Annotated in this window: 48 protein-coding genes and 1 pseudogene (1 of these 49 cut by a window edge); 26 read left to right on the forward strand and 23 right to left on the reverse strand. The window is 60.1% G+C overall.

Features of this window, described 5'->3' with window-relative positions; all coding sequences use genetic code 11:
- The 5 genes in view from KDL09_RS06470 to KDL09_RS06490 are tightly spaced (at most 50 nt apart) and all read left to right on the forward strand, a layout consistent with a single transcriptional unit that may run on beyond the window.
- Nucleotides 1-816, forward strand: the 3' portion of a protein-coding gene (locus KDL09_RS06470) for an AMP-binding protein (RefSeq protein WP_294382895.1). 480 nt of this gene lie to the left of the window's left edge; only the last 816 of its 1,296 coding nucleotides appear in the window; its start codon lies off the left edge, out of view; it ends in the stop codon at nt 814-816.
- A gap of 8 nt (nt 817-824) precedes the next feature.
- Nucleotides 825-1,499 carry an ABC transporter ATP-binding protein gene (locus KDL09_RS06475; protein ID WP_294382896.1) on the forward strand — a complete coding sequence of 225 codons (675 nt, stop codon included), beginning with the start codon at nt 825-827 and terminating at the stop codon, nt 1,497-1,499.
- Nucleotides 1,496-4,684, forward strand: coding sequence for an ABC transporter permease (locus KDL09_RS06480; RefSeq protein WP_294382898.1), 3,189 nt, complete (start codon nt 1,496-1,498; stop codon nt 4,682-4,684). The genes KDL09_RS06475 and KDL09_RS06480 overlap by 4 nt, the downstream gene beginning before the upstream one ends.
- A gap of 50 nt (nt 4,685-4,734) precedes the next feature.
- Nucleotides 4,735-5,748 carry a Holliday junction branch migration DNA helicase RuvB gene (gene ruvB, locus KDL09_RS06485; RefSeq protein ID WP_345781076.1) on the forward strand — a complete coding sequence of 338 codons (1,014 nt, stop codon included), beginning with the start codon at nt 4,735-4,737 and terminating at the stop codon, nt 5,746-5,748.
- 10 nt (nt 5,749-5,758) lie between these two features.
- The gene (locus tag KDL09_RS06490) at nt 5,759-6,247 is read left to right on the forward strand and encodes a hypothetical protein (protein ID WP_294382902.1); all 489 of its coding nucleotides are present in this window, start codon (nt 5,759-5,761) and stop codon (nt 6,245-6,247) included.
- A 19-nt stretch (nt 6,248-6,266) separates the two neighbouring features.
- On the opposite strand, the gene KDL09_RS06495 is transcribed toward KDL09_RS06490, so the two are convergent.
- From KDL09_RS06495 to KDL09_RS06515, 5 genes are read right to left on the reverse strand one after another with little or no spacing between them, the layout of a single operon-like run.
- Entirely contained in the window at nt 6,267-7,169 is a 903-nt protein-coding gene (locus KDL09_RS06495; protein ID WP_294382904.1) for a hypothetical protein, read from the reverse strand.
- A gap of 14 nt (nt 7,170-7,183) precedes the next feature.
- A complete protein-coding gene (locus tag KDL09_RS06500) occupies nt 7,184-10,093 on the reverse strand; it encodes a tetratricopeptide repeat protein (RefSeq protein WP_294382906.1) in 2,910 nt (969 codons plus the stop codon).
- Nucleotides 10,094-10,095: 2 nt separating this feature from the next.
- The gene (locus KDL09_RS06505) at nt 10,096-10,533 is read right to left on the reverse strand and encodes a biopolymer transporter ExbD (RefSeq protein WP_294382908.1); all 438 of its coding nucleotides are present in this window, start codon (nt 10,531-10,533) and stop codon (nt 10,096-10,098) included.
- A 21-nt stretch (nt 10,534-10,554) separates the two neighbouring features.
- Nucleotides 10,555-11,001, reverse strand: a complete 447-nt coding sequence (locus tag KDL09_RS06510) for a biopolymer transporter ExbD (protein WP_294382910.1) — start codon at nt 10,999-11,001, stop codon at nt 10,555-10,557.
- A 30-nt stretch (nt 11,002-11,031) separates the two neighbouring features.
- Nucleotides 11,032-11,853 carry a MotA/TolQ/ExbB proton channel family protein gene (locus KDL09_RS06515; protein WP_294382912.1) on the reverse strand — a complete coding sequence of 274 codons (822 nt, stop codon included), beginning with the start codon at nt 11,851-11,853 and terminating at the stop codon, nt 11,032-11,034.
- A 161-nt stretch (nt 11,854-12,014) separates the two neighbouring features.
- Here KDL09_RS06515 and panB point away from each other — a divergent pair, with 161 nt between their 5' ends.
- On the forward strand, nt 12,015-12,782 hold the full coding sequence (gene panB, locus KDL09_RS06520) for a 3-methyl-2-oxobutanoate hydroxymethyltransferase (RefSeq protein ID WP_294382913.1): 768 nt from the start codon (nt 12,015-12,017) through the stop codon (nt 12,780-12,782).
- On the opposite strand, the gene KDL09_RS06525 is transcribed toward panB, so the two are convergent.
- Nucleotides 12,764-12,925: a hypothetical protein gene (locus KDL09_RS06525; RefSeq protein WP_294382915.1), complete on the reverse strand. Its 162-nt coding sequence runs from the start codon at nt 12,923-12,925 to the stop codon at nt 12,764-12,766. The genes panB and KDL09_RS06525 overlap by 19 nt on opposite strands.
- A 27-nt stretch (nt 12,926-12,952) precedes the next feature.
- The gene (locus tag KDL09_RS06530; RefSeq protein WP_294382917.1) at nt 12,953-14,695 is read right to left on the reverse strand and encodes a hypothetical protein; all 1,743 of its coding nucleotides are present in this window, start codon (nt 14,693-14,695) and stop codon (nt 12,953-12,955) included.
- Nucleotides 14,696-14,814: 119 nt separating this feature from the next.
- Here KDL09_RS06530 and KDL09_RS06535 point away from each other — a divergent pair, with 119 nt between their 5' ends.
- Complete coding sequence (locus KDL09_RS06535; protein ID WP_294382919.1) at nt 14,815-16,116, forward strand: S8 family serine peptidase; 1,302 nt, start codon at nt 14,815-14,817, stop codon at nt 16,114-16,116.
- 20 nt (nt 16,117-16,136) lie between these two features.
- Here KDL09_RS06535 and lnt read toward each other — a convergent pair whose 3' ends face one another.
- Nucleotides 16,137-17,837: an apolipoprotein N-acyltransferase gene (gene lnt, locus KDL09_RS06540; protein WP_294382921.1), complete on the reverse strand. Its 1,701-nt coding sequence runs from the start codon at nt 17,835-17,837 to the stop codon at nt 16,137-16,139.
- 140 nt (nt 17,838-17,977) lie between these two features.
- On the opposite strand from lnt, the gene KDL09_RS06545 reads away from it, so the two are divergent.
- The 3 genes from KDL09_RS06545 (at nt 17,978) to KDL09_RS06555 (ending at nt 22,844) form a co-directional block, all read left to right on the forward strand.
- Complete coding sequence (locus KDL09_RS06545) at nt 17,978-20,785, forward strand: PVC-type heme-binding CxxCH protein (protein ID WP_294382924.1); 2,808 nt, start codon at nt 17,978-17,980, stop codon at nt 20,783-20,785.
- Between the two features lie 49 nt (nt 20,786-20,834).
- Nucleotides 20,835-22,256 (forward strand): DUF1501 domain-containing protein, encoded by a 1,422-nt coding sequence (locus tag KDL09_RS06550; protein ID WP_294382926.1) that lies wholly within the window; start codon nt 20,835-20,837, stop codon nt 22,254-22,256.
- Between the two features lie 117 nt (nt 22,257-22,373).
- Nucleotides 22,374-22,844: a redoxin domain-containing protein gene (locus tag KDL09_RS06555; RefSeq protein ID WP_294382928.1), complete on the forward strand. Its 471-nt coding sequence runs from the start codon at nt 22,374-22,376 to the stop codon at nt 22,842-22,844.
- Nucleotides 22,845-22,923: 79 nt separating this feature from the next.
- On the opposite strand, the gene KDL09_RS06560 is transcribed toward KDL09_RS06555, so the two are convergent.
- The 3 genes from KDL09_RS06560 to KDL09_RS06570 form a co-directional block, all read right to left on the reverse strand.
- Nucleotides 22,924-25,110 (reverse strand): polysaccharide biosynthesis tyrosine autokinase, encoded by a 2,187-nt coding sequence (locus KDL09_RS06560; RefSeq protein ID WP_294382929.1) that lies wholly within the window; start codon nt 25,108-25,110, stop codon nt 22,924-22,926.
- Nucleotides 25,111-25,325: 215 nt separating this feature from the next.
- Entirely contained in the window at nt 25,326-26,051 is a 726-nt protein-coding gene (locus KDL09_RS06565) for a polysaccharide biosynthesis/export family protein (RefSeq protein ID WP_294382931.1), read from the reverse strand.
- A 101-nt stretch (nt 26,052-26,152) separates the two neighbouring features.
- Nucleotides 26,153-27,850: a hypothetical protein gene (locus tag KDL09_RS06570; RefSeq protein WP_294382934.1), complete on the reverse strand. Its 1,698-nt coding sequence runs from the start codon at nt 27,848-27,850 to the stop codon at nt 26,153-26,155.
- A 535-nt stretch (nt 27,851-28,385) separates the two neighbouring features.
- Between KDL09_RS06570 and KDL09_RS06575 the strand changes: the two genes are divergently transcribed.
- Nucleotides 28,386-28,808: a deoxycytidylate deaminase gene (locus KDL09_RS06575; RefSeq protein WP_294382935.1), complete on the forward strand. Its 423-nt coding sequence runs from the start codon at nt 28,386-28,388 to the stop codon at nt 28,806-28,808.
- A 17-nt stretch (nt 28,809-28,825) separates the two neighbouring features.
- On the opposite strand, the gene KDL09_RS06580 is transcribed toward KDL09_RS06575, so the two are convergent.
- Complete coding sequence (locus KDL09_RS06580) at nt 28,826-29,947, reverse strand: Gfo/Idh/MocA family oxidoreductase (RefSeq protein WP_294382938.1); 1,122 nt, start codon at nt 29,945-29,947, stop codon at nt 28,826-28,828.
- Nucleotides 29,948-29,980: 33 nt separating this feature from the next.
- Nucleotides 29,981-31,003, reverse strand: coding sequence for a GDP-mannose 4,6-dehydratase (gene gmd / locus KDL09_RS06585; protein WP_294382940.1), 1,023 nt, complete (start codon nt 31,001-31,003; stop codon nt 29,981-29,983).
- Nucleotides 31,004-31,135: 132 nt separating this feature from the next.
- On the opposite strand from gmd, the gene KDL09_RS06590 reads away from it, so the two are divergent.
- The 3 genes from KDL09_RS06590 (at nt 31,136) to KDL09_RS06600 (ending at nt 32,321) form a co-directional block, all read left to right on the forward strand.
- On the forward strand, nt 31,136-31,339 hold the full coding sequence (locus KDL09_RS06590) for a DNA-directed RNA polymerase subunit omega (RefSeq protein WP_294382942.1): 204 nt from the start codon (nt 31,136-31,138) through the stop codon (nt 31,337-31,339).
- A 109-nt stretch (nt 31,340-31,448) separates the two neighbouring features.
- Nucleotides 31,449-31,940 (forward strand): SsrA-binding protein SmpB, encoded by a 492-nt coding sequence (gene smpB / locus KDL09_RS06595; RefSeq protein ID WP_294382944.1) that lies wholly within the window; start codon nt 31,449-31,451, stop codon nt 31,938-31,940.
- A gap of 15 nt (nt 31,941-31,955) precedes the next feature.
- The gene (locus KDL09_RS06600) at nt 31,956-32,321 is read left to right on the forward strand and encodes a hypothetical protein (RefSeq protein WP_294382946.1); all 366 of its coding nucleotides are present in this window, start codon (nt 31,956-31,958) and stop codon (nt 32,319-32,321) included.
- Between the two features lie 459 nt (nt 32,322-32,780).
- On the opposite strand, the gene KDL09_RS06605 is transcribed toward KDL09_RS06600, so the two are convergent.
- Complete coding sequence (locus KDL09_RS06605) at nt 32,781-35,393, reverse strand: serine/threonine-protein kinase (protein WP_294382947.1); 2,613 nt, start codon at nt 35,391-35,393, stop codon at nt 32,781-32,783.
- A 100-nt stretch (nt 35,394-35,493) separates the two neighbouring features.
- Between KDL09_RS06605 and KDL09_RS06610 the strand changes: the two genes are divergently transcribed.
- Nucleotides 35,494-36,534 (forward strand): aldo/keto reductase, encoded by a 1,041-nt coding sequence (locus KDL09_RS06610; protein WP_294382949.1) that lies wholly within the window; start codon nt 35,494-35,496, stop codon nt 36,532-36,534.
- Nucleotides 36,535-36,538: 4 nt separating this feature from the next.
- On the opposite strand, the gene KDL09_RS06615 is transcribed toward KDL09_RS06610, so the two are convergent.
- Genes KDL09_RS06615 through KDL09_RS06625 form a run of 3 tightly spaced genes read right to left on the reverse strand, consistent with a single transcriptional unit; the run spans nt 36,539 to nt 39,972 of the window.
- Nucleotides 36,539-37,630: a sialidase gene (locus KDL09_RS06615; RefSeq protein ID WP_294382950.1), complete on the reverse strand. Its 1,092-nt coding sequence runs from the start codon at nt 37,628-37,630 to the stop codon at nt 36,539-36,541.
- 12 nt (nt 37,631-37,642) lie between these two features.
- Complete coding sequence (locus KDL09_RS06620) at nt 37,643-39,301, reverse strand: hypothetical protein (protein ID WP_294382952.1); 1,659 nt, start codon at nt 39,299-39,301, stop codon at nt 37,643-37,645.
- Between the two features lie 8 nt (nt 39,302-39,309).
- Entirely contained in the window at nt 39,310-39,972 is a 663-nt protein-coding gene (locus KDL09_RS06625) for a DUF1080 domain-containing protein (protein WP_294382953.1), read from the reverse strand.
- A gap of 66 nt (nt 39,973-40,038) precedes the next feature.
- On the opposite strand from KDL09_RS06625, the gene KDL09_RS06630 reads away from it, so the two are divergent.
- From KDL09_RS06630 to KDL09_RS06665, 8 genes are read left to right on the forward strand one after another with little or no spacing between them, the layout of a single operon-like run.
- Nucleotides 40,039-40,551, forward strand: a complete 513-nt coding sequence (locus tag KDL09_RS06630) for a gluconokinase (RefSeq protein ID WP_294382955.1) — start codon at nt 40,039-40,041, stop codon at nt 40,549-40,551.
- Nucleotides 40,548-43,376 carry a PD-(D/E)XK nuclease family protein gene (locus KDL09_RS06635; RefSeq protein WP_294382957.1) on the forward strand — a complete coding sequence of 943 codons (2,829 nt, stop codon included), beginning with the start codon at nt 40,548-40,550 and terminating at the stop codon, nt 43,374-43,376. Before KDL09_RS06630 ends, KDL09_RS06635 begins: the two co-directional genes overlap by 4 nt.
- A 34-nt stretch (nt 43,377-43,410) precedes the next feature.
- Nucleotides 43,411-44,148, forward strand: coding sequence for a 4-hydroxy-tetrahydrodipicolinate reductase (dapB, locus tag KDL09_RS06640; RefSeq protein ID WP_294382959.1), 738 nt, complete (start codon nt 43,411-43,413; stop codon nt 44,146-44,148).
- Nucleotides 44,149-44,157: 9 nt separating this feature from the next.
- On the forward strand, nt 44,158-44,637 hold the full coding sequence (folK, locus tag KDL09_RS06645) for a 2-amino-4-hydroxy-6-hydroxymethyldihydropteridine diphosphokinase (protein ID WP_294382962.1): 480 nt from the start codon (nt 44,158-44,160) through the stop codon (nt 44,635-44,637).
- Between the two features lie 57 nt (nt 44,638-44,694).
- Complete coding sequence (locus tag KDL09_RS06650; protein ID WP_294382964.1) at nt 44,695-45,450, forward strand: hypothetical protein; 756 nt, start codon at nt 44,695-44,697, stop codon at nt 45,448-45,450.
- Nucleotides 45,447-46,955, forward strand: a complete 1,509-nt coding sequence (locus tag KDL09_RS06655) for an NAD(P)H-hydrate dehydratase (protein WP_294382966.1) — start codon at nt 45,447-45,449, stop codon at nt 46,953-46,955. The genes KDL09_RS06650 and KDL09_RS06655 overlap by 4 nt, the downstream gene beginning before the upstream one ends.
- Nucleotides 46,956-46,965: 10 nt before the next feature.
- The gene (locus tag KDL09_RS06660; protein WP_294382968.1) at nt 46,966-47,385 is read left to right on the forward strand and encodes a secondary thiamine-phosphate synthase enzyme YjbQ; all 420 of its coding nucleotides are present in this window, start codon (nt 46,966-46,968) and stop codon (nt 47,383-47,385) included.
- Between the two features lie 59 nt (nt 47,386-47,444).
- Nucleotides 47,445-48,116: a DUF1353 domain-containing protein gene (locus KDL09_RS06665; protein WP_294382970.1), complete on the forward strand. Its 672-nt coding sequence runs from the start codon at nt 47,445-47,447 to the stop codon at nt 48,114-48,116.
- A 4-nt stretch (nt 48,117-48,120) separates the two neighbouring features.
- Here the strand turns inward: KDL09_RS06665 and KDL09_RS06670 are convergent, their stop codons facing one another.
- The 5 genes from KDL09_RS06670 to rpmJ all read right to left on the reverse strand — a co-directional run bounded on the left by KDL09_RS06670 (nt 48,121) and on the right by rpmJ (nt 50,262).
- Nucleotides 48,121-48,411, reverse strand: a complete 291-nt coding sequence (locus tag KDL09_RS06670) for a DUF971 domain-containing protein (protein ID WP_294382972.1) — start codon at nt 48,409-48,411, stop codon at nt 48,121-48,123.
- 97 nt (nt 48,412-48,508) lie between these two features.
- Nucleotides 48,509-49,123, reverse strand: a complete 615-nt coding sequence (gene rpsD / locus KDL09_RS06675) for a 30S ribosomal protein S4 (RefSeq protein ID WP_294382974.1) — start codon at nt 49,121-49,123, stop codon at nt 48,509-48,511.
- A 27-nt stretch (nt 49,124-49,150) separates the two neighbouring features.
- Nucleotides 49,151-49,708, reverse strand: coding sequence for a 30S ribosomal protein S11 (gene rpsK, locus KDL09_RS06680; RefSeq protein ID WP_345781077.1), 558 nt, complete (start codon nt 49,706-49,708; stop codon nt 49,151-49,153).
- A gap of 33 nt (nt 49,709-49,741) precedes the next feature.
- The gene (gene rpsM / locus KDL09_RS06685; RefSeq protein ID WP_294382976.1) at nt 49,742-50,116 is read right to left on the reverse strand and encodes a 30S ribosomal protein S13; all 375 of its coding nucleotides are present in this window, start codon (nt 50,114-50,116) and stop codon (nt 49,742-49,744) included.
- Between the two features lie 32 nt (nt 50,117-50,148).
- Nucleotides 50,149-50,262 carry a 50S ribosomal protein L36 gene (rpmJ, locus tag KDL09_RS06690; protein WP_294382978.1) on the reverse strand — a complete coding sequence of 38 codons (114 nt, stop codon included), beginning with the start codon at nt 50,260-50,262 and terminating at the stop codon, nt 50,149-50,151.
- A 191-nt stretch (nt 50,263-50,453) separates the two neighbouring features.
- On the opposite strand from rpmJ, the gene KDL09_RS06695 reads away from it, so the two are divergent.
- From KDL09_RS06695 to KDL09_RS06705, 3 genes are all read left to right on the forward strand, one after another.
- On the forward strand, nt 50,454-51,104 hold the full coding sequence (locus tag KDL09_RS06695) for an SGNH/GDSL hydrolase family protein (RefSeq protein WP_294382980.1): 651 nt from the start codon (nt 50,454-50,456) through the stop codon (nt 51,102-51,104).
- 3 nt (nt 51,105-51,107) lie between these two features.
- Nucleotides 51,108-52,142: a quinone-dependent dihydroorotate dehydrogenase gene (locus KDL09_RS06700; protein ID WP_294382982.1), complete on the forward strand. Its 1,035-nt coding sequence runs from the start codon at nt 51,108-51,110 to the stop codon at nt 52,140-52,142.
- A gap of 64 nt (nt 52,143-52,206) precedes the next feature.
- Nucleotides 52,207-56,526, forward strand: coding sequence for a serine/threonine-protein kinase (locus tag KDL09_RS06705; RefSeq protein ID WP_294382984.1), 4,320 nt, complete (start codon nt 52,207-52,209; stop codon nt 56,524-56,526).
- Between the two features lie 51 nt (nt 56,527-56,577).
- On the opposite strand, the pseudogene KDL09_RS06710 reads toward KDL09_RS06705, so the two are convergent.
- Nucleotides 56,578-57,009 (reverse strand): annotated as a pseudogene (locus KDL09_RS06710) (hypothetical protein); the annotation flags it as partial.

Raw genomic sequence — 57,009 nt, forward strand, 5'->3', positions numbered from 1 at the left:
GATTACCTCATCATTCCTGCCGGCGGGATGTCCAGCCAGGCACGACTCGAAGCCATGGCACGCTACGGTGCCACCGTGCTGTGCTGCACACCCACTTATGCGCTGCGGCTCGGCGAACTGATCGGTGATCCTTCTGGTGTGGAGCGCATGGGACTGCGCATCAACAAGATCATCGTGGCCGGTGAGACTGGCGGCAGCGTTCCCGAAGTGCGGCAGCGCCTCGAAAAACTGTGGGAGGCGCGAGTCTTCGATCATCACGGCATGACCGAAGTCGGGCCGGTCAGTTATGAAACAGAGGACATGCCGCGGCAGCTCGTCGTGATGGAAGAGGCCTATCTCGCCGAGATCGTGGATCCAAAAACGGGCGTGGAGGTGGCTGATGGCGAATGCGGTGAACTGATTCTCTCGACCCTGGACCGCACCGCCTGTCCGCTGCTGCGCTACCGCACCGGAGACTGGGTGAAAAAGAAGATTCATCGCGGCCGGCTCATGCTCGACGGGGGCATCCTGAGCCGCGTGGACGACATGGTCGTCGTGCGCGGAGTAAACATTTACCCGAGCGCCATCGAGGCCGTCGTGCGGCAGTTCCCGGAGGTTCTGGAGTTCATGGTGGAGCAGCGCAAAGTGGATGCGATGGATGAGATTGAACTGATCGTCGAGGTCGACGGGAACGTGGCGAAGCCGCTGCTCAAACGCATCGAGACAAAGCTGAAGGACACATTTTCACTGCGCATTCCCGTGAGACTTGCCGAGCCTCACAGTCTTCCCCGCCACGAGTTCAAAGCCAAACGCTGGCGGCTTGTCCAGACAGCCTGAACCCAACCATGTCACTGATCCAACTCACCAACGTTTCCAAGTCCTACACCGACCCCGGCAGCGGGGCCCGGGTTCCGGTGCTGCATGGCATCAACCTCAGCATCGAGGCCGGTGAATCCGTTGCCATCGTCGGCCCATCGGGCTGCGGCAAAAGCACACTGCTGAACATTCTCGGCACGCTCGACACTCCCGATGAAGGAGAGATCGTCTTTGATGGAGAATCGCCGGCCAAGTCAACGGCGAAACAGCTCGCCGCACTGCGCAGCCAGAAGATCGGCTTCATTTTCCAACTCCATCATCTGATGCCGCAATGCTCCGTGCTAGAGAATGTGCTGCTGCCAACGCTTGCCCTGAAAGCGCCACCTGCCGATGCAGTGTCACGCGCGGAATCGCTGCTCGAACAGGTGGGTCTCAAAGACCGCATGAACTGGAAACCGGCGCAGTTGTCCGGCGGTGAACGCCAGCGCGTGGCGTTTGTGCGTGCCTTGATCAACCAGCCCCGGCTCATCCTGGCTGACGAACCCACCGGCGCGCTGGACGAGACCAACGCCGCCGCTTTGACCGACCTGCTGCTGCAACTTCAGAAAAGCAGCGAGGTCACCCTGATCATGGTCACGCATCATCGTGCGCAGGCAGAACGCATGGGCCGGATGCTGACGATTCATGAAGGCTCCCTGAAATGAAACTCAAGGATTACGTCCTCCAATCCGCACGCCACTACTGGCGCGGCCATCTGGGGCTGCTGTTTGGCACGTTTCTGGCAGCCACGATTCTGACCGGCTCCATGCTCGTTGGTGATTCGGTGCGTGCCAGTCTGGAACGCGTGGCCGCTTTGCGTCTGGGCAAGGTCGAAGGCGGCGTGCTCGGCGGCGACCACTGGTTCACCGAAAGTCTCGCGCGCAAAACAAAGTCAGCGCCCGTCATCATCGCCACAGGTGCGGCAGCCGCAGCAAATGGCAACGTGCGCGTCAACGGAGCACAAGTGCTCGGTGTCGATGAAGCGTTCTGGAAGCTCAGCACCAGTTCAAAGTCCGTCACCTTTGACAAATCTTCTGTCGCCATCAACGAACCGCTCGCCCGCAAACTCGGCGTGAAGGCGGGCGACACCATCCTCGTGCGACTGGAGCGTCCGAGCGCCATTTCGCGCGATGCGCCGCTCTCCGGCAGCACCAACGAGGACATCTCGCTGCGCCGCAAGATCGCCGCCGTGGTCAGCCCGGAAGATTTCGGTGCGTTTCAGCTCACGGCCTCGCAGGTGCCGCCGGATTCCGTGTTTGTGAACCTCGCTGATCTGCAGACGCAGCTCGAAATGGACGGACGCGTCAACGCGCTGCTCCACCCACAGTTCAACGTCCTCCGGGCACACTTTGAAGAACAGCGAACACTTGCTGACTTCGCACTCCAGCTCAAAAAAATCGACGGCGCAAAAAAGGAGTGGGAGATCAGCACCAGCCGCGTCTTCCTGGAGCGCAACCTCGCGGAGAAGATCGATGACTTCAAAAGCACCTACGGCGTGCTGACCTATCTCGTGAACGGCATCACTTCGGCACAAGGGGGCACACCGTATTCAATGGTGACGGCGGTCGGACAAGGCAAGGACGATGAAATCGCCATCACCCAATGGCTGGCGGACGATCAGAAGCTCGCCGTCGGCGACGAACTGGAGATCAAATACTTCGTGGTCGGACTCGGGCGCGAACTGAAGCAACAGTCGGCCAAGTTCAAAGTGGGAGCCATCCTGCCGATGGATGATCCGAAAGTCACGAAGGCGTGGACGCCAGATTTCCCCGGCGTTTCGGACGTGGACAACTGCCGCGACTGGGAGCCCGGCATCCCGATGGACATGAAGGCCATCCGCGACAAGGACGAAGACTACTGGGACGAGTACAAAGGCACCCCGAAGGCATTCATCACACTGGCGGCGGGCCAGAAACTCTGGTCAAACCGCTTCGGCAACCTCACCGCCATCCGCATGCCCAATGCAGGCCAGACGTCCGAGGCCAAGGCCAACGCTCTCGCATTGCGGCTGAACTTGTCCGACATTGGTCTCCTGCCGCGAGACTTCAAACACGAGGCAGGCGCGGCGGCAAAAGGCAGCGTGGATTTTGGCGGACTGTTCATCGGCCTGAGCATGTTCCTGATTGCCGCAGCGCTCGTCTTCGCAGCGCTGCTGTTCTTGTTCACGCTGGAGCGCCGTGCCGCCCAGATCGGCCTGCTGATGGCGATAGGATGGACACGCGGCATGGTGCGACGTGCGTGGCTAATGGAAGCGGGAGTCATCGCCCTCGCGGGCGTGCTGCTGGGAGTCTTTGGCGGGATGATCTACACACAAACGGCGCTGCACGGGCTCTCCGCCATCTGGAGCGGAGCCACGCAGGGACTGCCGCTCGTGTTCAGCGCAAGCTTCGGAACGATTTTCAACGCCGCGCTGTCCACGATGATCGTGGTGCTGCTTACTTTGTGGTGGGCAAGTCGGAAGCTTTTCAAAGTCAAAGCGCGTGATCTGCTCTCAGGCTCCTGGAGCGAAGACCTCTCCCCTGTCCAAAAGAAGCATGGAATGAAAGTGGTTCTGATTCTTGCCGGCGTCGCGCTCCTGCTGCTCGCCTTTGGCTTTATGGTAAAGAATCCTGAAGCCGTCGCCGGCATGTTCTTTGGTTCCGGGATGCTGATGATGATCGCCGGTCTCCTGTTCCTGCGCGGTTGGATGCGACGCGACAGCGGAAGTCTCGCACGAACGCTCTGGCAGATCGGCTCGCGCAACATCTCACGTCGTCCTTCGCGCAGTCTGGCGGTGATCGGCATGATGGCAGGCGGCATCTTCCTCGTCGTGGCGGTGAATGCCTTCCGCATGAGCGCAGGGGACGCCACGCAGAAACATTCGGGCACCGGTGGCTTTGCGCTCATCGGCGAGTCCTCCCTGCCGGTTTATGAAGATCTCAATGTGAAGGCTGGCTGGGATGCATTCGGACTCGATGAGAAGCTCATGCCACATGCCCATGTGGTGCCGTTTCGTGTGCGCGACGGCGATGACGCGAGCTGTTTGAATCTCAACCGTGCGCAGAAGCCCATGCTCGTCGCCGTGGATCCCGCCCAGATGACCGGCACGTTCGCGTTTGCTTCCGGCTCATGGGAGAAGCTTGCGGATACCTCCTTCATTCCTGCCATCGCCGATCAGGCAACGGCCATGTGGGGTTTGGGCAAGGGCGTGGGCGATACGCTGGATTATCAGGACAGCTCGGGAAACACCTTCCAGGTAAAGATCGTCGGCCTGCTCGCGGGCTCCGTGCTGCAGGGCAAGATGATCATCAGCGAACAAGCGTTCCTCTCGAAGTATCCGGATGCGGCCGGATATCGTTTCTTCCTGATCGATGCGAAACCGGATCAGGCTTCAGAGATCTCTGCGCATCTGACGCGGCAGCTTGAACAGCGTGGCCTGGCATTGGAACCCACCAAGCAGCGGCTGGAATTGTTCCTGAGTGTGCAAAACACTTACATCGGCATCTTCACGGTGCTTGGCGGTCTGGGCGTCCTGCTGGGAACGGCAGGCATCGGCGTGCTGATTGCCCGGCATGTGCTGGAACGCCGTGGTGAACTCGGCCTCATGCAGGCCCTGGGATTCCGCGCCGAAGCCCTGCGGGGCATGATCATGGGCGAACACGGCGTGCTGCTGATCCTCGGAGTTGTTCTCGGCGTGATTACCGCCTCGCTGGCGATTATTCCCCAACTGATCGAACGCGGTGGCGGGCTCCCCATGGGCTTCCTCAGCAAACTGATCGCCGCCGTACTCGGGTTCGGCCTGCTGGTCTGTATCGTCGCCATTTCCTCCGCAGTGCGTGGAAGGCTGACCGATTCCATCCGCCGGGAATAGGCGGGAACGGCCATGCGCGACGCCTTGCACTCCGCTCCGGGCACGCTCCTATGTGCGCAGTGAACCCTGCGCTCAACGAACCCGACTCTCCCTTCGATCTCGCTCTCCGCCCGGGAGACTTTTCCGAGTTCCATGGTCAGACGAAGGTCAAAGACCAGCTGCTTGTCATGGTCGAGGCCGCGAAGATGCGCGGTGAGTCGCTGGATCATGTGCTGCTCTGCGGTCCGCCCGGACTGGGCAAGACCACGCTCGCCAATCTCATCGCCAACGCCGTCGGCACCAAGCTGCACACCACCAGCGGCCCGCAGATCGAGCGCGCAGGCGATCTCGCCGGCATTCTCACAAACTTGCAGGAGCGTGACATCCTCTTCATCGACGAAATCCACCGCCTGCATCCAAGCATCGAAGAGTACCTGTATCCCGCGATTGAGGACTATCGCCTCGACATCATCATCGACCAGGGCCCGAAGGCGCGCACCATTCGCATCGACCTGCCGCCCTTCACTCTTGTGGGCGCCACCACCCGCGCCGGCATGCTCACTTCGCCGATGCGCTCACGCTTCGGCATCCCCAACCGTCTCGACTACTACACGCCCGAAGAGATCCAGCACATCCTCATCCGCTCCGCGCGTTTGATGAACGTCGCCATCGAGCCCGAAGGCGCGCACGAAATCGCCCGCCGTTCCCGCGGCACGCCGCGCATCGCCAATCACCTCCTGCGCTGGGTGCGCGACTTTGCGCAGGTGAAGGCGCAAAATGTCGTCACGGAGGACGTCGCCTGCCAGGCGCTCACCATGCGCGACATCGACGAATCCGGCCTCGACGACATGGACACGCGCATCCTCGAAGCCATCATCGGCAAGTTCGACGGCGGCCCCGTTGGCATGGGCAGCGTCGCCGTCGCCGTGGGCGAGGACGCCAGCACGCTTGAAGACGTGCACGAGCCCTACCTCGTGATGCAAGGTTACCTCAAACGCACCCCACGCGGCCGCGTCGCCATGCCCGCCGCCTACCGCAAACTCGGCCTCGTGCCGCCTCTCACCGGGCAGTCGGAGCTGTTTTGAATCTCCCGACATGTGGCGCGAACTCACAACTCTCTGGCAGAGCATTTGCGATCCGGAGTATCTGCATTTGCTGCTGGAGCCGTTGCCGCTCTACGGCCTCGGCATCGGGCTGACATTTCTGATCCTGTCTTTTCTGTTTGGTGAGGTGAAATGCCGCATGCTGGCCCTCGCGGTCGTCTGCACGTCCTGCGCGAGCGTTTGGCCCTACATCGATCTGCGTGACAAGGCCACGCCGCGCATCGTGGCGACGCGGTCGCCGGATCTTGCGCCGCTGATTCAAGAACAGACGCAGCGCCGCAAAGACTGGTCCTGGCCTTACTACGCGATGACGCTGTTCAGCTTCCTCGCATTGGTGACATCTCGTTCCCCCAAGGGCAGGCCGTTGTTGTTTCTCGTCGTCATCTTCGGAGCCCTGCTGTTCTGGTTCAGCATCTGGATGCACAAGAAGGAGTGCGAGGTCTATCACCGCAACATCGTGCGGTTTGTGCCGGTGCGGTAAGAGCACAAGCGGACAGGAGTTACTTCAAATACTTCTCGAACTCCTTAGGAAGCGCGCCCGGACCACCCAGATCACGACAGACGAGGGCGAGAGATTTCGCCTGCTTCGCGAGCCTTTCGTCATTGGGTGCAGCGGCGATCTTGGCCTCGGTGATCAACAGAGCGGCAATGGCCGAACGGCGTACAAGACCAGAGTCAGAGCCGAGATCGAGCGTCAGAGCACGATGGTAGTCCATCAGCGCGAGATCAGGCTGTTTTTGACCGCGCTCGTTCCACACAGCACGCAAGTAGCACAAAGACGCGAGGCGTGACGAACGCAGACGCTTGAACGGAGCCTGCGGCAGCTTGAGCGGATTCACATCTTCGAACTTCTTGATGAAGGTGCCGAGAGCCTGCCAGTCCTCCTTGCCCAGCCAGTTCCAGCCTTCGAGATCGACGAAATCCTCCGTGTAATGCGGGCCAAAGTTCAGCGGATTGGCGAGCTGCTGGTTCATCGCCTTCGACAGATCGGCATACCGCCCCAGCTTTTGGAGACACAAAAACTGATACAGCCGGGCCAGCGACCCGTAGCCGTCCTGCATCGGCACAAGCTTGACGAATTCATCCCCAAGCTGCGCGAACTGCTTTTCAGCCTCGCTGTAGTTGCCAGCGGCATAGTTCTGCTGGGCCTGCGACCAGCCTTTCGGCTCGTCAACAGTCATGTCACGAATGCTGGCCATCGGCAGCTTGATGCTGTTGCCACCGTTGGGTGCGTCACTGATGAGCAGGCCGTCCTTCTCGGCTCCAATCAGGAATCCAGGCATCGGCTCCCCGCTGATTTTGGTGATCTGGACGGAAAGCGGTTCGGCCTGCAAGGCCGCTGCAGCCATCAGCAGCATGACTGTCGGTCGGAAGGTCATCGCGTTCAAAGAGGCACGTTTCATGGCGTCACGACGGTTCATTCACGCACCCCCCACAGGCCTTCATCCGGGTGTTCGGGAATGTTGAGCTTCTTGCGCAGTGTTTTGTAGTACTCCTTGGCCTTTTGCACGAAGGGGCCGGCGACCTCGTGGTTGGACAGCTTGTACATGCGCGAAACCGTGTCTTTGATGAGACGGAAGGCCTTGTCATCGTTGCCCTTCTTCATCTGGATCTCAGCGGCACGCAGACGCGCCTCGGCGGAATACTGCACCACGTTTTCGAGCGGTGGCCCGACAAACGGCGTGTAGGCCTCCAGCGCCTTGTCCGTGTCGTTAAGGTTTTCGTAACACCGCCCAAGACGATAGAACACCTCGGCACGCGTGCGGGTGAAGGCCTTCTCCTTCGTCATCAACAGGAGTGTGTCGGCGGCGAGTTGCCATTGCTTGCGATTGAAGTAGATGCGCGATTTTTCAATCATCGCCTCCTCGACATATTCAGGCTTGTCCTTGAGCTCACGAATGACCTGGTCAAACGCGGCCACGGCCTCCTGAAAGCTGCTGGTCTCGCCTGTTTTCGCGAGCACGCGCGCCTTGCCCATGAGCGCCAGCGGATAGTGCTCCGAAGGACCACGATCCATGACCGCCTTGAACCATTCGAGCGCCTCCTTGTCCTTGCCACGGTCCACCAGATCGCGCCCCACTTTCACGAGGATGTAGGAGGAGAGCTCCGACTTGTCGAATTGCTGCAACTCCTCGTAGGCCACCTGGATCTGGGCGGCGCGCTTGGGGAACTTGTCCTTGTAGCTGTCGTTCTCCAGCAGATCGATCTTCGCCATGTTCAGCCACGCACGCAGCGTGTTGTTGATCTTCGTGCCATCGGAGGGGACGAAATTGGTGAGGCGTTCGAGAAGCTGTTCCGGACCGACAATGTCGAGGTAGTTCTGTGTGTAGGAACCGATGGCCTCCTCAATCCCTGTGCCGCTGTCACCACTGCCGAGCCTCACGATGACTTTTTCCAGCGCCTCCAGCGCCTCCTTGCCGCGTTTGACCTCCTTGAGCGGTTCGATCGAGCCGACGATGACCTCGGCATCATAGAATCCGCCGCTGTACTTCGCCATGTAGTCGTCGTAATAGGCGACGACGTCCTTCGGCTTCTTCAAGGCATTCGCCACACGCACCAACTGAACGAGCACACGTCCCACGATGATTTTGTGAGCATCTCCCTGCGCCGCCTCGCCAAGCTCTCGCGCCTTGAGGTAGGCCGCTTCGGCTTTCTCATTCGAGTTCAGCATCAAATACGAATCGCCACGCATCGCCAGCGCACGATCCAGGTCAGGCAGGTTTGGCCGGCGTTTCTCGAGATCGTCGATCACGTCGAGGCACTTCTGGTATTGAGCGAGCTGGAAATGCGTCGTCGCCCGGTCCAGCATCGCAAAGCCGATGTACTCCGACTCAGGAAAGTCTTTGATGAAAGCGTCGAGCTTCGGCCCCGCCTCCGCCCACTTCTTCAAGCGCACGAGGCTCGAGGACTCGAAGTACCGGGAAGCCTCCTTGAACTTGCTTTGGGGAAAGCGCTTCGAATGCGATTCGAGCTCCTTCTGCGCTTCTTCAGTGCGGCCGAGATTGAACAACGACGCACCGATCACGAAGTCCGTCAGATCACGATCTTTGGCATCTGGAGCGAGAGGCTTGCGGATATTGGTGGCCAGTTCGATGGCCTGCTCATACTGCTTGGAGAAGAACACATTCTCCAGCAGCAGTGTGTTCACATTGCCGGCATATTCGTGCTGGGGGAACTCCTTGCGAAACTGTTCGCCCAGCGCCTTCGACAGATCCTGCTGACCGGTGGCCAGCGCGGTGCGCATGGCGCCAAACAACATCATGGGCCGGTGCTGGCTCTTCGGCACCGTGGTGACGCCGTAAGTGTAGATGGCGTAACCCGCGGGAAAGTTGCCCAGACGTTCGTAGCAGCCGGCCAGGGTGAGCAGGGCGATCCAATCGATGCTGTTGTCATCCTGCATCTGAGCTGCGTACTTTTCGATCTCCTTTTTGAGGAGTTCCGGCACCCGGCCATGATAGCGCAGCGCGCGACCTTCGAGGTCATACAGAATGTCGCTGCTGCTGGCCATGAGGCTGAGGAGGCGGATCGCCAGCGTCTGCTGGTCGTTTTCTGACGCGGCACGGGCCAGCCCGAGCAGACGGGCATTAAAATCAAACCGCGCCATGTCGAACGGCGAGAGCTTCAATTTGGTGCCGTTCGCATCCATGAAGGCGTGCGCTTCTTTTTGCGTCTCGACATGATTGGCTTCCTTCGACGTCCAGCTGTCCAGCAAGGAAAGAAAGGCCCGAAACACGCCGTCCGCCTTGGCCGTCACCCCGCCCGCACCACTGATGAGCTGATTCAGCAGCGCCTCGGCCTTGTCCGGCATGCCGGCTTTCGAATAGCAGGAGGCAACCTGCACGCGAAACGCCGCATCATCGTAGGTTCCTGCAGGAGCCGGATGACGGGCAAACTCCTCGTAGTCCTTGATGGCATCCGCATACCTCCCCAGCGCCTGTTTGATGATACCCATTTCCAGAAGCGAGAGTTCCCACACCGGGTTGAGCTTGTCTTTCGGAGTGCCCGGAACGTTTTTACCCTGCGTGTAGCAGGTTTCATAGGCCTTGAGCGCATCATCCAGGCGCTTGAGGTTTTTCAAACAAAAGCCGTAGCGGTAATGCATCACGCCAAAGGCAGGCCCGAAGTCCTGATAGCCGCTGGGCCCGTACTCCTTCATGATCGTCTCCAGCGGAATGAGAGCCCCCGCCCAATTGCTCTCCTCCATGAGGCTGCCCGCCTTTTCAAACAGGGTCTGAATGTTCAGATCATCCTGGGCCTGCGCATTCTGACCGCACAAACCGATGACGACCAAAAACATCAACAGAGAACTGCGGACAGAATACGGCATGACTAATTCCCTTTCTCGAATCCGGAGAGTGTGATCGTGGTGATGCCAACCTTTGCGAGCGCGTTCATCAGGTCGATGAAGCGCTGCTGCTTCGCGTCATCATCGGAACTGACGATGACCAGGGGCTTCTTGTTTGTGGCATCTGTGAGCTGCTTGTAACGATCCAGCTCAGACTCCATCTGGCCGTCGTCCGCCATCACCTGATCGGCGATCGTGATCTGCCCTTCGGCGGTGAGCCTGATCTTCAACGGGTCGATCTGAATGCTGCTGGCCTTGCCGCTGTCCGTGGGCATTTCCATGCTGAGATCCGACTCGCGCGGCTCCAGCGTCGAGGTCACGAGGAAATAGATCAGCAGAAGAAAGCTCACATCGATCAGGGAGGAGATGTCCAGCCCTGGATCCTCCACCTGATCTGCTTTGAAGCGTTTCTTTTTGGTCATGCTGCGTTGAAATGAAAGCTGCTAGCCTTTTTTCGCCGCGGGAAAGGCGCTGAAGATGATGGTGTTCACCCCGGCGTCACCCGACGCCTTCACCACCTGCTTGGAATACTTCACGATGCTGCGCTTGTCGCCGCGCAGCAGGATTTTCGGCGTCACTCCGGTATCGATCTTCTCTTTGCGCTGCGTCACGTATTCGGTCACCGCCGCCATGTCCGGCAAAGGTTCCTTGTTGTCCTTGCCGAAAGTTCCATCGTCATAGACGTGAACCACAATGCGTCCGGCGGCCTCTTCCGGCGGACGTGCATTCCCCGCCACCGGCAGCTCGACGCGCGGGTCGATCTGATTGGTCAGCATGCGTGAACTCACCATGAAGAACAGGATGAGCTGAAACACCATGTCGATCATCGACGAGGAGTCCATCTTGCAGTCCTCCTCGACTCCCTGAACGCTGGTCAGCTTCTTTTTCATCACGCAGGATTCACAGGTCGGACGAACAAATTAAAGAGCGATGCCTTCAGGGATTTTCGCGGCCTTGGCCTCGCCGTGCGCGGAGTGCACGCAGGCATCCACGAGTTCCGTGCCGGCGGCGATCGTTTCCGCCACCAGATCGTTGAGGCGGTTTTTAAAGACGTAAAACAGAGCGAGGCTCGGGATGGCCACAAACAGACCCGCAAAGGTGGTCAACAACGCCACGGAGATGTCGCCGGCGAGTTTGGAAGGCTCCGCCCCACCGGTGATGGCCAGTGTTTCAAACGCGCCCACCATGCCGACCACGGTGCCGAACAGTCCGAGCATCGGCGCGATCTGCGCCAGCACGGAAAAATAGCCCACCCACTTTTGATAAGGACGGATTTCGCTGGTGGCGAAGTCCGCCATCGCGCTTTCCACTTCGTCGCGCCCCAGCGTGTCCGCCTTGGTGGCGTCAAAATGCGGCAGCGCCACGGTCATCATGCGGCCGAGGAAGGTGGGGCTCTGGGCGGAGGTCTCAATCGCGCTGCGCACACGACACTGGTGCATCAGGTCCAGAAGCTGCAGCTTGAGCACCTTGGGGACAAACTTCCCTTTCGACAGCGTCATCAGGCAAAGCACGGTGAAGGTAACCGTCAGCACGGAACAAAGGGCCAGCGGCGTCATGAACACACCGCCATCCGCCACCCATTTGACGAACCAGGACTTCGGCGCCGGCGCTTCTCCGTCCGCCGCTGCATCCGTCGCCTGCGCCAGCAGATCGGGAGTGAACACAAAGACCGTTGCGAAAGCCAGAAGAACGAGCGCAAGGCCGCGGTGGCGTGAAATCAGGGTGAATGAAGAGGTGGTCATGGCGAGTGGCATTAATCCGATTTTTCGAGCGCTATTTCAACGGTTCGAGCTTCATGGTGCAAGGGGGAAATGCCCTGCGGGCCAAATTATTGGCTGCAAGAACACCAGGTGACGATGAGTCGGCTTGAATTCAGCCCAATGGACACGAAACATCCACGCCCATGCTGACCTCCCTCTCCGAACTCCCCGGGCGCAAGGCCCACGGCCCCAAGCTGGCTGTCTTGACCGCGTACGACTATCCGGCCGCCCGGATGCTCGACGATGCCGGGGTCGATCTCATTCTCGTGGGAGATTCGCTCGGCATGGTCGTGCTCGGACTGCCTGATACGACGGGCGTGACGATGGAGATGATGATCCACCACACCTCCGCCGTCTGTCGCGGCGTGAAACGCGCCGCAGTGATCGCCGACCTGCCCTTCGCCAGCTACCGCACACCGGAAGAGGCGGTGCTCCATTCCAAACGCCTGATCGAATGCGGGGCCAGCGCCGTGAAACTCGAAGGCGGCGTCGCCATGATCCCGCAGGTGCGCGCGATCATCGATGCAGGCATCCCCTTCGTCGGCCACATCGGTATGCTGCCGCAAAGCGTGAAGGAGGAAGGCGGCTACAAGAAAAAAGGCAAGACCAGCGAGCAGATCGAGCGCCTCATCGCCGATGCGCAGGCGCTCGACCAGGCCGGTGCCGTGGCCATCGTGCTCGAAAGCATCGTTCCAGATGTCGCGACACAGATCACCCGCCAGATCAAAGCAAGCACCATTGGCATCGGCGCAGGCAGCGGAACGGACGGCCAGGTGCTCGTCACGCCTGATCTCCTCGGCAGCTTTCCCTGGTTCCGCCCGCCGTTTGCCAAACCGCATGCGGACGTGGCCGGCGAAACGCAGCGAGCCGTCCGCGAGTACATCGCGGAAGTTCAGGGCGCCTTGTCCTGACGCACATCCGGCGTCTCAAATTCCGTGCCGTGAATCTTCTCCGACTCATGCGGCGTGTTGAGCACCTTCCAGATGCACCAGGAGAACAGAGAGACGACGATGCCCACGGAGAGCAGCATGACGAGAAGGCCGGCGGTGGTCATGGTGGCGTGTGTATTAAAGGTTGGTGATCAGTCGTTCTTTGGCAGCCCTTTCTGGGCACGGGCGTAAGCATGGCTGCGAGCGGTCATAAGACCGAAGAAGACAAAGATGGCCAGCACCATCGCCACGCTCAACTGCGCCGCATTGCTCGCCTTATCACCGCCGAACAGATCGGTGATGTAGTAGGAATACTCGCCGGTCTTCCCTGCTGCGAGATCATAGCCGAAAACCTCCTTCATCAGCCACATGGCAAAGATGATCAAAAGGAAGCCCGGACAGATCCACTTCATGATCGGGCGAAACACCCACGGCACGCGGATTGCCGCGCCATGATGCAGTTCGGAGAATCCTTTCTCGATGCCCCACGACCAGCCGAACATGATGATCTGGATCGTGGCCAGGATGAAAATGAGAAAGGTACCCACCCAGAAGTCCAGAGTGTCGAGAGCCTTGAGATCACCGGTGAAGTAAAGCACGAAACCGGTGCCGAACGTCGTCAGCAATCCGAGAATCGCCACCGAGGCACGCCGCCCTACGCCGAGCGCCTCCTCCACAAAGGCGATCCCGGGCTGTAGCATCGAGATCGAACTCGTCACGGCGGCCAGGAACAGCATGAAGAAGAATGCGCCGCCAAAGAACATGCCAAACGGCATCTGTGCGAAGACCAGCGGCAGCACCTTGAAGCCAAGTCCCACGCTGCTGCCCGCCACACCCGCCACGCTGGCGATGCCCATGAAGGCGACCGCCGCGGGCACGGTGATCAATCCGCCCAGTGCCACCTCACACACTTCATTGGTGCTGCTGGCCGTCAGTCCGCTGAGCACCACGTCATCATTCTTCCTCAGGTAGCTCGCATACACAATGATCACGCCGAAGCCGACCGAGAGACTGAAGAAAATCTGCCCCGCTGCCGCCAGCCACAGGCTCGGATTGGCAAGCTGTTCAATCACGCCCACCTCGCGCAGTTCCAAGGAGCCGCCGCTTGCCGCGACCTCCGCTTTAGCTTCTGCGATCGCCGCCGATCCCACCACCTCGCGCGGTTTCTCACCGGCGGCAGGCTGTGTCTTGGACACCATCACCTTCGTCGGATTCCACAAGTAACCAAGGCCATTTCCCACGGTGTCATGCGGCCGGGCCGGGTCCGGTGCGCCGAGCGTCAGCACCCGCACCAGCAGCAGCAGCGCCAGCACGATCAGCGTCGGCATGGCAATCTTGCACATCTTCTCGATGCCACCGGAGAGGCCGCGGTAGATGAGGTAGAAATTGAAGACAAAGACGCCGATCAGCCACGGCAGGGCGGCATGCCAGGAGAAGGTCATCGCCGAAGCGTCTTTGGCCGCGCCAACAAAACCCGCGAAGTAGCCCACCGTCTCCTTGGCGTCGTGCAGGCTCAGTTTGCCGCTCCAGAAGTTCACCGCGTAGCCCAGGCACCAGGCCTCGATCATCACGTAATACATGTAGATCACCACCGGCACGATCACGGCAATGATGCCCAGATACTTCGCCCAGCGGTTGCGCATGATGCAGGCGAAAGCCCCGGGCGCGGAGTTGTAGCCCAGTTGTCCGGCATGACGCCCCATCGCCCACTCCGCCCAGCCGATCGGAAGGCCGATGATCAAAAACGAAATCGCATACGCCAGCATGAACGCGCCGCCGCCGTATTGCGCCGCGAGTCCGGGAAACCGCAGGAAGTTGCCTAACCCGACCGCGCTTCCCGCGACGGCCATGATGACTCCAAGACGTGATCCCCAGGCTTCTTTTTTCTGCGACATGGTGGCGAGGTTAGGCAAAGCCGCACGAGGCGACAAGACTGTAGTTCGACAAACTTCCGCCACGTTTTCAAAGCAGCACTCGCGCCAGCGCCCGCATGTGCGAAACTTCCGCCTGTTTCATGCGCTCCAGCCGTCTGCCGCTTGTCATGTTTATCGCCACCATCGCGCTGATGTCGGGCGCGCTCGGCTGGCTGGTCTTTGAAACGACGCGTGCGCCTGACATGCCGGTTGTTAAACAAACGGCACCGGTTTCACGCCCTGCACCTGCGGTGATGCCACATTCGGCGCCACCTCGTGCTTCTGGGCCTGCCAGCCCACAGCCCCCAGCTGACGCAGGCCCCCGGATCGAATCGCTCAATGTTCCCGGCGCCCTCCCGAACGAAGCGATCCTCACCTTTCGCACCGCTGAAGCTCTCGCGGCTTTTCGTGATCGCGCCGCCTCGCTCGGACTTGAGGTGCTCGGGCACGATGCCCGTCTCCGCAGCGCCCGCGTCCGCTTCAACAACACGCGCGGCCTGCAGGCGGACCTCGCCGCGCACGCCGACGACTACAACAGCGTCGGCCCGAACTACGTCGTTCGCATTCCTGGCCTTCCCGCTCCTGCTCCACAAACGGACACCTCCAACGCCGGCGGGCACGAGCCATTCCGCAGCCAGGGACTCAATGCCATCGGTGCGACCGGCGATCACAGCACCTGGGGCCGGGGTGTCACCGTGGCCGTCATCGACTCCGGCATCACCGCCCACCCTTCCCTGCAAAACGCCCAGATCACCCACATCGATCTCGTCAACGACGGTAGCGAGATGAACGGGCACGGCACCGCCATGGCTTCGCTCATCGCCGGCAGCGGTAATAACGTCGATGGAGTCGCACCTGCCGCCAAACTGCTCGACATCCGCGTGGGCGACAGCAACGGCGACAGCAACACCGCGCTGCTTTCCTCCGCCATCCTCAAAGCGACCGACCTCGGCGCTCGCGTCATCAACATCAGCCTCGGCTCCAACGGCTCCTCACCCATGCTCGAAGAAGCCGTGCGCTACGCCCTGAGCCGCAACGTCGTCATCGTCGCCGCCGCAGGCAACGAACAGCAGACCGCGCTCTCCATGCCCGCCGGTCTCCCCGGCGTGCTCAGCGTCGGCGCCGTCGATGCCAGCGGCACGCAGGCCTGGTTCTCAAACTCAGGTACCGGCCTCACGCTCGTCGCCCCTGGTGTTGGCATTGTCTCCGCGTATGCCGACGGGAAACTCGTCATCGGCAGCGGAACTTCGCAAGCCACGGCCATCACCACCGGCGTCGTCGCCTCCTTGCTCGCGCGTGGCTACTTTGGCCCGAACATCATCCCTCTCCTCACCCGCACCGCCGAACCGCTCAACGCTCCCGCCACCGCCGTGGGAGCCGGATTGATCCAGATTCCGAAGTAGTTTCGTCCAAACGTGAATCACTACACCATGCAACCGTTGCTGCGCTTCTGCCAGATCCCTGTCACCACGCACAGGACAAGCACTGAAATGGCAAACCAATCGCCAAAGCGTGCATAAAGCGTCATCGTGGGATGGCGCGGCACTTTGACCTCACCAGGCAGTGTGCCTTCTAAGAAAGAGCTTCCGGTGTCAGGATCGGTCAGCTTCGAGGTAATGCGGCCGTGGGTGTCGATGAAGCAGCTCACCCCGGTGTTCGTTGCTCGCACCATGGGGCGGCGCAGTTCAATGGCTCGAAAGAGCGCATTGGTCAGATGCACTTCTGGCTCCACGCTTTCCAAAAACCACCCATCATTGCTCAGGTTCACGATCATCTGCGGCGCGTCGCGCACGAACCTCCGCGCCACACGCCCCACCGTGTCTTCAAAGCATATGAGCGGAATGAGCTGCACCTGCGGCTGCTCCAGCAGCAGCGGTTCGGTGCTTGTTCCTGGAACGAAATCACCCGGCAGCACGCCGCGCAAAAATGAAAACGGTGGGATGTCGCGCAGCGGGAGGTATTCACCAAAGGGAACGAGATGCACCTTGTGATGTTCCTGCCGGTGATTCGCATTCCCACGAAACAACACGGCAGAAACGTGCCCTCGATCATCACTTTCATAAATCTCCGTGCCGGTGAGCAGGTTGAAATCACCTGAATGCAGCAGGTCGTCAAAGTAACGCTCGTGCCATCCTTCGGGAAGCTGATGGCCCCTATCGTAGAGATTCACCGGCAGCGCACTCTCAGGCCAGATGACGAGATCGGTGGAGCTTTTACCGTCTTTGGCAGACGCATAGAGACGTGTGAACTGATCAAGACGTCGATAGACCTGCTCTGCGAGCCGACCCGTCCATGCGTCCACCTGCGCCACATTCGGCTGCACAAGCACGGTGCGCACGATGATATCGTCCCCGCCTTTCTCAGTCAGTTTCAGCATGCCATAGCCCGCGGTGACGAGCATGAGAATCAAAGCGACCGTGAAGTCGAGCCGAGTCTTGCATGTCCCTTCCCCGCGATAGGCATGAATCAGACGCGTGAGTGTGTTCCAAGCCGTGCAAGCCGCAAACACGGGAAGAAAGGACAAGCCCATCACGCCAACGAGATCCGCGGCCTGAATGAGCGGCAGATTGCGATGCATCGCCACACCAAGGCCATTCCAGCCGAAACCGGTGAACACCGTCGTGCTGCGCAGCCATTCACACGCCACCCACGCCGCAGCAGCAAGAAACGCACACGCCAGCGAGTGAAGCGTACTCGGCCACCATGCGTCCTTGGTCAGCGTCGTCACGCTCGGTCGTGCGAAGCGATGCGTGAACCAGGACCACAGGCCAAAGTACACCGCGCAATAACCGGACAGCCCGATCACTGCTCCGAATCCCATCAACTCCGGCCCCAATCCCACCCAAGAGTCATCGTATGCTCCACCCAGGGCCACACGCGACGAATGCCGCACCCAGCTCAAATTCGGAATAAAGAAGGCCAGTCCCGTCAGGTAGCCACGCCAGAACGGACGCATCTTCACGCCTTCGACATCTTTCCATGGCCACAACACCGCGAGCAACGGAAAGAGCCACAGCCAGACCGCGAGATCGGAGTTCCAACGCGGGAAGGCAAAGACCAAAATGCCTCCGCTGAGCAGCGGAGCGATGAGCATGAACAGGCATAGTTTTTTCAAGTCGGTCACGGTTGCGGATGATGGCGTCATTCGCCCATTTGCAAAACGATAAGGGGCAAAATCATCGCGGCCGATTTCCCCCAAAAGTTGTCAGCACATGGCTCTCGCCAAACAGCGTTGTTTGAGGCGAAACTCCCACACCACCGACCATGAAGACATTCTTCTTTGCTCTCCTTGCCGCCGTTTCGGCCCACGCCGCGCCGACCGGCCCCATCCGCGTGCTTTACCTCGATCCCGCGGGCAAAGAGCAAACCGCCGTCGGCCCGCTGCACGCCGCCATGCGTGATCTCGGCCGCGATGCGATCTGGTTTGATTACGCCAAGGAAGAACTGCCTTCTGAAAACTACGATCTCGTCGTCAAAGCCGGCAGCGATCTGAGCAAAGACGCCATCCTTTCCAAACTCTCCGCCGAACGCAAAGCCGACTACGAAGCCTTCCTCAAGCAACGCGAACCCGAGGAGCGCAAGAAGCACCCGCAGGTGGCCAATTACGAGAAGCGCCCCGAACCGCTGACGCTGCAACTCCCGATGAGCGTCAAAGCCAGCATGGAGCGCACGCAGGTGCCGGCGGATTGCGAGTTGAAGCTCTTCGCGTCGGAGCCGGACATCGCGAAGCCCATCGCGTTCGCCTGGGATGAGCGCGGTCGTTGCTGGGTCGTCGAGACGCGCGACTACCCGCATGGCATCAAGGAGAACGGCGAAGGCGAGGACAGCATCAAAATCTGCGAGGACACCGATGGCGACGGCAAGGCCGACAAGTTCACCGTCTTCGCCGACAAACTCAATCTCCCGACCGGCATCGTCTTTGCCCGCAAAGGCATCATCGTGGCCGCACCGCCGAAGTTCATCTACCTCGAAGACACGGACGGCGATGACAAGGCCGACAAGCGCGAGACGATCATCGACTGCTGGGGCATCCGCGACACGCATGCGCAGGCAAGCAACCTGCACTACGGCTTCGACAACTGGATCTACGGCTGCGTCGGTTACTCCGGCATCGAAGGCTACGTCGGCGGCAAGAAGTATCAGTTCAGCATGGGAACGTATCGCTTCAAACCGGACGGCAGTGCGTTGGAGTTCCTGCATCAGTTCACCAACAACGCGTGGGCGCACAGCACGAACGACGCAGGTGATCAATTCGGTGGCACGGCGAATGGCGCGCCCATCTTCTTCGGCGGCATACCCGCCACCGCCTATCCCGAAGGCTCACGCGGCATGACCGCGAAGAAGATCAACGTGGTCGATACCTGCCACACCATCACGCCCAACTTCCGCCAGGTGGACGTCTTCGGTGGCTACACCGCCGCCGCAGGCTCGAACTTCATCTACAGCGACGCGCTGCCAAAGCGTTTCCAAGGCAAGGCGATGATCTGCGAGCCCACGATGAAGGTTGTCTCTCTCTTCGATGTCGTTCCCGACGGCGCAGGCTGGAAGGCGCTCGACTTCATGAACATCTACGCGAGCAGCGACGAGTGGAACAGCCCCGTGCATGCCGAAGTCGGCCCAGACGGTGCCGTGTGGGTGGCCGATTTCCAAAATTTCATCATCCAGCACAACCCCACGCCCAGCATGGAACGTGGTGGCTTTGTCGGCACCACAGGCGTCGGTGGCGCGCATGAGAATGACCTGCGGGATCACAGCCGGGGAAGGATTTACCGGATTGTAGCGAAAGGAGACAAAGTGAAAGCCTCCAAATATGATCTTAGGCAAAGCAATCCTTTTGGACCTGTAGCAGCAATGAAGGACAAAAACGTGTTCTGGCGACTTACCGCACAACGATTGGTTGTCGATCAACCATGGCGTTCTGGTGGAGGCGTCCAGATGCTGTTGGATCAAAGCTCTGATGCAACTGCTGCGATCCATGCGCTTTGGGCTCTTAATGGACTTGGCATTGTCGACACGAAAACCCACCAAGCCGCCCTCATCTCCAAAGACGCCAAACTCCGCCGCAACGCGATCCGCGCTCTTGGCAGTGACAAGGACGCGCAGGATTTGTTCTTTGGCTCCGGCGTCATCTCCGATCCCGATCTTCACACACGTCTCGCCGCTTTCGTAAAGCTCGCGGACTTTCCGACGACGCCGGAGATCCAGACGCTCGTCAAAAAGCTCGCCGCCTATCCTGTTGTAAAGAACGACGAGTGGCTGGCCGAGGCGGCGAAGATGCTCGGCAAGAAACACAAAGCGCTGAATTTCAAAGAAGGTCCGAATCTGCTGCCGAATCCCGGTTTTGAACAACCCATCGGCGACACCTGGAAGCACCGAGACTACGGCAACCGGCCCGGCAATGCTGCTGCACAGTGGGGCTTTGTCACCGATCCGAAGATGGTCCACAGCGGCAAACGCGCCATGCGCTGCATCACCCGCGACGACGCGGACACGAGCTACTTTGCTGATGTGCTGCTCAAGCCGAACACCGAATACCGACTCAGCGCCTGGATCAAAACGCACGCCTTCCGCGGCAAGGCCAGCCTCAACGACCACGTCGGCCGCGCCGAAACCTCACCGAAACTCAATCGCGATCAGGACTGGACCGAAGTGGAGGTCATCTTCAACAGCAAGGACCGCCCGAAGGCCAGCATCAACCTCCTCCACGTCGGCAAGGGCGATGTCTATTTCGACGACGTGAAGCTTTGCGAACTCATCGTCGAGAACGACGACGATCCTTCCAAGCTCGTCGGCGATGCCAAACGCGGTGAGAAGATCTTCTGGGAGCATCCCGTGGCCGCCTGCAAAAACTGCCACATGCTCAAAGGCCAGGGCAGCGCTGTCGGCCCGGCGCTCGACGGCATCGCGGGCCGCAAAGACGAGGCCTACATCCTCGAAAGCCTCATCAATCCGAACGCCAAGCTCGCCGAAGGCTACACCGCCACGCCAATCAGCCCCATGCCGCCGATGAACCTCATGCTGAAGCCCCAGGAGTTCGCGGATGTGAAGGCTTTTATCTTGAGCTTGAAGTGAGAGCCCGGGCTGAAAGTCCAAGCCACCACGGGCGTATCTTGGCCGTCGCATGTCCTTCACCTCGTCAACACACCGCTGCGGCGGCCCGATTTCACGTCGCAGCTTTCTGCAAATGGGCACACTTGGGCTCAGCGGTTGGTCTTTGAGCGACACGCTGCGCGCGGAAACGATCGCGAAAACTGCGGGACGCAAACTGAAGGACAAGTCGGTGATCTTTGTGTGGCTGCCGGGCGGCATGTCCCAGCTCGAGAGCTATGACATGAAACCAAATGCGCCGGTCGAGTACCGCGGCGTGCTGAATCCGATCCGCACGAATGTGCCCGGCACGCACATCTGCGAGTTGTTTCCGAAGCAGGCGAAGATCGCGGACAAGTTCAACATCATCCGCAGCGTGCACCACGAGTTCTCGGACCACGGCGGCGGGCACAAGCGTTTCATGACCGGGCGCAACCCTGCCCTGCCGGTCGGATTTGTAAATGACGCTCCCTCGGTGCAGTCGATCATCAGCCGCAAGCTCCAGCGCTCCGGACAGGCCATGCCGACCTGCGTCGCGGGTGTGGATCGCGGCCGCAGTGGCATCGATGTGTTTTCAATGGGCGCAGCCTACCTTGGCCCGTCAGCGTCGCCGTTCATGGTCGTCGGCGATCCGAGTGCGAAGGATTTCAAAGTCGAAAACATCGGTCTCACACCCGACATGGAATCAAGGATGGATGACCGCATGCATCTGCTGAAGGGCATGGACAATCTGAAGCGTGAGATGGATCGTAGCGGTCTTATGGAGGCGATGGACAGCTTCAGCCAGCGCGCCTTTGGCATGCTGACCACTCCGCAGGTGCGCGACGCCTTCGATCTGACCAAGGAACCCATCAAAGTGCGCGAGCGCTATGGCTACAGCACCTACGGCCAGCGCGGCCTCATGGCGCGCCGTCTTGTCGAAGCCGGTTGTCGATTCGTCACGATGGTTTGGGAAAACCCTTTCTCGACGAAGATTCCGAAGAACTGCACCTACAACTGGGACAGCCATGCGGTGAACTGCGACATGTATGCGGACGCCCGCTGGCGCATGCCCGTTTATGATCAGGCGACCTCGGCTTTGATCGAAGACATCCACCAACGCGGTCTCGACAAGGACGTGCTGGTCATCATCACCGGTGAATTCGGTCGCACACCGAAGATCAACACGCAGATCGGCACCCAAACCGGCGTGAGCCAGCCTGGTCGAGACCATTGGCCGAGCGCGATGTCATTCATCGTCACCGGTGGAGGCATGCAAACCGGCCAGATCATCGGCGCGACGAATCCGCGCGCGGAGTTCCCCATCGAACGCCCGATGAGTCCGAATGACCTGTGGGCAACGGTGTACCAGCACCTCGGCATCGATCCGAACGACACCTTTGACGATTTCCAAGGCCGCCCGATGCCGATCCTGCCCTTTGGCGAGCCGATTCGCGAGTTGATGCCACTGGCGTGAGCATCCGAGGCATCCTGCCAGGGGACGGTAACGTTAGATTGACCTGCAGGTCAGTCTGGTCTTGGTAGCGTTAACTCCAGGCCACCGGCCTGAACGCAACCCACACCCACCACCCTTATGGCACTCTCAGTTGGCTCCAAAGCCCCCACCTTCACCCTCAAATCCAAGAATGCCTCCGGCCTCAGCGAGGTCTCGCTCCCGGCTGGCAAGAACACGGTTCTTCTCTTCTTCCCGCTCGCCTTCACCGGCGTCTGCACGCAGGAACTTTGCGACATCACCGCCGGACTCAGTTCGTACAGCGATCTGAACGCCGAAGTCATCGGCATAAGCGTGGACAGTCCCTTCGCGCAGGAAGCTTGGGCGCAGAAGGAAAAGATCGGCATCACGCTGGTCAGCGACCTCAACAAGGAAACCACCAAGGCCTATGACGTCGTGTTCCCCGGCCTGGCCGGCATCGGCGACACCTCCGCACGTGCTGCCTTCGTGATCGACAAAGACGGCGTCATTCAATACGCCGAGCAAACCGCCACTCCGAAGGACCTGCCAAACTTCGAAGCGGTGAAAGCCGTGCTCGCCAAACTGGCTTGATCGCCGACTAACCTATTAAAAAAGGCGCGGGAGAAAACTCCCGCGCCTTTTTTGATGAGTTCGATTCCTACACTGAGGATCAGGACTTCGCCGCCGCCGGTTCCTGCGGCTGCGGATTGGTCTTCGCCGGAGCGTAGTAGTAGCTGGCGTAGTTGTAATAGGTGTACTCTTTCAGGTTCGAGCTGGAGCGGTTGAGGATCACCCCGCCTATGTTCACCTGACGTTCGTAGAGCAGGTCCAGCGCCTTGCCGGAAAGACGCGCCATGGTGGAAGACATGCGCACCACAAAGAGCACCGTGTCGAGCTTCGGCGCAAAGCTGGCTGTGTCATCGGCCACCAGCACCGGCGCGCTGTCGAAGATGACATAATCGTATTCTTCGCCCATCTCGCGAAGCATCTCCTCAGCCGTTTTTGACAGCAGCATCTCGGATGTCTGATCGAAAACATCGCCACGAGCGAGCAGGTCGAGATTCCGTGTGCTGGTCTCCTGCACGGCATCACGCCAGTGCAGCTTGCCACGCAGGGCCTCGCTCAAGCCCGGGGAGGACGGCAGTTTGAAGAGTTCACTGACACCACCGCGGCGAAGGTCGCAGTCGGCGAGCAACACACGCGCCCCGGCAAGCGCCATTGTGACGGCGAGATTGGAGGTCACGGTGGTCTTGCCCTCATTGGGCACCGCACTGGTAATTAGAATGGTCTTTGGCGGCTTGCCCTGCCAGTTCTTGAAGAGAATGGAAGAACGCACATTGCGGAAAGCCTCCGCATAGAGGTGGCGGTCATCATTCGGGCGCAGAAGAGCAACATCTCCACGATTCCTCTGTTCGGGAACTTGTCCAAGGACAGCCTCACCGGGGAAGAGGGCCTGGAACTCGCTGAAGGAATTCATTCGATCATCCAATCGATCGAACAAGAGCAGGATTACAATACCGGCTCCAACGCCGGCGATGAGTCCGATCACAATCGGCATCACCCAGTCTTCTACATTCTCAGATGCAGGTGTGGCGCGCTCCTGAATGGCCACATAGTCAGCCTGGGAATTGAACACGCTTTGAATCTGCTCCACTTTTTCAAACAGTTTCTCGTAAGCCAGCTTTGCAGTCTCTGCCGCCTTCTCCAGTTTTTGATCCTCGGCAATTTTGCTTCCCAAATCGAGAGCCTCCTTCTGTTTCTCGACGATCTGCGCATCCAGCACTTGTACCCGGCGCTGAATATCCCCCATTTGAGAGTGCATCTCCTGTTGGATTTGATCTGCGTAGGATTGCAACAGAGCCTTATGAGTTGCGAGTTCCTCGGTAACATCCTGAACCATGGGATGCTGTTCCTTGAACTGGATGAGAAGCGAATTGAGCTTGGTCGTCAATTCAGTGATCTTCGACTTGGTGCGCAGATAATCTTGTTCTGCCATCGTCATACCGCGATTTCCAGGGGAAGTTTCCGACTTAACACTGGATGGCTGTGTCGAATCCATCGCTTTACTACCCGCCGGCGTTGGAGAAGCCCCTGTGCTGAGCATTCGTTCCCGTGCCTCCATCGCTGCATTCACATTGGCGATCGCCAATTTCAACTCCTCAAGCGTTGTGCGCTGACTCTCACGTTGGGCTTGCAGGTTGTTTAGAAAGGTGGCCGCCGCATTATTACCATTGGTAATCGTGATGATATTGTTGGCCATCCTAAACTTGGTGAGGCGATCCAAGCTTTCCTCCATCACCTTTTGCTTTGTCACCACCTCCTGAAGGAACTGCTGAAGGACCTTGCCTTGCGCCTGCTCACGAATGCTTTGCCGGAAAGCAATGAATTCATCGAGCAGGGAGTCCAGAAAGATCTTGGTGTATTTGGGCTCTGAACCCGTCGCAAGAATATTGAAAATGGCCGACCCCTTGGTCTGAGCGACACGAATTTCCACATCAGAATCCTTCACATCAGGATTCAAGGCCCTAACGCGCTCTAGCGCACGCCGCTTCATCTCGGCGCTTTCAACGGTCTCGATAATGGTTCCATAGAAGTCCGCCTGCTGCTCACGCCATGTGACGCTGTCATTGAAGACCATCTGCCCCCCCGCCACAAGTTTGGCGAGAGAACGGAACTCCTGAGGACGCCCAGTGATACGCAAAGCCTGAACACACACACCAATGCTCGCGGTCAGCAGTAAGAACCACCAACGACGACGCAACAATATCTTATAGCGTTGAAATTTGGCCGAAGCCTCATGAATACGGCTCAGGGTGCTTGATTGCGCCTGTCCAGGAAGATTGAGATTCTGTTCCATGATTGGGGGTGGGGGATCCAAGATACCAACGTATCACCGAGAGTCCCTAACTGGGTGGTGCCTTCCGAGGTAAATTTCGAACTCATAAATTCACCCAAAACGGCAGTTATGCCATTGGATTTATCCGTCGATCCACGTGTTCGATTTTAGTTTTCTACGACATACAATTAGTTGGCCTCGTTTTGAGGCCATCGGAAGAGGCTCATGAACAACTGTCAAAAATTCACGGTCTTCTCTTCCACAATAATGACATCATCTTTCCTGATAAAAATGTCTCTCTCCAAATCCCCCTGCCGCATGATTCCATCGACATTGACCAGAATGGTTTTGTTACCCTGAGGCGTTTTACGAATAATTTTTACCTTTTCCTTATTGGCAAACTGGGCAAACCCCCCTGCCCGGAGGATGGCTTGACTGATGGAAATGTCCTCGTTGGAGGGAAGATCGTATTTCCCCTGCCTCACCACGATGCCAAACATTACATAAAACTCGAGATCCACCTCTCTCTCTCGAATTTGATCCGCCGGATTGAGCGTGTCGATTGCGATTACTACAGTCGCGTGCTTGAAGAAGTTTTTCTCCAACTCACGTTTAATTGTGAACGCCAGATCCCGACAAGTTTTTCCTCTGGCATTCACCAAACCCACATACGGTGCTTGCACCTCTCCTGTCACCGCCACCGTTTGCTGCAGGGCTTCACGTCGATCCTCCAAAATACGAATACTGATGGTGTCGCCAGCCGATATGGGCCGGTTATTGTCCAACACATCCATTGAGGTCAACACCGCAGCTCCTGCATTCACCGAGCCAGTTGGAGTTGCTGCAGCCTGCCTGACAGCACGTGATGGCTCAGGAACCCGAAAGCCTGGATCCTGAGCCTTGGGAATCCCTTGGAAGGCTAGTGTAACCGCAAGGGACAAAAATAGGTTTCTTTTTATCATAAATGAAATTGAGTGTATCACGTCATTTGAGACGAGATGACCTGACGTTGTTCAATCGCTTCCTTCAGCACTCAAGATAAGACCTATCCCGCAACCTTCCGTTAGAAATTATAGTTGAAGCCTAGAATCACCCGTGATTGCGCAGAATCTGCGACAGCTGCTCTGGTATCAGTCAGGAAGTACCTATAACCAAGGTTGATACCCGCTTTGGGCGAGAGCGTATAGTTCAAATCAAATGAAAACCCATGCTGGTCATTATCTCGCCCAGCGATAGTTGCGTAATCAGCACGACCAAAGTGGTAACCCGCCCCCATACGAAGCTTTGAAGTCAACTGGTGGGTGTAGTAGAAATCGATGCCAAATTGCGTGAGATTCGTACCAGTTCCGGGGAACGCCAAGTTGACAAAAGAAGGTTGGGAACGTTCGAAGTAGCCTGAGAGTGAAAAACGCCCGCCTTTCCAAGCAATCATCGAAAGACCATAATTGACGAAGTCTGAGGTCACAAAATTCGAAGCCAGATTGATGGCCGACTCGTGACCCACGGTAAGCGTATGACTGAAGCGAGCATTGAGTTGGTTTGTAATGCTAAAGTTATAATAGTAACTATTGAGGTCTGAATTATCCCCTGGGCCAATCGGAGCAAAAACGGTCGGAGATTTAAAGTCGAAAACCTGCAGACCACCTGAAAGCTTAACAATCGTGGACTTACCTAGCGGCACACTGACAAAAAGTCCCCAGTTGAACATAGTGGCGTCATTCAATGTCGGCTGATCATAACTCAAAATGGATACCCCACCTTCCGTGCCCAGAATCCATGTTGCTGCTGGACTGTAAGTAAGTGAAGCATGCAGCGAATTCATGGTGCGATTGAATTGCCCATTGTTTTGCCCCAATGCCTTTGAATACGTGTTAGTGTAGTTCAGAGCAAGCGCCCATGAAGAGTTGATCTGCCAGTTCGCCGCGATGCCGGCATCATTGTTAAACACACCAAAACTGTTGTTGTTTGCCGCTCCAACGAACGCATTATTTGTGGCGGGACGAACTGAAATACGGTCGTAAATAGTAATATATACAGGACCTGCCTTGATATCAAATGCCAACGTGCTTCCTGGAAGAATGTTAAGCAAGTAGTTGCCGTTGCCATAAGCAGCCAACTCCGGATGGTTAAAATAGTGGTCCACTCCAATGCCGGCTGTAAGACTCAGCACGTTATTCCTTGTGAGGCGATAGTTGGCACTAACATTGAGCAAAGTGCTGCTGATGAAGTCTGAGACTGCGATAGGAGACCGCCTCACGTTACTATTGTACTCAAATCCTTGGTAGAGCCCCAATCCAATATTAACAGGTCCCAGCATCAAATTGCGCTTGCCAGAGAGAAATGGGTCCGATGTGTAGGTTGGCGCAAAGTAACTCAACGCCTGAGAATATTGTCCAGAGTAACTGGTGTAGTCCCCAACAGAGCGAGCAGCAAAAGCTGAACTGCCACTTCTCACAGACGGCTGGGAAATCTCACGATCAGAACGCAACAACTGCTGGAGACTTTGGAAACCCTCTTGGTCCTCTTGGCTCACATAAGCCCCTTTCTCATAATCATATACAACGTCACCACTGCGCGCGGCCTGCGCAGTCTTTTTCATCTGGCTAGTGCGATTGCGAAAATCGTTGAAAAAGTTGCTGGTCTGCGAAGGAGAAACACCAAATTGGGCCACCGCAACTTTAGGAACCATACAAGCGACGGTCACAGCGGTAACCAAGAAAGTAGAACTGATGGAAACGAATCGGGAGTAGTTAATCAGCATGACGGGAGAGGTTGGGACGAGAATTAACCATGATACAAGCAATTTTCCCAGCCTTTGTCCATATCAAAATTATCCCGCTTTTGACACACTCGTGCTTTGATTTTCAAATGTCTGCCGACTTTCGTCAAAAAACCGACATTTCCCCTCCTTAAGAAAAACAAAAGTCGGACCTCTTTTTTCGCCGACGTGATCTGGCAATCCAAAGTCCAGCTCCAGCTGAATCTCCCGCGATGATGCGCTATCCCATGGCCTACGGGGAGCATCTGTGACAGGCACTGCCGTTATGAGGTTGCGTAGTCTGCTAAAAAGTCTCAGGATCGGATCCTGTCTTGAGTTTGAGGCGGCCATGATGTTCAACAATTCGTCAAAGGCCCTTAATAACTGTTCATTAAAACATGTTCAATTGATTTTATTGGATCTGCGACGAAACCTTGTCCCCGTTCCTTGACGTGGCAGGACTCAGAGCTCATGTGCTCTGATGCCAGATGACATTCATCCATCAACGAACTCGCGACTTACCATTCCCGAGTATGCCATGGCTCTTGCACATGTTGCCAGCCTACGTTCCGAGGATCCGTTTCGCAAAGTCGGGGCAGTCGCTATTGATATGGACAACCGGGTGATCGGGACGGCCTACAACGGACTCGCCCCAGGCTATAACGCTGATCCAGATTTCTGGGCTGACCGGGATGCACGACGTAAATACATGCTGCATGCCGAAGTGAACCTATGCAGCCTGTTCACACGTGGAAACGTCCGACTCGTCGCCTGCACCACAAAGCCCTGCACCAGTTGCATGCAGATGCTCTGCGCCTATGGCGTCAAAGAAGTGTATTTCCGTGACGACTACCCTGAGTCCGAGGCGGATGCCATCGCCGCCCGCTACGGCATCCCGCTGCTTCAACTCGCAGACTACCCACAGATCATCTCAACGGGTGACAGCGGGAAGCAGACCTAGCAATTGAGCAGCGCGGCTCAAAGTTCCTTCACGATCCCCAACTTGTGTGACTCGAGCGCGGCGGCAAAGATCTCTTGGGTCTCCACCGCCTCCTCCACTGTGGCGCAGCCGCACCTTCCTGCCAGCAGGCCCTCACGTTCCATCAAGTAGGCCGCCCACATCTGCTGAATCATGTCCGGAAAGCCGGGCTCAAAAATCCCGCCGGTGACCGTCTTGAACGGCATGCCGAAGCCGAGATCTGTCTTCTTCCAGAACTGCTCCTTGCCATTCTCGAAGATCCACAGCGTCTTGGGCTCCTTCGTGCTGAAACGCACACCTCCCTCGGTGCCGAGCACCTCGATAAACCACGTGTTGGTCTCTCCCGGTGCCATGCGCTTCATCTCAAGGCGCAGCGGCACATCGTGCTCGCCGATACGCGTCCAGCAGCTCAACAGGGCGTTGTCCCAAGTGTCGCACTCCGCCATGCCTCCCCTGCCATCTGGCCGCTGGGGGTAGCCCTTCTGAAGCTGTGCAAACATACGCTGGGGACGCCATCCCAAACGCAGCGGGATATGACAGGCGTGCATGCCCAGATCCCCCAACACACCGATATCTCCGCAGGTCGCCGACTTCCGCTTCCAGTTCGCCGCCTTCGTCGCGTCAAGATCACTGCTGTGATGGAATCCGGAAACAACTTCTAGCACGCGTCCCAATCTGCCCTCCCTCACATGCTGCATGACTCGTTGAGCTCCAGGCAGGAAGGGAAACTCCGAACTGCAGCGCACAAAGCGTCCCGAAGCCGACACCGCATCGGAAATCCGCTTCGCCGAAGACAGGTCGATACCAAACGGCTTCTCGGCAAACAAGTCCTTCCCCGCTGCCAGCACGTCGCAGTAGATCTTCTCGTGCAGGTTGTGCGGCACAGCCACATAGACCACGTCCACCGCAGGATTCGCCAGCAGCTCGTGATAATCGCCGGTGATCTGGGTGCATGAAGGAATCCGCAGGAACCAGTTCCTCACGTCTTCCACCAAATCCGCCACGGCCACCAGCTCAGGTTGAACCGCAACATCCATCAGCGCGCACCAGCGTGCGAACGCACTCGCCATTTCCCGGCCCATGAGGCCGCCGCCGATGATGCCGATCCCGATCTTCTTCATGTATGCGTGCGTGAGGTTGGAGTTGGCAGAGTCTTACGCTGCCGCCGTCGCGTTCTTCACCGCGAGTTCGTGCTGCGCCAGTTTCAGGTCCGCCTCCACCATGATCTTCACCAGTTCCTTGAACTTCACTTTCGGCTCCCAGCCCAGCTTCTTCCGCGCCTTCGCCGGATCACCGATGAGCAGGTCCACCTCCGCCGGGCGCTCGTAGCGCGCGTCGTACTTCACGTGCTTCTCCCAGTCCAGACCCAGCGCGCCGAACGTCTCCATCACGAACTCTTTCACGCTGTGCGTCTCGTTCGTCGCGATCACATAATCATCCGGCTCGTCCTGCTGGAGCATCATCCACATCATCTCCACATAGTCCTTCGCGTAGCCCCAGTCACGCTTCGCGTCCATGTTGCCGAGGAAAAGCTTGTCCTGCAGGCCCACCTTGATGCGTGTCGCCGCGCGGGTGATTTTGCGTGTTACGAAGGTCTCGCCGCGGCGTGGTGACTCGTGGTTGAAAAGAATCCCGCTGCTCGCATGCAGCCCGTAGCTCTCGCGATAGTTCACCGTCAGCCAGTGACCATACACCTTGGCGCAGGCGTAGGGGGAGCGCGGCCAGAACGGCGTCGTTTCAATCTGCGGCACCGCCTGCACCTTGCCAAACATCTCCGACGAACTCGCCTGGTAGAAGCGCACCTTGCCCACCAGACCCGTCTCGCGGATCGCCTCCAGAATTCGCTGCGTGCCCAGGCCCACGATGTCCCCCGTGCTCTCCGGGACGTCAAAAGACACCCGCACATGGCTCTGCGCACCCAGGTTGTACACCTCATCCGGCTTCAGATCGTAGAGCAGCTTCACCAGCGCCACCGAGTCCATCAGGTCGCCGTAATGCAAATGCAGCTTGTCCGAAGGCAGGTGCGAATCCGGCTGGAACAGATGCTCCAGGCGGCCCGTGTTGAAGCTCGACGCCCGGCGAATGATCCCGTGCACTTCATAGCCCTTTTCGAGCAGCAGTTCCGTGAGATACGAGCCGTCCTGTCCTGTGATGCCGGTGATGAGCGCTTTCTTCATGAGTCAAAATCGAGCGCCGATGAGACAGTACCCCCCCCGGTTTCGCAAGGGGAAATGCAGGAACATAACAGTTGCACCCCTCGCCACTCCTCTTATTCTCTGCGCCCCCAATCCCAGCCCCAATTCTTCATCATGAGAGCTGACCTCGTCGAACAAGCCGCGCAAATCATCAAAGATCCCCCCATCCTGATCAACATGGTCTCCAAGCGAGTCCGTCAGATCGCCGCTGGTCACGCAGTCCTCGTTGAGCGCCGTCCCGGCCTGCGTGAGGCCGACCTCGCCCTCCTCGAAATCATTCAGGGCAAGATCACCCTCGAAACCGTCGGCGGAGCCTGATCCGGCCGGCCACAGCCCTCTTCCTTTCAGGCTCCATGTGTCCGCCGGTCACATGGAGCCTCTTTTTTGAGCCTTCCCCGAGGCAGCCCAAGACTTGCGCACCGCCGCCGTGAGCCGCGACCCCACAGCCACGATCCGCACCACCGAGATCGCCACGAACCGCAAAGCACCGCGCGACTACCACATCCTCGAAAAATACGAGGCCGGGGTCGAACTCCGCGGCACCGAGGTCAAATCCATCCGGCTCGGCAAGCTCAACATCTCCGACGCCTTCGCCCGCGTCGAGCGCGGCCAGGTCTGGCTCTACGGCTGCGACATCCAGCAGTACGACAAGGCCAGCCACACCACCCACGAGCCGCGCCGTTCCCGCCGGCTTCTGCTGCATAAGAACGAAATCATGAAGCTCCTCGCCCAGACGCAGCAGAAGGGCCTCGCCCTCCCCGTCCTGCGCGCCTACTGGAAAGGCCCCCGCATCAAAATCGAAATCGGCGTCGGCAAAGGCAAAACCCACGGCGACCAGCGCCAGGATCTCAAAGCGAAGGCCGAAAACCGCGAAGCCGCTCGCGTCGTCGCCAGCTTCAACGACAAAAACCGACGCTAGCCCGCCTCCCCGCCCATGCCCGCCTGCCACCTCCGCCCCGAAGACAAGAAAGCCTTCATCGGCAAAGTCGGCCAGCAGCTGGTCCAAACCCACGGCAAGCGCCGCTACTACGCCCCGGACGACATCCGGCGTGCCGCTGACATCTGCGGCTACCCGGTTGACATCGTTTGCTGGGCCTACTGCTTCTTCTCCTCCCCGCAAGACTTTGCCGCCATCCACGAAGCCGCCGGCGAGGCCTGCGACTACGTCGCCATGAAGACAGAGCTCCTGACCGACCTCGCCAAGGGCGGCACCTTTGCGCTGCCCGATATTGACCTCTCCTGGCTTGAGTGGCCCGACATCGACCTCTCCGCCATCTTCGACTGGTTCGACTTCTCGTAATTCGGAATCCCGCCTCGCCGTCGCTGAACGGCACCACGAGGCTCGTGCTTCGATGGAGCGCACGCGTGCCCGCTTCGGCGTCCCGCCGAATTGCGTCTTCTGGCGTCCTTTCGCAACTCGAGAGCACGCGCCATGAATGACGCTCCGGGGCCGGTTTCCCGCGAGGACGCGGGACGCGTGCGCTCCACTTATCCTCAATTCCCTCACTCCTCGTCGCTCGCACAGAGACCCCTCGTGTCACGAGTGATCAGGGCAAACGCCCGCCAGGCGCCGCCTTACGGCGCCTGAGACAGAGGGGGCGGACAGCCGAGCCTCCCTGCCGAAGGGCCAGCGTCAGCGAGGACAGCCTGCCGATGATCTTCGTCCCCAGGCTCACGGTCAGATCGCCGCTGAGAGCCGCAGGCACGATGGCGGTGAAGCTCTGCGGCTCGACGTCCTAGGCGGACACTCCTGCCCGTTTCACTTCGCAGAACCCGCTGCCGGAGCGCCAGCTGCGCGCAGATCCTCCCCGGCGTTGTTCACCCCGAGGATCTGCCTTGCCGTGTCCTGGTTGAAGATATTGAAATTGATGACCTCAACGTCGCACACCGGGGAGTGGAGCAGGATGGCGACGCCACCCGAGGCAATCTTGCGCTCGAGATTCTGTGCCAGAAAGACCTCGTCCATCCGCCCAACCCACAAGTCACCTGACACCGCGAACTCGATGGCATGCTCGGAGCCGTCTCGCAGGGGCGGCATGGGCGATGTGTAGCGCAAAAGCGACTCGGGCTGGGCGATGTCCGGGTCCACCCACTGGATCTGGGCGGCGGCGGGGGTGATGTCGAAGCGGTAGGCCTTTCCCTCGGCCTCCACGGTTCCGTGGCGGCGCAGCAGCGGGGCGGACACGCGGCCGCCTGCCACGCGGGTGCGGAAGCGCACGCCCATGGCCTTCCATCCGGTGGGGGGGATGATGCCCCAAACCACGGGGCGCGAGGGGACGATCCAGCCGTCTTTGAACGTGACGCCCTGCACTCGCAGCGCGTCCGGCAGTTCCTTGGCATTGGCAATCGCCTTCACCCAATGGCCAGGCGGGGGTGCCTGCCCTGGAAGCAAGGATGCCACGGAGGCCGGGATGAAGGGTGCTTCCCCCGCAACGGCGGGTGTGCCGGGCGATTTCTGGGGAGGCGGGGAGGCGGCTTTTTTCGCAGGCGCGGCGGGCGCTGATGCCCCGGGGGCTGAAGAGGCACCGGGTGGGCGGGTATCTTCGCCCCTGCCGTTGATGCCGAGGAATTCCAGGACTTTCGAGGGATGGAGGGGCAGGTCCGCCACTTCCACGTCACGCACGGGTGCCTGCAGGAGGATGGAGAGGGCCCCTGAGGTGCCTGCTGCGTCTTTGAACTCTCGGGTCATGAACAGGCCATCCAGACGGCCGACAAACATGATATTGAGCCCCCCAAACTCCACGAAATGCTCGGAGCCTTCCGGCATGGACGGCAGGGGCGGAGGATAGGGGGGCGGGGACACCATGCTGCCCGTCGCGGCGTCCACAAAGCGTAGCTGCATGGAGGTGGGGGAGATGTCGAAGCGGTACCCGCGGCCCTCGTCCGTCGGCGATGGGTGGTGGCGGATGATCGGGATGGCCATGCGATTGCCGACGACCTTGGTGCGGAAGCGCACGCTCATGGACTTCCAACTTTTCTTGGGTTGCACGACCCACATGCAGGGCCGCGAAGGAATGATCCAGCCGTCCTTGAAGGTGACGCCTTGGGCGCGGAGCTCGTCCGGCAGGTCTTCGGCCCGGTTGATGACCTTCACCCACTCGCCGGGCGGAACACGCTCCAGCGTCGGCATGGGCTTGGGCGCGGAAGCTGTGGAGCTTTTCTTCTTGGGTGGGGTGCTGGGTGCCGTCGCAGGCGGAGCGGTCGCCACGCTCGCGGCGGACGCGGATGCCGTGGGGGCATGCTGCTTGCCACCGCCGAGCATCGCAAACACGCCGATGCCGACGGCGGCCACGGCACCGATGCCAAGGAACAGCGGGGCTTTGGACTTCGACGGAGGAACACCCGCCGCGGCATGGGTGGGACGGTCTGTCGTGCGCTGCTGCGGCCCTTTACCGACGGGCTTCTGCGCGGCGCTGCGCGGGCCGGGCACCTTTGCCACCTGGCTCTCAGGAACCACAGGCCGGGCAGGCGCGTCATGGAGCACGATCGGCACCGTGAGGATCACATCCAGTTCACGCCGCAACTCCATCGCGTCGCGATGACGATGCTCGCGGTCATACTGCATGGCCTTCGTGATGATCGCGTCGAAGCGACGGTCCACGCCCGGCGCGACCACGCTGGCGGGCTGCCATGCGCCGCGCGGAATCTGGCCGGTGAGCATTTGATACAGCATGACGCCAACGGCGTAGATGTCCGCGCGTCCATCGATGGCGCCTCCCAGCATGAGGGCCTCCGGCGAGACGTAGTCCGGCGTGCCCATGGCGTAACCCGTCTTGGTGAGGCCATGCGTGCCGGGCTCCTCCACCTTCGCCAGGCCGAAATCGGCGACCTTCACCTGACCCTTCATGTTGATCAGCACGTTGGCCGGCTTGATGTCGCGATGGACGATGCCCAGCTCATGCGCGGCAGCGAGCGCATCGCACACATGGGCGGTGATGGCCAGCGCGTGCTCCGGCGGCAGTTTTCCCTGCGCGGAGAGCATGTGGGAGACATCACTGCCATCGACATACTCCATGGCAAAGTAGAGCTGACCACCCAGCGTGGTGCCGAAATCGTAAACGGCCACGACGGCGGGATGATTGAGCTTGGCCATCAACCGGGCTTCGCTCTTGAAGCGCTCGGCGAAGCTGGGGTCCTCCTTTTCCACGCCAGGCGGGAGGATCTTGATCGCCACAGGACGGTCGAGATTGATCTGCACGCCACGATATACCGCGCCCATGCCACCACGGCCGAGGATCTTTTCAATCGTGTAACCTGGCATCAGCGCCTGGAGTTCCTCCGCCGTCGGCGGCTCCCAGCGCCAGTTGCCCCCGGTAGTGCGGGGCGGCGGCGAATTCGGGGACTCGGGAGCAGGAGAATGTTCTTGAGCCATGCAGGATGGCATTTACGAAACTCAATGCTTTGAGACAAGCAAGGAATCCGCCAATCGTATTCTTATTTGCCCACTGCGCCGACTGTTCTAGCATCCGCGCATGAAACGCAACCGCCTCGGCCGCTCCGGCATCGTCGTCACTGATATCTGCATGGGAACCATGACCTTCGGTCTGCAGGCCGATGAGAAGACGTCCTTTGCCATCATGGACCGTGCGATCGACGCGGGGATCGACTTCTTTGACACGGCGGAGATGTATCCGGTGCCGCCGAGCGCGGAGCTGTTTGGCGTGACGGAGCAGATCGTGGGCAAATGGCTCAAGGGCCGCACGCGCGGCGAGATCATCATCGCCAGCAAGGTCACCGGCCCCGGCCACGGCTGGTTCCGGCCGCCGATCCGCGGGGGCTTCACCGCGCTGGACCGCCGCCAGATCTTCCAGGCCTGCGAGGACAGCCTGCGCCGCTTGCAGACCGACTACATCGACCTGTATCAAACACACTGGCCGGACCACGGCATGGAGCAGGAGGAGACGCTCACGGCTTTGACGATGCTCATCGAGCAGGGCAAGATCCGCGCCTGGGGCGGCAGCAATGAGACCTGCTGGGGCGTGATGAAAAACCTCTGGGAGGCGGAGAAGCACGGCCTCGCCCGCATGGCCTCGGTGCAGAACAACTTCTCCCTCATCAACCGCCGCTGCGAGAGCGAGCTCGCGCAGGTCTGCCGCAAGGAAAACGTGAGCCTCCTGCCCTACTCCCCGCTCGGCGGCGGCGTGCTCTGTGGCAAGTACAACGGCGGCGCCCTGCCGAAAGGCGCGCGCTTCACCGATTACATCCAAAACGGCGGCCCGCGCCAGAAACGCATGGCTGCACGCTTCGTCAACGAGCGCAGCCTGGAGACCACGGCGCTCCTGCAAGTCATCGCCGCCGACCTCGGCGTGAGCGTCACCGCGCTCGCGCTGGCGTGGAGCAAGCAGCACGACTTCGTCGCCTCCACCATCGTCGGTGCCACCACCGTCGCCCAGCTTGAAGAGAGCCTCGCCGCCGCCGATCTCGTCCTCAGCGCCGAGACACTCGCCCGCATCGACGCCATCGACGAAGCGATCCCGACGCCGATGACGGAGGACGGGCTGCGGAGGCTGTAGGCCCTCACGGCTTGAGCCAGTACTCGAAGAAGCGGTAGATCTGCTCGTTCGACTCCTCGTTCGGCTCGTGCTTCTCGCGGTTTGTCATCGCGACCCGTTCTTTGCAGCCGAGGAGCAGGTTCACGGCGATGGCGTGATTGAGTGCGGCCCAGCGCTTCGGCGGATCTTCCGCGCCGCCGGAGACGAGGAAGGGACGCGGAGCCATGAGCGCGTGAAGTTCCTGCAGGTTGTGTCCTTGCTCGATGAGGGTCTTGTAAGCGCCAGTGCGCGGGCTTTCGGCGCTGACGAGACCAGGCTTGCGGGTGATCGCAGGATCGAGCCCGAGATACCACGGCTCCTGGTAGTTGATGCTGCCGCGCGTTTCATCAAAGACGATGCCGGGATCGCTCCACACGGCACAGGCATACTTGTCCCACAGGCAGGAGCCGAAGAGCGACCACTTGCCGCCATACGAGTGCCCAACGATGCCGATGCGCGTGGAATCCACCTCCGGCAGCGAGGCGAGCGCCTGCCACATGTTCGCGCTGATGTAACCGAGATACGAGAGTGGCTGACACTTTGCGCCGTCGCACAAGACCGGCTTGCGCGCATCGCCGCCGGGCGAGCCGATCGACAGCGTGACGAAACCACGCCGCGCGAGCTGCCACGCAAAGTCACGCAGTGGCTTTTCACTCAATCCAGCGCTCGTTTCGGGATCGTAGTAGGGCACGAACACGGCGGGACGCTTCCCTTCTGCCGCAGGCAGCAGCAGATAGCCGTCTCCTGTTTGTCCCGGCGCGATCTCGACGCGCACCTTCCGCTGCGCGATGCCGCCGTCGCGTGTCGTTGTCTCCAGGATCTCGATCTTCGGCGTTTCGAGGAGCTTCGGCCATGCGCCCATGATCGCATGCCAGTCGGCGAGGATTTCCGTGCGGCGCTTGTTCCAATCGTCCGCACTCGTCACCTTGCGGCCATCATTAAAAACCAAGGGCGATTTCCCGGGTGACAACTGACCGGCGAATTCCGCAGGCACCTGCGTGAAGGGCAGCTCAGCCGCCGCATGGAGGACGAAGAGCGAGGAGAACAGAGCGCCAAGAGCCAGGGGTCGGAAGTGCATGAGGTTGGTACCTCAAGAACGCTGCTTCCGGGGCAATCCATTCTCACGAAGATGCTCACGCAGCACTCTCACGACCTCCTGCACCACTTCGGGACGCTCCACACAACCGTGCCAGTAGGGCACGATGCGCTCGGATGCTGCACTGTCGAGATGCGAGCTTTGATAAGGCACCACGCCGTCCGTGCTGGCAGGAGTGTTGTTTTTGCCGAGGTCGCCGATGATGGAGTGATGCGTCACCGGAATCGGCACTGCGTTCAATCCCTGGTAGTAGGGGTGTTTGTCGGACAGCATGCCAATGCTGAGCAGACCAAACACGCCCCAGTCGCGAATCTGTGGCGAGAGAGCGTCGGAATTGCCGGCGAGAATCTGCTGGGACAACATCAGCGTGTCCAGCGGCAGGCGGATCAGCGAAGTGAGACGGCGGACGATACCAGTGCTTGCGACAGCACTTCCGCGGTGTGGCGTGGCAATGAACACCAGACGCTGAATCTCCGGCTGCGGCTTGAACATCAGATTGTTAGTCAGCCGCTGCCGGACGCTGTCGGAGACCTCCAGTTCCTGCGGCGGCCTTCTCAGCAGTGCATTCCACAGTTTGTCGCCCGGATCGATGACCTGCATGCGGCTGAGCAGCCCGCCCATGCTGTGTCCCACCAACACCATTTTTTTCATTCCTGGATCGTCGCGCTCAGGGTCGAAGAACTCCCGCGCCTCACGCAGCGATTCGCGCAGCTTCTCAGAAGACTGCGGAATGCCAATGGCGGTAGGATACAGGAAGTACCAAGGCTGGTAGGCGGCTCGCAGCTCGGGATCTGTGTTGATGGCATTGATGGCGTTCAGCCAGATGTGGGGATCCGACATGAGGCCATGAACAAAAACCACCGGTATGCGCTTTGGGTCATACACATCCATCGTGTAAAGCTGACAGTCGGCCAGGGTGCGTTCCGGGAAGAGCAGACCCAGCCAGGAGAACAGACCCAGCGATTTCTTCGACAGCGCGAGCTGCTTGGAGGCGGTGAAGTTCGCGGCAAGCTGCCGTTCATCCCCCTGCACCTTCACGGTGTCCACATTCAAGGCATTGAGCAGATGAAGACGGCAGCGTCTCGGACTCGAACTGTCCGTGTCTTTCTCCAGTTCCATCACGGCGGTGAGCGTGAGATTGCCACCGTTCGGCGGGAGGAAGGGTTCCTTTTGTCTCGTCTGGCTGGTGTTGCGAACGTGGCCGACGAGCGGAATGCCAATGCCGGGCCGCTGAGCGAGCGTGTCGGCCACGCGCGGCTTCATGCGCGCCGGAAGAATGAGCTGGTCGATCTCCGAAGGCGGCACCTCGCGGGTTGGATTGGTCCGGAGATCGAACTCGATCTGGAATGAGCGTTTCTTCGAGGCAAACACGGTGCCCGTCTGCCAGTAATGCGGGCTCTGATGGTCATCCCATTCCCGTAGAAAGGTGGCAAGCGCCTGCTCATACCGGTCCTGCGCCTTACGCCGTTCGGCGATCCTTCCATGCTGCATGCCATCCCAGCCTGCGGCCAGATCATCCAGCAGGCCGGCCATATGGCGCTTCTCGCGATCAGTCAGCACCGTCTCCGTGCGGTGCACCTGCGTGCGCAGCACCGAAGTGCAGGCCATCAGGTTGCTGCAGGCCACGACGGCCAGCACTCGCATCGTGACCATGGAACGCATCACTTCTTCTCCGTGACCGGCGTGAGCTTCACGTTCCGAATCGCCGAGGTGGTGTTGAACGTGGTGAGCGAGAGCGGCAGATAGCTCTCCATAGGACCGGGACGTACGCTGATCTTCTTGCCCTCGATGTCCTCGTCAATGATCTGCTTGTCACCGAGCCACACGCTGAGGTTCGTGGGCGTCACACGCAGCTTGATCGCATACCATTCGTCGTCCTTGTAGCGCTGGTAGCTGGAGGTGTTGTTGTCGCTGGCGTCGAAGCCGTCGATGGAGGAGATGCCCGTCACGCTGCCGCCCCAGCCGCCGCAGATCAGCGTGGCGCAGTGTTTGAGATCGCCCACGGGAAAGGTCAGCCCCACGAAGAAGTCCACCCCTTGCAGCCGCTTGGCTTCCAGCGTGATCTCGTAGTTGGTCGTTGGCAGTGTGTCCGCTTTCTTGTAAATGGCACCGCTCACATTCTCGCCCTGATTGATGATCATCAACCCGCCTTCCATTTCCACCACGCCGCTGCCGCCGACGTCCACGGACTCCCAGTCGTCGAGCGATTTGCCGTTGAAGAGCACGAACTCCTTCGGAGCCTCCGGTGCGGCTGCGGGTTTGTCTTCAGCGGCGGCAAAGGCGGTGCCGAGCACCAGGAGAGCGGTCAAAGTCGGGTGTTTCATGGCTTTGGCGCGCATCCTCAGCGTGGCATGCCCCACGGTCAAGCCTCACCACCATCCCCTTCCCTCATGCTGAATCCCGATTTGAAAACCATCATCGTCATGGGCGTCTCCGGCTGCGGAAAGTCCGTCGTCGGCAGTCTGCTTGCCGCGAAACTCGACGGAGTCTTCGAGGACGGTGACGACTTTCATCCGCCCGCGAACAAGACCAAGATGTCCTCCGGCACGCCGCTGAACGACGATGACCGCTGGCCCTGGTATGCCGTGCTGCGCCAGCGCATCGAAGACATGCGCCACGCCACGCCCGTCTATGTGCTCGCCTGCTCCGCCCTCAAGCCCATCTATCGCGACAAGCTGCGCGCCCACGACAATCCGGAGACGCTGCGTTTCGTTTTGCTCGACGGCACGCAAGAACTCATCGCCTCCCGCCTGGCGGCACGCAAAGGCCACTTCATGCCGCCGAGCCTGCTCGCAAGCCAGCTCGCCACGCTGGAGCCCACGCCCGACGTCATCCGCATCTCGATTGACCAAACGCCGGAACAGATCGTGGACGCCATCCTGCATCAGCTCGAACGCGCATGAGCTCGAACGTCCAGCGGCTGTTCTGGAGCTGGGATTCCCCCGTCCTCGACAGAGCGGTGGAGTTTCTCTGCCGCGGCTGGGATTCAACCCGTGCGCTCGACCTCAGCCGTTCGCTGCTTCTGGTGCCGAACGGCGAAGCCGGCCGACGTCTGCGTGAAGCGCTGGCTCAGGCGGCAAACCAGACAGGCACCGCCGCCATCGTGCCGCATCTCTGGCTGCCTGAGCAGGCTCTTCTGCCACAATCACGACGCTTCGAAGCCGCCACGCCGCTGCAATCGCAGATGGCCTGGCAGCGTGCGCTGGAACGCATTGCCATCGACTCACTCACCGCGCTGTTTCCCAAGCTGCCCGCCGAGCGCGGCTGGGGCTGGCACGCTGAGACCGCGCGCATGCTGGCGGAATTGAAGATGCTGCTTGGCACCGGCGGACTCACCTTTGCCGCCACTGCAAACCTGCCCGCCGTGCAACGCGATGCCGCGCGCTGGCACGACCTCGCCAAGATTGAACGCGCGTATTTCGAAGAGCTTGCCCACGCGAACGTCTCGGATGCGCAGATGCTCAAGCGCCGCCACGCGCACACCCCGGTGCTGCCGGAAGAGGTGGAGCGCATCGTCGTCCTTGCATCGCCTGACCTTCCTCCATTGCTCGACGAATGGATTGCCGCCTGCGCGAAGCGCGGCTTGCAGGTGATCATCGCCGTGCATGCGCCTTCATCGCTGGAACACACGTTCGACTCCTGCGGCCGTCCTTTGACTGAGTACTGGGGCGAAGACGCCGGCAACAGCCTGCCCATCCAGGACCGGCAGATTCACGTCACGCGTGATCCTTCCGCCCAAGCGGCAACGACGCTCGGTCTCATGCGCGAGCTCGTTCCCCACGGGCGCACCGCTCTCGGTGTGTGCGACGCCGAGGTCGGCAGCCTCATCCTTGAAAAGCTCACGCTCGAAGACACCCGTAGTTTCGAACCCGGCGGCATTCCGGTGCAGCGCGAGGGCCTGTGGCATGTGCTCGACTGCTTCCGCGTGCTGCTCGGTTCGGGATCATGGAAGGCCTTCGCAGCGCTGCTGCGCATTGAAGAATTTCGCAGCGTCATCATCCCTGCGAATGAGAGCACCGCCGCCCTGCTGCGCCAAACCGATGATTTCACCAGCGACCATCTTCCGGTCACCCTTCCTCATGCGTTGGAGCTTCCCCTTGCAGACTATCCTGCTTTGCAGCCTGCCGTTGAGAATACGCTCGAACTCTTGCAATCGCTGCGCCGCCTTTCGCCGGCCAAAGCCGCGCGCATGCTGATCCTCAAGCTGCTCGGTGAGCGCACCTTCAATCCTGAAGCGCCCGGCCATCGCGAACGCACGGAACTGGCCACCGAATGGTTGCGCATCGCCGAAGAACTTGAGCTGGAAGCCCGGCGTTTCGGTTTGAAGCCCCGGGCCGAGGACGCCTTCGCGCTCTCGCTCGAATGCCTCGCGCAGAGCCGGCTGGCCGAACCGCGTGGTGACATCGACCTCGTGCTGCAGGGCTGGCTCGAACTGCTCTGGGAGCGGTCCCCCAACCTGATCGTCTCAGGTCTCAATGAAGAGCATGTGCCCGGCATTTTCATCAGCCACCCCTTCCTGCCGGATGGCATGCGCGCGGCGCTGAACCTGCCATGTCAAAACACCCGCTTCGCCCGTGACGCCTTCATCCTCGCGGCACTTTCGCATCAGCGTCTCGGCGAGCGTGGGCACCTGCAACTGCTCTGCGGTCAGTGGAGCGAGGACGGCGATGCACTGCGGCCCTCCCGCCTCTTGTTTTTGTGCGATGACAAAGCCCTGCCTCAGCGCGTGGCACATCTGTTTCCGAAGGAGGAAGATCAGCAGGTCGAATCCGAACCGCCGCGCTCGCTCGCGTGGACGTTGAAGCCGGACTGGATCTCGAAGCCCGTCGAGTCCATTTCACCTTCGCGCCTGCGTGAGTATTTGAACTGTCCTTTCCGCTTTTACCTCACTCATGGCAAGGGCATGAACGCGGTCGAGACCGGCAAACGCGAACTCGATGCCGCGGAGTTCGGCCAGATCATCCATCACGCGTTTCACCAACTCTTCCAGGACTCGGAGATGCGCGAGAGCACGCATCCTGCAAAGATCGCCGACTGCCTCGAAGCCGCCGCCCGCGACTACGTGCACAAACAGTATGGCCAGCGCCCTGCGCCGCTCATCACCCTGCAATTGGAAAGCATCCTGCAACGACTGCGCCATGCGGCAGGGATTGAGGCCACCAATCGCCAGAAGGGCTGGCAGTGCCTCGATGCGGAACTGCAAATTGGCGGCAAGGACGACGCCTCGCCCTTCCTGATCGCTGATGCTCGTTTGTCAGGCCGCATCGACCGCGTCGAGCAGCATACCGACGGCACGCTGCGCATCGTCGATTTCAAAACATCCGACAAACCGCGCCAGCCGCATGAGGCCCATGTCAAAATCATCACCGCACGCACCAAGCTCGCCGAAGCAGACGAGTGGCGATGCTTTGATCTGTCCGAAGGAAAACGCGGCATGTGGCTGGACCTGCAACTGCCTCTCTATGCCGCCGCCATGAAGCAGCGTGGCCGGAATGTCAGCAGCGTGGCCTATTTCACCCTGCCAAAGAGCATTCAGGACACCGAGATCCTAGAATGGAAAGGCTTTGATGAAGCGCTGATCGCATCCGCCCTCGACTGCGCCGCCGAGGCCGTGCAGCGCATCCGGGCCGGCCGGTTCTGGCCGCCTGCGGAACGCCCCCCGAACAGCACCTTCGACGAGATCCTCCTGCACGACCCGCTTCACAGCGTCCAGCCACCTCTTGCATAACTCCGGCGCCCCGTTTATCAGCCAGTTCAATTCTATGTCCGACCTCAAACTTCTCATCACCGGCTGCAAAGGCCGCATGGGCCAGGCCATCATCCGCGCCGCCGAATCCCAGAACGTCACCGTCGCCTCCACGATCGACATGGGTGACGCCCTTTCCCCTGCCCTCGCCAAGGCCGACACCGTGATCGACTTCACCTCGCACCACTTCTGCGACGAACTGCTCGGCGAGTGCCTCAAGCAGAACAAGAGCATGGTCATCGGCACCACCGGTCACACGAACGAACAGCTCACCGCCATCCGCGAAGCTTCCAAGACACTGCCGATCGTCTTCGCGTCCAACTACAGCGTCGGCGTCAACACGCTGTTCTGGCTCACCCGCAAGGCCACGGAACTGCTCGGACCCGATTTCGATCTCGAAGTCGTCGAAATGCACCATCGCATGAAGAAGGACTCGCCCAGTGGCACCGCACGCACGCTCGTCGAAATCCTCGCCGACGTGCGCGGCCTCGAATACGACAAGGACTGCCGCCACGGCCGCTTCGGCGATGTGGGTGCCCGCACTCCGAAGGAAATCGGCGTCCACGCCATCCGCGGCGGCGACGTCGTGGGTGATCACACCGTTATCTTCGCCAATGTGGGCGAGCGCGTCGAACTCACGCACAAGGCCAGCAGCCGTGACACCTTCGCCAACGGTTCCGTCCGCGCCGCCCGCTGGCTCGTGGGCAAGCCCGCGGGCCTGTACAACATGCAGGATGTGTTGGGACTGAAATAATCGCCACCCATGCGTTTCGGAATCGCTCTCGGCTCGAATCTCGGTGATCGCGCCGAAAACATCCGGCGCGGGATCGAACTGCTGCTTGCCCGCGTCCCGGGAGTCAGACTCAGTGCCAGCGCCCCGGTTTATGAAACGGAGCCGGTCGATTGCGCGCCGGGCACGCAGGCGTTTTTGAACACGGTGATCGAAGTCGAAGCGGACAGCCTGCCTCATGAGCTTCACGCCCACCTCAAGGCGGTAGAACAGGCGCTCGGCAGACCGGAAAAGCGCGAGCGCAACTCACCACGCACGCTCGATCTCGATCTGCTCTACGCAGACGAGGTCGTCAGCGACGATCCCGATCTCATCCTGCCCCATCCCCGGCTTCACCTGCGCCACTTCGTGCTTCAACCGCTCGCCGACATCCGGCCGGACCTGCGGCTTCCCAGCTTGCAACACTCGGTGGCCGGATTGCTGGCTCAGTTGGAACCCAAACACGGTTCCTGACGCATAACCAGCAGTTACGCGCTTGTCCCCGGGTTAAAGCAATGCTTCTTGGAAGCCATGACTGACGCCCCGCCAACTGCCGCCGATTCTGGACGCTGGATTCGTTTCGCGCTCGTCATGCTGCCGATCGGAACGATCCTGCTGGGCATCGCCTCGTTTGGTATCTGGCAGTATAAAAAGGATCAGGCGGCGGACCGCTCGTTCAAATATGCGCTGGCACTGCGACGTCCGATCAGCCTCGATGGCATCCAGCGGCATGCGGACGTTTTGCGTGAGGCTTTGAGCAAACCCGACCGCGACCTGAGCATCCCGGGTTACCTCGAATCGACAATGGGCGCGGAAAACATGGGCTACACAGTGCGGCGCATGCGCTTCGGCAACGATCAGTCAAACATCGACGCCGAACTCACCGGCAAAACGCGGCCGCGTGAGATTGTGATGGCGCTGGCACTTTACGACGGAGATCCTCTGCGATTTGTCAGAACCTCCAATGCCATCGCAGAACTGCTGAGCATCGCTCATGAGGTCACAGGAGAATCCGTGGCTCGCGGACTGCGCTTTGCCGTCATTCCCAACACGGCTGAAGCGCTGCAGCATTTGCAGGAAGGCATGCGCCATGATGGTGAGCATTTGATGCATTTGTTTGTCCTTGGCGCACCAGACGTCAACACGATGGCACGGATCAATGGAGTGGAGACGAAGGTTCAGGGCACCCGAGTTGTCACCCGCCCAGCCACCGCGTCACCTCAGGAAACCCTGCAGTCCGCTCACGAACTCAAAACACTGCTGCTGCACGCGGCTGAAAGACCATGATCGTCACCTGCCGACAGATGCAGCAATGCGAGGAAGCCGCGTTCGCCCGCGGTGTAAGCGCGGCGGCGCTCATGGATGCAGCCGGACGCGGCATCGCGAACGTGGTGAGGCAGTTCGCACCACGCCCCGGTTCACTGGTGCTGTTTCTTGGCAAAGGAAACAATGCAGGCGACGCGCTCGTGGCTGCGCACGAACTCACCGTGGACGGCTGGAAGATCCACGCCAGGCTGTGCTGCGAGCCTGCGGCGATGAAGGAACTGCCGCGCAAGCATCTGGCGCTTCTCCGCAGCCATGTGCGCATCATTGAGGATGCGACGACGTTCGACTTCGAGCCGGGACCGCTTGTAAGCCTCGATGGCCTGCTGGGCATCGGCGCCCAAGGGCCGATGAAGCCCGAGCTGCAGGCGCTCGCACGGGAAATGAACACGCTGCGCACCCAGCGGCATGCGCTGACGATCGCGATGGATATTCCCTCCGGGCTCGATGGCGACAACGGCCGCGCCTTTGAAGATGCCGTGGAGGCCGATGTGACCGCCGTGGTGGCGCAGATCAAACGAGGACTGCTCGAAGACGAGGCAGATCATTTCGTGGGGCGCATCGCCTTGGTGCCGCTGCGCGAATTGTCGGACTGTGAGGGCGACGCCTCGGCGCAGGCACTCACCCCTGCCCTTTTGCGCTCCTGGCTGCCGCGCCGGGCCAATGAAATGCACAAAGGTGATGCCGGTCGTATCGGAATCATCGCCGGATCACGCGGATTTCTCGGTGCGGCAGAGCTCGCCTGCTGCGGAGCGCTGCGTGCCGGAGCGGGATTGGTCACATTGCTGGTGAAGGAGGATGTTTACCCGCTCATGGCCGCGCGTGTGCCCGCCGAGGTGATGGTGAAGCCGGTGGACGACTATCGCGACATCTTGGAGGAGATGCGCTTCGACGCGCTCGCCGTTGGTCCAGGCCTTGGCTTTGATCATGAGAAGGAAGTTCTCGAAGTCCTCCGACAGACAAAGACTCCGACGGTCGTCGATGCGGATGCTCTGACCATGCTCGCTCAGCACCCCGAGGTCTTGGACAAAATCGGCAAGCTTCCACGCCTCATGACCCCTCATCCCGGCGAACTGGACCGCCTGCTGCGCAATTTCCCCGGCTGGCATGGACTGAGCAGGCCGAGAGTCGTCGAGGCGCTGACCGAGAAGGCTCCGGGACGCACGCTGCTGCTCAAAGGCGCGCGCACCGTCATCGCTACTCATGGCCAGCCAACGCTGTTCAACACCACAGGGCATCCCGGCATGGCCAGCGGCGGCATGGGCGATGTTTTGACCGGCGTCTGCGCGGCACTGGCTGCTCGTGGCATTTCCCTCCACCAGAGCGCCGGACTGGGCGCCTGGCTGTGCGGTCGCGCGGCAGAAATCTGTGCCTCACAGCAACGCATCGCAGTGGAGTCCGTTTGCGCGAGTGATGTCACCACGCATCTGGGCGGTGCCCTGCTTGATTTGAAGGAAGGACGCTTCTAAAGCAGTTCGCATGGCCGCACACGCTGACAGCTTTTCCATCCCGACCCGGGGCAAGGGAACCTACGAGATCACCGAACACTGCCAGCAGATCATTCGCTCCAGCCAGATCCGCACCGGAACAGCCACCGTATTTGTCCAGCACACGAGCGCGAGTCTGGTCATCTACGAAAACGCCGATCCCTCCGCCCGCACGGACCTGCACAGCTTCTTCGATCATCTGGTGCCCGAGGAAACTCCTTATTTCGTTCACACTCACGAAGGCCCCGATGACATGCCAAGCCATCTGCGCATGGCATTGACGCGCACGTCAGAAGTCATTCCCGTGGTGAATGGAAGACTCGCGCTCGGCACGTGGCAGGGAATTTTTCTCTTCGAACACCGTCGAGCACCGCACACACGGAGCATCGTTGTCAGCGTGGTGGGTGAATGAAGCAGGCCGCCGACGAAGGTTTGACTTCGATGAACGGAGTTTCTTATGTTCTTACCGTCATGCACCCCGTTCTGCTCCTCATCCTTGCCTTGTCATTGAGCTCCTGTGCCGCGAACCGCTTTTACGAGAAAGTCGACGGTTCGGGCGTCATCGTCGGCCGGCCCTGCATCGAATGGAAACAGCCGGACAAGTTTGTGTATGCGCGAAGCAAAAATCCGGAGTTCTCGGTCAAACGCCCGAACGGCGAAATCATCAAGCCCGGCAGCATCGAGACGGACGGTGGCAGCATTCCGCGTCTGCTTTGGTCACAGAGGGACTTTTCACCTTGGACCTATGCACCGGCCTATCTGATCCATGACTGGATGTATGAGGCCCACCGGCGCAAAGTTCCTGCCGGCATTGATGCCGATGGTCATGCCATTTACTACACCAAAGATCAGGCCGACTGGATCATGGCGGAGGTCATCAAGGCACAGATGGAAAAGCCCGGCCAGTTCCAAACCAAGCGGTCCAGAAGCCACCTGCGGAAGATCTACTGGGCTGTCAGCAAATTTGGCAAGACCGCATGGAACGGAGAAGCGCACCCGGTCGAAGAAGAAACCTCTTCCACACTCATCACGGACACATTGAAAAACCTCCCGCTGCTGCCAGTGCTCGACTCAATCAAGAACGAACTGACACCGGTACCTGCCAAACCGGCCATGAATGGTTCGCGAACTCATCAGGAGTGATCGGTCACCCAAGCGCTTTCAGATAGTCAAACGTGTACAGACCGGTGTTGTGCCCGTCGCTGAAATCGAACTGAATCGCGTAACCGCCGACCATGCGCCAGTCCTTCACCGTGACCCCAGGAAACTCCGTCTGCGTGGTGCCCCCGATCTTGTTACCAACGAGATCGCGTTCGCCGGTGTTCTCGGCGCTGGGTGACGCGGCACGGAGTTTTTCCATGGAGATGTACTGCTCCGTGCCATCGTTCCAAACGAGGGCGACTTCGGTGCCGATGAGTTCGAGGCGGGTGGGATGCATGGAATGACGGAATCAGAATGACGAAGATCGGCCCAAAAGCAAAAGGGACGCTCGAAAGCGTCCCTTTTGGATAATTTCGGACTGAATCCGGAAAGGATTAGCGGGAGTAGAGTTCGACGACGAGCTGCTCGTTGGCGATCGGGTTGATCTCCTCGCGAACCGGGGGACGATTCACGACGCCGCTCATCTTATCACGATCCACAGTCATCCAGTCGGAAGCAGGCGTGCCCTGAGTCATTTCGAGGAAACGACCAACAAGCTGCTGGCTGCGCTGGCTGCTGGCGCGGGCGGCGACGACGTCACCGGGTTTCACCTGATAGCTGGCGATGTTGACCACCTTGCCATTCACCGTGATGTGACGATGGCTGACAAGCTGGCGTGAGGCGAAACGGGTGTTGGCGAAGCCCATGCGGTACACGACGTTGTCGAGGCGCAGTTCGAGCATCTGCAGGAGGTTTTCACCGGTCACACCCTTGCGGCGCTGGGCTTCGGCGAAGAAACGGCGGAACTGCTTCTCCATGAGGCCGTACTGCAAACGGAGCTTCTGCTTTTCAGCGAGGGCGGTACCGTATTCGGACATCTTGCGGCGGGTGTTGCGAGCACCATGCTGCCCCGGCGGGAAGTTGCGGGTTTCGAGAGCTTTGGAAGGGCCGAAAAGCGCGACGCCAAAGCGGCGGTTGATCTTTTCGCGGGGACCGGTGTAGCGAGCCATAGTGAGTGGGTAAAAGGGGCTGAAAAATTAAACGCGACGGGCTTTGGGCGGACGGCAGCCGTTGTGTGGCACCGGAGTCACATCCTTGATGACGTTCACTTCGACACCGAGGGCCTGCACGGCACGAACGGCGGACTCACGGCCGGAGCCAGGACCACGGAGACGGACTTCAGCCTCACGAAGGCCATGTCCCATCGCCTGACGGCAGGCATCCTGAGCCACAACCTGGGCGGCGTAGGCGGTGCCTTTGCGGGAACCACGGAAACCCATCTTGCCAGCGGTGGACCAACCGATCACGCCGCCATTGCGGTCAGTGATGGTGACGATGGTGTTGTTGAAGGTGGCGTAAACGTGGACGATGCCGGCGGAGACGTTCTTGGAACCCTTGGCCTTGACGACCTTCTGTTCGGCGGCTTCACCACCGATTTCGAGCCAGACGCTCTGGGAGACCTGCTTGTCACCACTGGTGGATGGACGCTGCTCCGCAGCAGGTGCGGCGGGGGCGGGGGCGGGAGTGGCAGGAGCAGGTGCGGCAGCAGCGGGAGCTTCTGCGGCAGGTGCGGTTGGGGTCGTTTCGTCAGCCATGATGTGTAGAGCGGATCTTTGCTAGAATTCAGATTACTTCGCCTTCTGCGCGCCGACGGTCTTACGCGGACCTTTGCGAGTGCGGGCGTTGGTGTGGGTGCGCTGACCGCGGACCGGCAGACCACGACGATGGCGATGGGCACGGTAGCAGTTGATGCCAAGAATGCGCTTCATGTGCATCTGCAGTTCACGGCGAAGGTCGCCTTCGATCGGAATCTTCATCGCCTGCACGGTCTGCGTGATCGCGGCGATCTGTTCATCACTCAGCTCACCCGCACGAATGTTCGGGTCAATGTTGGTGGCGGCAAGAATCTTGCGGCTGACCGAAAGCCCGATGCCATAAACATAAGGCAGCGAATATTCGATTTTCTTTTCGTTCGGGATTTCGACTCCAAGCAGACGGGCCATAATTCAGTGAGGTAGGATGGGGAAAAATTGGATCAACCCTGCTTCTGTTTGTGACGTGGGTTCTTGCAGACAACACGGACAACACCTTTGCGGCGGATAACACGGCAAAGTTCGCAGAGGGGTTTAACAGAGGTACGGACGCGCATACAGAGTAGTAAAAAGGGGTTGAGTCAGGGGGAACTCAAAACCCCGCTTTTGGGCGGGGGGCGAGATGTCTAACACAGAGGGAAACTCGCGCAAGCTGGATTTTCGCCCTTTTGCACAGCGATTCTTGGAAATGTTAACAGGCGCTGAGAGCAGTTGCCCCGGCTGGGTTGGCAGGCATCATGCCGCTCTGATGAAAACCGTTCTCTGTTTTGGCGATTCCAACACGTGGGGCTTTGTCCCTGAAAGCATCCTCTCCCCCTGCCCCGAGAGGCACCCGTACGAGGTGCGCTGGCCCGGTTTTCTCGCAGGTGAACTCGGTTCCGACTTCCGCGTCATTGAAGAGGGGCAAAACGGCAGAACAACGGTCCACGACGACCCCCTCGCCCAGGCACGCAACGGCAAAGCAGTCCTGCCCGCGATTCTCGAATCCCACAAACCGCTCGATCTGGTGGTCCTGATGCTCGGCAGCAACGACCTGAAGGCCGTCTTTGGCGTCTCCCCGGGCGAGATCGCGACAGGCGTCAAGATTCTGGCCCAAATGATCCTGAGCAGCGACGCCGGCGTCGCGGGTAAGCCACCGAAGTTGCTGATTCTCTGTCCGCCTGCCCTCGGCGATCAACCACACCTGCCTGATGTCGCGGCGAAGTTCCCGAACGCGCAGGTCAACAGCCGCAAACTGCCCCAATACTACGAAGCGGTCGCCACCACGCTCGGATGCGGCTTCTTGAATACGCAAACGTTGATCGAACCCGGCAGCGACGGCATTCATCTCGATGCAGCGGCGCACGCACGACTCGGCCACGCAGTAGCTGCCGCGATCAAAATCATCCTTGCTGCCTGATCCATGACCTTGCTCGAAAAATTCTATCCCACACTCAAGCCCTGGCTCTTCCGACTGGACGCTGAACGCGCTCACACGCTCACGGTCAAGATGATGGTCATCGCACACCGCGTGGGCCTGCTGCAATCCGTTGTCTCCGCGCCGCAGAAACCGCGCAACGTCATGGGCTTGACTTTCCCCAACGCCCTCGGTCTCGCCGCAGGCATGGACAAGTCTGCCAGTGCCGTTGACGCATGGAGCGCGCTCGGATTCGGTTTCGTTGAAGTCGGCACCCTCACGCCACGTCCGCAGCCAGGAAATCCCAAGCCGCGCCTGTTTCGCCTGCCGGAGAATGAAGCACTCATCAACCGCATGGGTTTCAACAATCCCGGCATTCATGCAGCGGTGAAGAAACTCAAGCGCCGTCGCACCAAGGCCGTGGTCGGTGTGAACATCGGCAAAAACTTCGACACGCCCAACGAGAAGGCTGTGGACGACTATCTTCATTGCCTCAAGGCCGCGTATTCCGTGGCCGATTACATCGCGGTGAACATCTCCTCGCCCAATACCAAGGGGCTGCGCGATCTTCAGGCCGAAAGTGCCGTGAGGGAATTGATCTTCGCATTAAAGAAGGAACAGGCGTCGCTCCAGAAGGAACACGGCAAAACCGTGCCGCTGCTCGTGAAGATCGCCCCAGACCTCAATGACATGCAGATCGAGGCCCTTGCCCGAGTCTTCAACGAACAGAACATCGACGGCGTCATCGCCACCAACACCACCATCGACCGCGAAGCCGTCACAGGTCATCGCTTGGCAAACGAAACGGGCGGACTCAGTGGTGCTCCCGTGCGCGAGCGTTCCAACCTCGTGCTTCAGGCCTTCCGCATGCTGCTCAAGGAACAAATTCCCCTCATCGGCGTTGGCGGCATCCTCAATGGTGCGGATGCAGCCGAGAAGATGAAGCTCGGGGCCGCGCTGGTGCAGGTTTACAGTGGTCTTGTCTATCGAGGCCCTGGACTGGTGCGCGAGGTTCTCGCTGCCACGGCGCAGGCAGGTTAAAACCGACGTCAGCGCTCATTCCGCGCTTGCCATCCTTTGCCGATTTTCGTAAATGGCAGCCCGCATGGCTGACGACGCTGCTCCCTCCTCACCTAAGCCCGACACTCCCCCGCCGCGGACCACGGGAGGCAATTGGCGCTGGGAACCGCCGACGGCGGAGGAACTGCAGGCGCTGATGCCGGGCTACACGATTGAGAAGATTCTGGGTCGCGGTGGCATGGGCGCGGTGTATCGCGGGGTGCAGACGAATCTGGACCGGCCCGTCGCCATCAAGATCCTGCCGCCCGGCGTGGAGAAGGAGGACCCCAGCTTCGCCGAGCGCTTCAAGAGCGAGGCGAAGCTCATGGCCAAGCTCAATCATCCCGCCGTGGTCAGTGTTTATGACTTTGGCAAGACCAGCGCCGGGCAGCTCTACTTCGCCATGGAGTATGTCGATGGCAGCGACGTGCACCAGATGATCGCCGCGCAGGGGAAGCTGCCACCGGAGCACGCGCTGGCCATCACCGCGCACGTTTGTGACGCGCTCGCCGCCGCGCATGAGCTCGGCATCGTGCATCGCGACATCAAGCCCGCCAACGTGCTCATCAACATGAAGGGTCAGGTGAAGGTCGCCGACTTCGGCCTGGCGAAGGTGGAGGATCCCGGACAGCACGGCCTCACCAAGACGGGCTACGCCATGGGCACGCCGGACTTCGTCGCGCCGGAGGCGTTGACGCTAGGCACCGCGATCGATGGCCGCGCGGATTTGTATGCCGTGGGCGTGATGCTGTATCAGATGCTCACGGGGAACATCCCGCGTGGCGCCTTCAAGCCCGCCAGCGTGCTCGTGCCCGGCCTCGATCCGCGCTTCGACCCGATCATCACCAAGGCCATGCAGCATGACCGTGCCGAGCGCCATCAGAGTGCGATGGAGCTGCGCCGCGAACTGGATGTGATTTTGACGGTGCCGCTGGTGCAGCACAATGCGCCTGCCTCCGCGGCGATTCCCGTCGCGCAGATGGCGCAGACTCCCGCGCAACGCAGCGCCGCGGCGCAAAAGCCGCAGGGCAAAGCACCGCAGCAGCAAGCCGCTGCCGCGAACAAACCTGCGGGTGGTCATGCGGCCAGCGCAGCCCTGCCACCAGCCAAATCCAAAGCGCCGCTCTTCCTCGGCATCGGCGCCGTGGCCGCCATCGGCATCGGCGCGTTCGTGATGTTCGGTGGAAAGAAGGAGCCCGCACCGCCCAAGGCTCCGCCCGCCGTCGCCAGTGCAAGCACCCCGGCGCCGAAGCCATCAACGCCGCCGCCATCCAAGCCGCCACCAAAGCCCGCACCGACCGTCTCCTCGTCTCCAAGCCCTAAAGTCTCCTCATCTCCCACGCCCCCTGCATCCGACTCATCCGAGCCCGAGTTCCCACGGGGGAAATGGGTGAAAATGTTCACCAAGACGGACGACCTGCCGGAAAAAATGCGCGCGTCTGGTAGCATGACCATCGACAACGGCTGGATCCTCATCACCGGATCCAAGCGACAGAGTTTGAAGCTGCCCACCTCTGTGGCGGGCAACTATGGCGTGCGGGCACGCGTCCGGCGGGAGGTCATGGACGACAACGGCTGGACGCTCATCACCCTGCGGGAGAGCGGGGCCGGCCGGTATTCCTTTGCCTTCAAACCCATCGGCATCCAGGTCGCTGTGGATGGCGGCCCGAACCGCCAGGTGACGTACCTGTTCAACCGGCCCTATGCCACGTCGATTTCGCGAGGGCAGGAATATACCTTCGAGACCGCTGTCGTAGGCGACCGACTGATCGTTCGCTACAACGATCAAATCGTCCAAGTGGCCATGGATGGCACGCAGCAGACCGGGACCGGTACCATCAGTGGCATCGAAGACATGCGCGACATCGAAGTCATCAACCTCGACGGCATCCCCGAGGCCGAGGCGCTGAAGATTCTCGGCGTGGATGAGAAGGGCAATGACCTGCGGCAGAAACCCGCCGCCGTCGCCTCCGCCACGCCCGCCGCCTCGTCTCCGACGCCCGCCGCCGCCAAGTCTGCGATGGCTCCCGCCTCCTCGTCTCCCAGTCTCCCCATCTCCAAGTCTTCCGATCCCAAGTTCCCTCCCGGCCAGTGGGTGAAGGTGTTCACCAAGGCCGAGGACTTGCCGGAGAACCTGCGCAAACCGGACAGCGGCGTGAAGTTTGAAGATGGGTGGATCATTCCGACAAATTCGCCCAATTTCTTTGTTCAGCCCACATCACAGCTTCGAGGCAATTACGCCTTGCGCTGCCGTGTTCGTCGAAACCCAGCAGCCACGACCCCGACGCGCATTTCGATCCGTCGAAAAAGCGCTTCTGAATACTATGGCATCGCGATTGATGACGGTGGGGAGCTTAACTGCACGCGGCGCACCATGTCCGACTATTCAAAAATTGCGAAAGTTGACGTTCCCAGTCACTCAAAAGCTGCCGCTGAGTGCGCACTGGAGTTCGGAGCAATTGGACCACTGCTCATCGCCCGTTGTGATGATTCGCGACCATTGTTGACCCGAGACTCCGCCTATGCTGATGGTCCGTCCAACATCATAGGTAACGACGCCATTCGCGACATCGAAGTTATCAACCTCGACGGCCTTCCTGAAGCGGAAGCACTGCGCCTCCTCGGCGTGGATGAAAAAGGCAACGACCTGCGCGCGCTGGCCGCGAAGCAGGAGCAGCAGAAGGCCGAGATGGCGCAGCAGGCCGACGCCATGGCCGCCATCCCGGAGCTGAAGACGCTGCACGAGCAGTTCGTGAAGCTGCAAGCCGAGCGCGTGACCGCGCCGTTTGAGGCGGAGGTGGCGAAGCTTAATGCGGGCTACGTCGGCGGCATCGACCGCGAGATCGCCAATGAAAAGAAGGCCGGGCATCTCGACGGCGTCATCGCGCTGGAGGCGGAGAAGAAGCTCATCGCCGACAAGCAACCCGTTCCCGCCGAAGACGATGAGAAGACCACCGAGGCGCTCAAGAAGCTGCGCGGCATCTACCGCACGGCGTATGCGAAGCTCGAAGCCGCACGAGCCGAGAACTTGAAGGCGCTCACCGATCCGCTCTCCATCCGATTGAAGCAGCTCGAGAGCACGCTCACCCAGCAGAACCGCGTGCCCGATGCGAAGGTGGTGCGCGAGTATCGTGAGGGATTAGGTAGGGCGGCTGGTCCTCCAGCCGCCGCGATCGGCCCAGCGTCTACGAATCGCGCGAACGCGGCGCTTGCAGGAGCAAGCGCCCTGCCCAAGAAGAAATTCCCGCCCGGCGACGACCGCAAGGCGGCGGAGTGGGTGCTCTCGGTGGGGGGCAGTGTGCGGATCTACGGGATCAACAAAAGCATCACTGATGTTGCTGATCTGCCGCGGGGGCGCTTCGAACTTGAGGGTGTTTATCTCGAATTCACCTCCACAAACCAGCCCAAGGGACCCATCGACAACCTGCTGCCACTTGCGGGTTTGAAGGGGCTGAGGCAATTGACCATCGAAGTCGTCCCACTGACGGAAGTCCATTGGGAAGTGCTGTCTTCGCTGCCCGCATTGGGAGGACTTTGGCTTGAGAGTACCGGGGTCACCGATGCTTTGTTTGCCCACCTGGCTGGGGCTAAACTCAGATTCTTGGAAATCCGTTTCGAGCCTGCGATCACGGGCGAAGGCATCGAAGCCTTGGCTGCGGCGAAGAGTCTTGAGAAAGTGAGTTTTACGGCCACTCGGCCCTCCGAAGAAGGCTTGCGGCAGATCGGGAAACTGGAGACGCTGACCACGCTCTCACTGCACGGCTCGCTCAATCTTCTGCGGGATGAGCACCTCCCCTTGCTGGCAGGCTTGAAGCGCCTCGACAACCTCGCGGTGCGTCGCACGGCGCTCACCGCTGAGGGTTTGGCGGGCATGAAGTCATGGAGTGATCTCCCCGAACTGGGATTCGACATCCGCGCTGGAAATGGCGGCGCCGAAGTAGCCGTGCTGGCGAAGGCTTTCCCGAAGGTGGAAAAGTTCTCCTTTGAGGGTGAATCAACTTGGAATTACAACGCTGACGATGTCCGGGCCCTCGCTGGCTTCCCCCGTCTGAAGAGCCTCAATGCGAGTAATTCCCAGATCGACGACGAGGCGCTGGGCGGCCTGCTGGCGCTACCGAAGCTGGAAGGCCTGCGTATCTCTAACTGTGCCAAAGTCACCGATGCCGCGCTGGCGACCTTCGGGAAGCACAAGGGGCTGACGACGCTTTCTTTTGAGACGATGCCCAACATCACCGATGCCGGGCTGACCCACCTCATCGGCCTGAAATCCCTCACCCGGCTGGAACTCAAGAGCTGCCCCAAAATCACCCCCGCCGCCATCGCCGCCTTCAAGAAAGAGCGGCCGGATGTGACGGTGGTGCGGTGAGCGTCCGTGGCGAGGGTAGCCGTCGCCGCCGGTGGGGTGAGAACAGGAAACTCACGCGCCATCCTGGCCTTCAACAGCGCGGCGTAACGGACGCGACTGCTGGCGACGCGGGTCTTGAGGATGAGCGTGGGAGAGAGGGTTGGGAAACAGGCGTCTGTGCGGGGCGACTGGAAGCTTTCCAGGCTCATCCTGTGCGTCCCCCCGCTCATCAGGGGGCTTGCCGGAATCACGCCGTCGTTTGCCGGAGGCGCGGAGTTCCGTGCCAGACTCACGCCGTCGTTTGCCGGAGCCGCAGAGTTCCTTGCCGGATTGACGCCGTCGTTTGCCGGAGCCGCGGAGTTCCTTGCCGGAATCACGCCGTCGTTTGCCGGAGGCGCGGAGTTCCTTGCCAGACTCACGCCGTCCTTTGCCGGAGCCGCGGAGTTCCTTGCCGGAATCACGCCGTCCTTTGCCGGAGCCGCGGAGTTCCTTGCCAGACTCACG

The sequence above is a fragment of the Prosthecobacter sp. genome, assembly GCF_020439865.1.
In the GTDB taxonomy this organism is placed as follows: Bacteria; Verrucomicrobiota; Verrucomicrobiia; order Verrucomicrobiales; family Verrucomicrobiaceae; genus Prosthecobacter.

Coding starts and splice junctions, on each gene's coding strand:
- KDL09_RS06545 (WP_294382924.1), top strand. CDS start 17,978: ATGAAGACATTCTTCTTTGCTCTCCTTGCCGCCGTTTCGGCCCACGCC.
- rpsD (WP_294382974.1), bottom strand. CDS start 49,123: ATGGCTCGCTACACCGGTCCCCGCGAAAAGATCAACCGCCGCTTTGGC.
- KDL09_RS06505 (WP_294382908.1), bottom strand. CDS start 10,533: ATGACCAAAAAGAAACGCTTCAAAGCAGATCAGGTGGAGGATCCAGGG.
- KDL09_RS06570 (WP_294382934.1), bottom strand. CDS start 27,850: ATGCTGATTAACTACTCCCGATTCGTTTCCATCAGTTCTACTTTCTTG.
- KDL09_RS06490 (WP_294382902.1), top strand. CDS start 5,759: ATGTGGCGCGAACTCACAACTCTCTGGCAGAGCATTTGCGATCCGGAG.
- KDL09_RS06650 (WP_294382964.1), top strand. CDS start 44,695: ATGACTGACGCCCCGCCAACTGCCGCCGATTCTGGACGCTGGATTCGT.
- KDL09_RS06565 (WP_294382931.1), bottom strand. CDS start 26,051: ATGATAAAAAGAAACCTATTTTTGTCCCTTGCGGTTACACTAGCCTTC.
- KDL09_RS06610 (WP_294382949.1), top strand. CDS start 35,494: ATGAAACGCAACCGCCTCGGCCGCTCCGGCATCGTCGTCACTGATATC.
- KDL09_RS06495 (WP_294382904.1), bottom strand. CDS start 7,169: ATGAAACGTGCCTCTTTGAACGCGATGACCTTCCGACCGACAGTCATG.
- KDL09_RS06530 (WP_294382917.1), bottom strand. CDS start 14,695: ATGTCGCAGAAAAAAGAAGCCTGGGGATCACGTCTTGGAGTCATCATG.
- KDL09_RS06500 (WP_294382906.1), bottom strand. CDS start 10,093: ATGCCGTATTCTGTCCGCAGTTCTCTGTTGATGTTTTTGGTCGTCATC.
- KDL09_RS06705 (WP_294382984.1), top strand. CDS start 52,207: ATGGCTGACGACGCTGCTCCCTCCTCACCTAAGCCCGACACTCCCCCG.
- KDL09_RS06580 (WP_294382938.1), bottom strand. CDS start 29,947: ATGAAGAAGATCGGGATCGGCATCATCGGCGGCGGCCTCATGGGCCGG.
- KDL09_RS06510 (WP_294382910.1), bottom strand. CDS start 11,001: ATGAAAAAGAAGCTGACCAGCGTTCAGGGAGTCGAGGAGGACTGCAAG.
- KDL09_RS06515 (WP_294382912.1), bottom strand. CDS start 11,853: ATGACCACCTCTTCATTCACCCTGATTTCACGCCACCGCGGCCTTGCG.
- KDL09_RS06535 (WP_294382919.1), top strand. CDS start 14,815: ATGCGCTCCAGCCGTCTGCCGCTTGTCATGTTTATCGCCACCATCGCG.
- KDL09_RS06695 (WP_294382980.1), top strand. CDS start 50,454: ATGAAAACCGTTCTCTGTTTTGGCGATTCCAACACGTGGGGCTTTGTC.
- panB (WP_294382913.1), top strand. CDS start 12,015: ATGCTGACCTCCCTCTCCGAACTCCCCGGGCGCAAGGCCCACGGCCCC.
- KDL09_RS06550 (WP_294382926.1), top strand. CDS start 20,835: ATGTCCTTCACCTCGTCAACACACCGCTGCGGCGGCCCGATTTCACGT.
- KDL09_RS06665 (WP_294382970.1), top strand. CDS start 47,445: ATGCACCCCGTTCTGCTCCTCATCCTTGCCTTGTCATTGAGCTCCTGT.
- folK (WP_294382962.1), top strand. CDS start 44,158: ATGCGTTTCGGAATCGCTCTCGGCTCGAATCTCGGTGATCGCGCCGAA.
- KDL09_RS06600 (WP_294382946.1), top strand. CDS start 31,956: ATGCCCGCCTGCCACCTCCGCCCCGAAGACAAGAAAGCCTTCATCGGC.
- KDL09_RS06635 (WP_294382957.1), top strand. CDS start 40,548: ATGAGCTCGAACGTCCAGCGGCTGTTCTGGAGCTGGGATTCCCCCGTC.
- KDL09_RS06620 (WP_294382952.1), bottom strand. CDS start 39,301: ATGGTCACGATGCGAGTGCTGGCCGTCGTGGCCTGCAGCAACCTGATG.
- KDL09_RS06590 (WP_294382942.1), top strand. CDS start 31,136: ATGAGAGCTGACCTCGTCGAACAAGCCGCGCAAATCATCAAAGATCCC.
- rpsK (WP_345781077.1), bottom strand. CDS start 49,708: ATGGCTGACGAAACGACCCCAACCGCACCTGCCGCAGAAGCTCCCGCT.
- KDL09_RS06630 (WP_294382955.1), top strand. CDS start 40,039: ATGCTGAATCCCGATTTGAAAACCATCATCGTCATGGGCGTCTCCGGC.
- KDL09_RS06480 (WP_294382898.1), top strand. CDS start 1,496: ATGAAACTCAAGGATTACGTCCTCCAATCCGCACGCCACTACTGGCGC.
- KDL09_RS06625 (WP_294382953.1), bottom strand. CDS start 39,972: ATGAAACACCCGACTTTGACCGCTCTCCTGGTGCTCGGCACCGCCTTT.
- KDL09_RS06615 (WP_294382950.1), bottom strand. CDS start 37,630: ATGCACTTCCGACCCCTGGCTCTTGGCGCTCTGTTCTCCTCGCTCTTC.
- gmd (WP_294382940.1), bottom strand. CDS start 31,003: ATGAAGAAAGCGCTCATCACCGGCATCACAGGACAGGACGGCTCGTAT.
- KDL09_RS06670 (WP_294382972.1), bottom strand. CDS start 48,411: ATGCATCCCACCCGCCTCGAACTCATCGGCACCGAAGTCGCCCTCGTT.
- dapB (WP_294382959.1), top strand. CDS start 43,411: ATGTCCGACCTCAAACTTCTCATCACCGGCTGCAAAGGCCGCATGGGC.
- KDL09_RS06575 (WP_294382935.1), top strand. CDS start 28,386: ATGGCTCTTGCACATGTTGCCAGCCTACGTTCCGAGGATCCGTTTCGC.
- KDL09_RS06655 (WP_294382966.1), top strand. CDS start 45,447: ATGATCGTCACCTGCCGACAGATGCAGCAATGCGAGGAAGCCGCGTTC.
- rpsM (WP_294382976.1), bottom strand. CDS start 50,116: ATGGCCCGTCTGCTTGGAGTCGAAATCCCGAACGAAAAGAAAATCGAA.
- KDL09_RS06660 (WP_294382968.1), top strand. CDS start 46,966: ATGGCCGCACACGCTGACAGCTTTTCCATCCCGACCCGGGGCAAGGGA.
- KDL09_RS06525 (WP_294382915.1), bottom strand. CDS start 12,925: ATGACCACCGCCGGCCTTCTCGTCATGCTGCTCTCCGTGGGCATCGTC.
- KDL09_RS06555 (WP_294382928.1), top strand. CDS start 22,374: ATGGCACTCTCAGTTGGCTCCAAAGCCCCCACCTTCACCCTCAAATCC.
- KDL09_RS06475 (WP_294382896.1), top strand. CDS start 825: ATGTCACTGATCCAACTCACCAACGTTTCCAAGTCCTACACCGACCCC.
- KDL09_RS06605 (WP_294382947.1), bottom strand. CDS start 35,393: ATGGCTCAAGAACATTCTCCTGCTCCCGAGTCCCCGAATTCGCCGCCG.
- rpmJ (WP_294382978.1), bottom strand. CDS start 50,262: ATGCGCGTCCGTACCTCTGTTAAACCCCTCTGCGAACTTTGCCGTGTT.
- KDL09_RS06700 (WP_294382982.1), top strand. CDS start 51,108: ATGACCTTGCTCGAAAAATTCTATCCCACACTCAAGCCCTGGCTCTTC.
- KDL09_RS06560 (WP_294382929.1), bottom strand. CDS start 25,110: ATGGAACAGAATCTCAATCTTCCTGGACAGGCGCAATCAAGCACCCTG.
- ruvB (WP_345781076.1), top strand. CDS start 4,735: ATGTGCGCAGTGAACCCTGCGCTCAACGAACCCGACTCTCCCTTCGAT.